Origin of the sequence: Idiomarina sp. MD25a, assembly GCF_001870515.1 — a bacterium.
Classification (GTDB): domain Bacteria; phylum Pseudomonadota; class Gammaproteobacteria; order Enterobacterales; family Alteromonadaceae; genus Idiomarina.
The window spans coordinates 1,094,965-1,152,352 of the sequence record NZ_MDGT01000003.1 but is presented as its reverse complement, the minus strand read 5'-3'; the positions used below and the strand labels follow the sequence as shown (position 1 = coordinate 1,152,352).

General features: G+C 47.7%; 61 protein-coding genes and 1 tRNA gene (2 of these 62 running past the window's edge). 11 read left to right on the top strand and 51 right to left on the bottom strand.

Annotated features, from left to right (window positions below):
- Positions 1 to 335 carry the 3' end of a DNA mismatch repair protein MutS gene (mutS, locus tag BFR57_RS09510; protein ID WP_071463716.1) on the top strand. The gene continues 2,227 nt to the left of window position 1, outside the view, so only the last 335 of its 2,562 coding nucleotides appear in the window; its start codon lies beyond the left edge, outside the window; it ends in the stop codon at positions 333 to 335.
- Here mutS and rpoS read toward each other — a convergent pair.
- The 9 genes from rpoS to ftsB form a co-directional block, all read right to left on the bottom strand.
- A complete protein-coding gene (rpoS, locus tag BFR57_RS09505; protein WP_071463715.1) occupies positions 332 to 1,333 on the bottom strand; it encodes an RNA polymerase sigma factor RpoS in 1,002 nt (333 codons plus the stop codon). The two genes, mutS and rpoS, sit on opposite strands and share 4 nt — an antisense overlap.
- A gap of 70 nt (positions 1,334 to 1,403) precedes the next feature.
- Positions 1,404 to 2,297 carry a peptidoglycan DD-metalloendopeptidase family protein gene (locus tag BFR57_RS09500; protein ID WP_071463714.1) on the bottom strand — a complete coding sequence of 298 codons (894 nt, stop codon included), beginning with the start codon at positions 2,295 to 2,297 and terminating at the stop codon, positions 1,404 to 1,406.
- 16 nt (positions 2,298 to 2,313) lie between these two features.
- Positions 2,314 to 2,898, bottom strand: a complete 585-nt coding sequence (locus BFR57_RS09495; protein ID WP_071463713.1) for a YqaA family protein — start codon at positions 2,896 to 2,898, stop codon at positions 2,314 to 2,316.
- Positions 2,895 to 3,533 (bottom strand): protein-L-isoaspartate(D-aspartate) O-methyltransferase, encoded by a 639-nt coding sequence (locus tag BFR57_RS09490; protein WP_071463712.1) that lies wholly within the window; start codon positions 3,531 to 3,533, stop codon positions 2,895 to 2,897. Before BFR57_RS09490 ends, BFR57_RS09495 begins: the two co-directional genes overlap by 4 nt.
- A complete protein-coding gene (surE, locus tag BFR57_RS09485) occupies positions 3,523 to 4,284 on the bottom strand; it encodes a 5'/3'-nucleotidase SurE (RefSeq protein ID WP_083405106.1) in 762 nt (253 codons plus the stop codon). The genes BFR57_RS09490 and surE overlap by 11 nt, the downstream gene beginning before the upstream one ends.
- Entirely contained in the window at positions 4,262 to 5,323 is a 1,062-nt protein-coding gene (truD, locus tag BFR57_RS09480; protein WP_071463711.1) for a tRNA pseudouridine(13) synthase TruD, read from the bottom strand. The genes surE and truD overlap by 23 nt, the downstream gene beginning before the upstream one ends.
- Entirely contained in the window at positions 5,320 to 5,805 is a 486-nt protein-coding gene (gene ispF / locus BFR57_RS09475) for a 2-C-methyl-D-erythritol 2,4-cyclodiphosphate synthase (protein WP_071463906.1), read from the bottom strand. Before ispF ends, truD begins: the two co-directional genes overlap by 4 nt.
- A complete protein-coding gene (gene ispD / locus BFR57_RS09470; protein WP_071463710.1) occupies positions 5,802 to 6,509 on the bottom strand; it encodes a 2-C-methyl-D-erythritol 4-phosphate cytidylyltransferase in 708 nt (235 codons plus the stop codon). The genes ispF and ispD overlap by 4 nt, the downstream gene beginning before the upstream one ends.
- A gap of 1 nt (position 6,510) precedes the next feature.
- Complete coding sequence (ftsB, locus tag BFR57_RS09465) at positions 6,511 to 6,798, bottom strand: cell division protein FtsB (protein WP_071463709.1); 288 nt, start codon at positions 6,796 to 6,798, stop codon at positions 6,511 to 6,513.
- A gap of 76 nt (positions 6,799 to 6,874) precedes the next feature.
- Between ftsB and BFR57_RS09460 the strand changes: the two genes are divergently transcribed.
- Together BFR57_RS09460 and BFR57_RS09450 are read left to right on the top strand one after the other, a co-directional pair.
- Complete coding sequence (locus BFR57_RS09460; protein ID WP_071463708.1) at positions 6,875 to 7,603, top strand: sulfite exporter TauE/SafE family protein; 729 nt, start codon at positions 6,875 to 6,877, stop codon at positions 7,601 to 7,603.
- Between the two features lie 352 nt (positions 7,604 to 7,955).
- On the top strand, positions 7,956 to 8,951 hold the full coding sequence (locus tag BFR57_RS09450) for a branched-chain amino acid aminotransferase (RefSeq protein ID WP_071463706.1): 996 nt from the start codon (positions 7,956 to 7,958) through the stop codon (positions 8,949 to 8,951).
- Here the strand turns inward: BFR57_RS09450 and BFR57_RS09445 are convergent.
- A complete protein-coding gene (locus BFR57_RS09445) occupies positions 8,925 to 9,482 on the bottom strand; it encodes a GNAT family N-acetyltransferase (protein WP_071463705.1) in 558 nt (185 codons plus the stop codon). The genes BFR57_RS09450 and BFR57_RS09445 overlap by 27 nt on opposite strands.
- Before the next feature lie 100 nt (positions 9,483 to 9,582).
- Here BFR57_RS09445 and BFR57_RS09440 point away from each other — a divergent pair, with 100 nt between their 5' ends.
- On the top strand, positions 9,583 to 9,858 hold the full coding sequence (locus BFR57_RS09440; protein WP_071463704.1) for an autorepressor SdpR family transcription factor: 276 nt from the start codon (positions 9,583 to 9,585) through the stop codon (positions 9,856 to 9,858).
- Positions 9,855 to 10,517, top strand: a complete 663-nt coding sequence (locus tag BFR57_RS09435) for an SdpI family protein (protein ID WP_071463703.1) — start codon at positions 9,855 to 9,857, stop codon at positions 10,515 to 10,517. Before BFR57_RS09440 ends, BFR57_RS09435 begins: the two co-directional genes overlap by 4 nt.
- Here the strand turns inward: BFR57_RS09435 and BFR57_RS09430 are convergent.
- A complete protein-coding gene (locus BFR57_RS09430) occupies positions 10,514 to 11,845 on the bottom strand; it encodes a GGDEF domain-containing protein (RefSeq protein WP_071463702.1) in 1,332 nt (443 codons plus the stop codon). The two genes, BFR57_RS09435 and BFR57_RS09430, sit on opposite strands and share 4 nt — an antisense overlap.
- Positions 11,846 to 11,912: 67 nt before the next feature.
- On the bottom strand, positions 11,913 to 12,569 hold the full coding sequence (locus tag BFR57_RS09425) for a Fe2+-dependent dioxygenase (protein WP_071463701.1): 657 nt from the start codon (positions 12,567 to 12,569) through the stop codon (positions 11,913 to 11,915).
- 83 nt (positions 12,570 to 12,652) lie between these two features.
- On the opposite strand from BFR57_RS09425, the gene BFR57_RS09420 reads away from it, so the two are divergent.
- The gene (locus BFR57_RS09420) at positions 12,653 to 13,462 is read left to right on the top strand and encodes a hypothetical protein (RefSeq protein WP_253183621.1); all 810 of its coding nucleotides are present in this window, start codon (positions 12,653 to 12,655) and stop codon (positions 13,460 to 13,462) included.
- Here the strand turns inward: BFR57_RS09420 and BFR57_RS09415 are convergent.
- The 17 genes from BFR57_RS09415 to rpoE form a co-directional block, all read right to left on the bottom strand.
- Entirely contained in the window at positions 13,459 to 14,133 is a 675-nt protein-coding gene (locus BFR57_RS09415) for a hypothetical protein (protein WP_071463699.1), read from the bottom strand. The genes BFR57_RS09420 and BFR57_RS09415 overlap by 4 nt on opposite strands.
- Entirely contained in the window at positions 14,087 to 15,379 is a 1,293-nt protein-coding gene (gene eno / locus BFR57_RS09410) for a phosphopyruvate hydratase (RefSeq protein ID WP_071463698.1), read from the bottom strand. The genes BFR57_RS09415 and eno overlap by 47 nt, the downstream gene beginning before the upstream one ends.
- Positions 15,380 to 15,396: 17 nt before the next feature.
- Positions 15,397 to 17,034, bottom strand: a complete 1,638-nt coding sequence (locus BFR57_RS09405; RefSeq protein ID WP_071463697.1) for a CTP synthase — start codon at positions 17,032 to 17,034, stop codon at positions 15,397 to 15,399.
- Between the two features lie 89 nt (positions 17,035 to 17,123).
- Complete coding sequence (gene mazG / locus BFR57_RS09400; RefSeq protein ID WP_071463696.1) at positions 17,124 to 17,903, bottom strand: nucleoside triphosphate pyrophosphohydrolase; 780 nt, start codon at positions 17,901 to 17,903, stop codon at positions 17,124 to 17,126.
- A gap of 5 nt (positions 17,904 to 17,908) precedes the next feature.
- Positions 17,909 to 20,080: a GTP diphosphokinase gene (relA, locus tag BFR57_RS09395; RefSeq protein ID WP_071463695.1), complete on the bottom strand. Its 2,172-nt coding sequence runs from the start codon at positions 20,078 to 20,080 to the stop codon at positions 17,909 to 17,911.
- A 4-nt stretch (positions 20,081 to 20,084) separates the two neighbouring features.
- Positions 20,085 to 21,425 (bottom strand): 23S rRNA (uracil(1939)-C(5))-methyltransferase RlmD, encoded by a 1,341-nt coding sequence (gene rlmD / locus BFR57_RS09390; protein WP_071463694.1) that lies wholly within the window; start codon positions 21,423 to 21,425, stop codon positions 20,085 to 20,087.
- Between the two features lie 3 nt (positions 21,426 to 21,428).
- Positions 21,429 to 21,812, bottom strand: a complete 384-nt coding sequence (gene acpS, locus BFR57_RS09385) for a holo-ACP synthase (RefSeq protein WP_071463693.1) — start codon at positions 21,810 to 21,812, stop codon at positions 21,429 to 21,431.
- Positions 21,812 to 22,540 carry a pyridoxine 5'-phosphate synthase gene (gene pdxJ, locus BFR57_RS09380; protein ID WP_071463692.1) on the bottom strand — a complete coding sequence of 243 codons (729 nt, stop codon included), beginning with the start codon at positions 22,538 to 22,540 and terminating at the stop codon, positions 21,812 to 21,814. The genes acpS and pdxJ overlap by 1 nt, the downstream gene beginning before the upstream one ends.
- A gap of 8 nt (positions 22,541 to 22,548) precedes the next feature.
- Positions 22,549 to 23,235, bottom strand: a complete 687-nt coding sequence (gene recO / locus BFR57_RS09375; protein ID WP_071463691.1) for a DNA repair protein RecO — start codon at positions 23,233 to 23,235, stop codon at positions 22,549 to 22,551.
- Positions 23,236 to 23,241: 6 nt separating this feature from the next.
- Positions 23,242 to 24,174, bottom strand: a complete 933-nt coding sequence (era, locus tag BFR57_RS09370; protein WP_071463904.1) for a GTPase Era — start codon at positions 24,172 to 24,174, stop codon at positions 23,242 to 23,244.
- A 14-nt stretch (positions 24,175 to 24,188) separates the two neighbouring features.
- A complete protein-coding gene (gene rnc / locus BFR57_RS09365) occupies positions 24,189 to 24,875 on the bottom strand; it encodes a ribonuclease III (RefSeq protein ID WP_071463690.1) in 687 nt (228 codons plus the stop codon).
- A complete protein-coding gene (gene lepB / locus BFR57_RS09360; RefSeq protein ID WP_071463689.1) occupies positions 24,872 to 25,729 on the bottom strand; it encodes a signal peptidase I in 858 nt (285 codons plus the stop codon). Before lepB ends, rnc begins: the two co-directional genes overlap by 4 nt.
- Before the next feature lie 33 nt (positions 25,730 to 25,762).
- Positions 25,763 to 27,574 carry a translation elongation factor 4 gene (lepA, locus tag BFR57_RS09355; protein WP_071463688.1) on the bottom strand — a complete coding sequence of 604 codons (1,812 nt, stop codon included), beginning with the start codon at positions 27,572 to 27,574 and terminating at the stop codon, positions 25,763 to 25,765.
- A 107-nt stretch (positions 27,575 to 27,681) separates the two neighbouring features.
- Entirely contained in the window at positions 27,682 to 28,122 is a 441-nt protein-coding gene (locus BFR57_RS09350) for a SoxR reducing system RseC family protein (protein WP_071463687.1), read from the bottom strand.
- A gap of 3 nt (positions 28,123 to 28,125) precedes the next feature.
- Positions 28,126 to 29,091 (bottom strand): MucB/RseB C-terminal domain-containing protein, encoded by a 966-nt coding sequence (locus tag BFR57_RS09345; protein ID WP_071463686.1) that lies wholly within the window; start codon positions 29,089 to 29,091, stop codon positions 28,126 to 28,128.
- A gap of 13 nt (positions 29,092 to 29,104) precedes the next feature.
- Positions 29,105 to 29,782 carry a sigma-E factor negative regulatory protein gene (locus BFR57_RS09340; RefSeq protein ID WP_071463685.1) on the bottom strand — a complete coding sequence of 226 codons (678 nt, stop codon included), beginning with the start codon at positions 29,780 to 29,782 and terminating at the stop codon, positions 29,105 to 29,107.
- A 17-nt stretch (positions 29,783 to 29,799) separates the two neighbouring features.
- Positions 29,800 to 30,378 (bottom strand): RNA polymerase sigma factor RpoE, encoded by a 579-nt coding sequence (gene rpoE, locus BFR57_RS09335; RefSeq protein ID WP_071463684.1) that lies wholly within the window; start codon positions 30,376 to 30,378, stop codon positions 29,800 to 29,802.
- Positions 30,379 to 30,517: 139 nt separating this feature from the next.
- Between rpoE and nadB the strand changes: the two genes are divergently transcribed.
- Complete coding sequence (gene nadB / locus BFR57_RS09330) at positions 30,518 to 32,122, top strand: L-aspartate oxidase (RefSeq protein ID WP_071463903.1); 1,605 nt, start codon at positions 30,518 to 30,520, stop codon at positions 32,120 to 32,122.
- 247 nt (positions 32,123 to 32,369) lie between these two features.
- Here nadB and BFR57_RS09325 read toward each other — a convergent pair whose 3' ends face one another.
- Positions 32,370 to 32,642: a succinate dehydrogenase assembly factor 2 gene (locus BFR57_RS09325; RefSeq protein WP_071463683.1), complete on the bottom strand. Its 273-nt coding sequence runs from the start codon at positions 32,640 to 32,642 to the stop codon at positions 32,370 to 32,372.
- Positions 32,643 to 32,716: 74 nt separating this feature from the next.
- Here BFR57_RS09325 and BFR57_RS09320 point away from each other — a divergent pair, with 74 nt between their 5' ends.
- Positions 32,717 to 33,616 (top strand): folate-binding protein YgfZ, encoded by a 900-nt coding sequence (locus tag BFR57_RS09320; protein ID WP_071463682.1) that lies wholly within the window; start codon positions 32,717 to 32,719, stop codon positions 33,614 to 33,616.
- Between the two features lie 5 nt (positions 33,617 to 33,621).
- Positions 33,622 to 34,104 carry a peptidylprolyl isomerase gene (locus BFR57_RS09315; protein ID WP_006956084.1) on the top strand — a complete coding sequence of 161 codons (483 nt, stop codon included), beginning with the start codon at positions 33,622 to 33,624 and terminating at the stop codon, positions 34,102 to 34,104.
- A 38-nt stretch (positions 34,105 to 34,142) separates the two neighbouring features.
- On the opposite strand, the gene BFR57_RS09310 is transcribed toward BFR57_RS09315, so the two are convergent.
- The 7 genes from BFR57_RS09310 to BFR57_RS09280 all read right to left on the bottom strand — a co-directional run bounded on the left by BFR57_RS09310 (position 34,143) and on the right by BFR57_RS09280 (position 41,316).
- On the bottom strand, positions 34,143 to 34,625 hold the full coding sequence (locus BFR57_RS09310; protein WP_071463681.1) for a methylated-DNA--[protein]-cysteine S-methyltransferase: 483 nt from the start codon (positions 34,623 to 34,625) through the stop codon (positions 34,143 to 34,145).
- A gap of 132 nt (positions 34,626 to 34,757) precedes the next feature.
- Positions 34,758 to 36,269 (bottom strand): lysine--tRNA ligase, encoded by a 1,512-nt coding sequence (gene lysS, locus BFR57_RS09305; RefSeq protein WP_071463680.1) that lies wholly within the window; start codon positions 36,267 to 36,269, stop codon positions 34,758 to 34,760.
- 46 nt (positions 36,270 to 36,315) lie between these two features.
- Positions 36,316 to 37,414 (bottom strand): peptide chain release factor 2 gene (gene prfB, locus BFR57_RS09300; RefSeq protein WP_143441069.1). Its coding sequence is split into 2 segments (ribosomal slippage): positions 36,316 to 37,338 and positions 37,340 to 37,414, totalling 1,098 coding nucleotides; the frame shifts between segments, so codons are not numbered across the junction.
- Positions 37,415 to 37,454: 40 nt separating this feature from the next.
- Positions 37,455 to 39,167, bottom strand: coding sequence for a single-stranded-DNA-specific exonuclease RecJ (gene recJ / locus BFR57_RS09295; RefSeq protein WP_071463679.1), 1,713 nt, complete (start codon positions 39,165 to 39,167; stop codon positions 37,455 to 37,457).
- Positions 39,168 to 39,169: 2 nt separating this feature from the next.
- The gene (gene dsbC / locus BFR57_RS09290) at positions 39,170 to 39,886 is read right to left on the bottom strand and encodes a bifunctional protein-disulfide isomerase/oxidoreductase DsbC (protein WP_071463678.1); all 717 of its coding nucleotides are present in this window, start codon (positions 39,884 to 39,886) and stop codon (positions 39,170 to 39,172) included.
- An 11-nt stretch (positions 39,887 to 39,897) separates the two neighbouring features.
- A complete protein-coding gene (xerD, locus tag BFR57_RS09285; protein WP_071463677.1) occupies positions 39,898 to 40,797 on the bottom strand; it encodes a site-specific tyrosine recombinase XerD in 900 nt (299 codons plus the stop codon).
- Between the two features lie 36 nt (positions 40,798 to 40,833).
- A complete protein-coding gene (locus BFR57_RS09280; RefSeq protein WP_171903957.1) occupies positions 40,834 to 41,316 on the bottom strand; it encodes a VC2046/SO_2500 family protein in 483 nt (160 codons plus the stop codon).
- Positions 41,317 to 41,432: 116 nt separating this feature from the next.
- On the opposite strand from BFR57_RS09280, the gene BFR57_RS09275 reads away from it, so the two are divergent.
- A tRNA-Tyr gene (locus BFR57_RS09275) sits at positions 41,433 to 41,517 on the top strand.
- A 7-nt stretch (positions 41,518 to 41,524) separates the two neighbouring features.
- On the opposite strand, the gene BFR57_RS09270 is transcribed toward BFR57_RS09275, so the two are convergent.
- Entirely contained in the window at positions 41,525 to 42,490 is a 966-nt protein-coding gene (locus BFR57_RS09270) for an NAD(P)H-quinone oxidoreductase (RefSeq protein WP_071463675.1), read from the bottom strand.
- A gap of 116 nt (positions 42,491 to 42,606) precedes the next feature.
- Here BFR57_RS09270 and BFR57_RS09265 point away from each other — a divergent pair, with 116 nt between their 5' ends.
- Positions 42,607 to 44,253, top strand: coding sequence for a response regulator (locus BFR57_RS09265; RefSeq protein ID WP_071463674.1), 1,647 nt, complete (start codon positions 42,607 to 42,609; stop codon positions 44,251 to 44,253).
- Here the strand turns inward: BFR57_RS09265 and BFR57_RS09260 are convergent.
- The 13 genes from BFR57_RS09260 to frr all read right to left on the bottom strand — a co-directional run.
- Complete coding sequence (locus BFR57_RS09260) at positions 44,250 to 45,077, bottom strand: pirin family protein (protein ID WP_071463673.1); 828 nt, start codon at positions 45,075 to 45,077, stop codon at positions 44,250 to 44,252. The two genes, BFR57_RS09265 and BFR57_RS09260, sit on opposite strands and share 4 nt — an antisense overlap.
- 10 nt (positions 45,078 to 45,087) lie before the next feature.
- Positions 45,088 to 46,008: a glutathione S-transferase family protein gene (locus BFR57_RS09255; RefSeq protein ID WP_071463672.1), complete on the bottom strand. Its 921-nt coding sequence runs from the start codon at positions 46,006 to 46,008 to the stop codon at positions 45,088 to 45,090.
- Between the two features lie 81 nt (positions 46,009 to 46,089).
- Positions 46,090 to 47,238 (bottom strand): lipid-A-disaccharide synthase, encoded by a 1,149-nt coding sequence (gene lpxB / locus BFR57_RS09250; RefSeq protein WP_071463671.1) that lies wholly within the window; start codon positions 47,236 to 47,238, stop codon positions 46,090 to 46,092.
- On the bottom strand, positions 47,238 to 48,005 hold the full coding sequence (gene lpxA, locus BFR57_RS09245; protein ID WP_071463670.1) for an acyl-ACP--UDP-N-acetylglucosamine O-acyltransferase: 768 nt from the start codon (positions 48,003 to 48,005) through the stop codon (positions 47,238 to 47,240). The genes lpxB and lpxA overlap by 1 nt, the downstream gene beginning before the upstream one ends.
- Positions 48,005 to 48,463 (bottom strand): 3-hydroxyacyl-ACP dehydratase FabZ, encoded by a 459-nt coding sequence (gene fabZ, locus BFR57_RS09240; RefSeq protein WP_071463669.1) that lies wholly within the window; start codon positions 48,461 to 48,463, stop codon positions 48,005 to 48,007. Before fabZ ends, lpxA begins: the two co-directional genes overlap by 1 nt.
- A 9-nt stretch (positions 48,464 to 48,472) precedes the next feature.
- A complete protein-coding gene (gene lpxD, locus BFR57_RS09235) occupies positions 48,473 to 49,501 on the bottom strand; it encodes a UDP-3-O-(3-hydroxymyristoyl)glucosamine N-acyltransferase (protein ID WP_071463668.1) in 1,029 nt (342 codons plus the stop codon).
- A 3-nt stretch (positions 49,502 to 49,504) separates the two neighbouring features.
- The gene (locus BFR57_RS09230; protein ID WP_083405102.1) at positions 49,505 to 50,026 is read right to left on the bottom strand and encodes an OmpH family outer membrane protein; all 522 of its coding nucleotides are present in this window, start codon (positions 50,024 to 50,026) and stop codon (positions 49,505 to 49,507) included.
- Positions 50,027 to 50,101: 75 nt separating this feature from the next.
- Positions 50,102 to 52,588 (bottom strand): outer membrane protein assembly factor BamA, encoded by a 2,487-nt coding sequence (gene bamA, locus BFR57_RS09225; protein ID WP_071463667.1) that lies wholly within the window; start codon positions 52,586 to 52,588, stop codon positions 50,102 to 50,104.
- A gap of 30 nt (positions 52,589 to 52,618) precedes the next feature.
- Entirely contained in the window at positions 52,619 to 53,974 is a 1,356-nt protein-coding gene (gene rseP, locus BFR57_RS09220) for a sigma E protease regulator RseP (protein ID WP_071463666.1), read from the bottom strand.
- Entirely contained in the window at positions 53,967 to 55,163 is a 1,197-nt protein-coding gene (gene ispC / locus BFR57_RS09215; RefSeq protein WP_071463900.1) for a 1-deoxy-D-xylulose-5-phosphate reductoisomerase, read from the bottom strand. The genes rseP and ispC overlap by 8 nt, the downstream gene beginning before the upstream one ends.
- A gap of 5 nt (positions 55,164 to 55,168) precedes the next feature.
- Positions 55,169 to 56,032, bottom strand: a complete 864-nt coding sequence (locus BFR57_RS09210; protein ID WP_071463665.1) for a phosphatidate cytidylyltransferase — start codon at positions 56,030 to 56,032, stop codon at positions 55,169 to 55,171.
- A gap of 4 nt (positions 56,033 to 56,036) precedes the next feature.
- Positions 56,037 to 56,810, bottom strand: coding sequence for a polyprenyl diphosphate synthase (gene uppS, locus BFR57_RS09205; RefSeq protein WP_071463664.1), 774 nt, complete (start codon positions 56,808 to 56,810; stop codon positions 56,037 to 56,039).
- A gap of 66 nt (positions 56,811 to 56,876) precedes the next feature.
- A protein-coding gene (gene frr / locus BFR57_RS09200; protein ID WP_006955309.1) for a ribosome recycling factor crosses the window boundary here: on the bottom strand, positions 56,877 to 57,388 show its 3' portion. Its footprint extends 46 nt past the window's final position; only the last 512 of its 558 coding nucleotides appear in the window; its start codon lies beyond the right edge, outside the window — the gene reads right to left on this strand; its stop codon occupies positions 56,877 to 56,879.

Below are 57,388 nucleotides of genomic sequence, written 5' to 3'. Positions count from 1 at the left end.
ATAACAGCTGTAATATTCACGTTGAAGCGCAAGAACACAACGATCATATTGTATTTCTGCATAGCGTGAGCGAGGGCGCAGCGAATCGCAGCTTTGGGTTGCAAGTAGCAAAATTAGCAGGCGTGCCTGACGTTGTGATTGAGCGGGCTAAACAAAAGTTAGCGCAGCTAGAAACCGAGCCCAAAAGTCAGCAAATGGAAATGCCTCTACCGGAGACAACACCCACTAAGCCAACTCAAGACCCATTAAGGGAGGAGCTTGAAGCGCTTAACTTGGACCAAATGACTCCAATGCAAGCGCTTATTTGGCTTAATGAAAAACGTAAAAAGATTTAACGCGCGGTAAATAAGGCTTCTAGCGTCAGTCCTTGCTGACGCAGGAAGTCGCGTAACTTCCGTAAAGCTTCCACCTGTATCTGCCGCACACGCTCGCGCGTTAAACCAATTTCATGACCGACGTCCTCAAGCGTTGATGGCTCATAACCAAGTAACCCAAACCGACGCGCCAACACTTCTTTTTGCTTTGGATTAAGCGCTTCAAGCCACTCGGTAATGCGTTCTTTTAAGTCACCGTCTTGCAACACGCCTTCGGGGCCGTCATCAGCCTCATCAGTCAGAATATCAAGCAGTGCCTTATCATTTTCACCCCCGATCGGGGTATCAACAGAAGTCACACGTTCATTAAGTCTCAACATTTTAGTGATGTCTTCGACCGGCTTATTTAAACTGGCTGCGATATCTTCAGCGGTCGGCTCATGATCGAGCTTATGAGCGAGCTCGCGCGCAGCACGTAAATACACATTGAGTTCTTTAACCACATGGATGGGCAACCGAATCGTTCGCGTCTGATTCATTATCGCCCGTTCAATGGTTTGTCGGATCCACCATGTGGCGTAGGTTGAAAAACGAAAACCGCGCTCGGGGTCAAATTTTTCAACGGCACGGATCAGCCCAAGGTTGCCCTCTTCAACCAAATCCAAAAGTGCTAAGCCTCGGTTGCAATAGCGCCGTGCTATTTTAACGACTAAGCGTAAATTACTTTCAATCATTCGCTTGCGAGCAGCCGCATCACCTTTAAGGGCGCGCCTTGAGTAAAATATTTCTTGCTCTGCCGTTAATAAGGGGGAGAAACCTATCTCACTGAGATAAATTTGTGTGGCATCCATTTTGCGTTGATATTGACCCGAATGAACTAATGCTTCTTCAAGCGCTTGTTCCTCTTCCGAGCTATCACGTACATCGTCAGATAATGCTTCGGACTCTATTTCCTCGTCCTCCAACACATCTGATTCTTTCATGTCATCTTCTACTTCGCTTTTAAGCTTACTACTCATGACGTTCCCCTTGCACTACTCTGCATACAGACCTCAACGTGTATCAGTCAAGGCCGAGCAGCTTACTTACCTATTTCGGTAGGTAGTGTCTCGGGTTGACTGACTTGCCGCGATAACGCACTTCAAAGTGCAACATAACGCGCGTGGTTCCTGAATCACCCATTTCTGCAATTGGCTGTCCGACATCGACCCACTGTTGCTCATTTACCAGAATTTTTTCATTGTGTGCGTAGGCAGTAATAAAATCATCGTTATGTTTCAAAATGATTAAGTTACCGTAACCACGAAGGCCGTTTCCTACATACACCACTTTTCCAGCAGCAGCGGCATTTACTACATCACCCTTTTGACCTGCAAAATCAAGTCCTTTATTACCTCGTTCAGCTAACGAAAAGTCACGAATCACATCGTTACTGACGGGCCAACGCCATTGGATGTCCTTGTTGCTTACGGACATCGAGCTTGGGCGTGTGGCGACCACTTGCGCTGTCTTTTTACTTGGCTTAGCCGTCACACGCTCTTTAACATTTGTTTTAGACTTTTGTTTTTCAATCGTTTTTTTGCTGTATGTATTTTGAACATACTCTTTCGTATTGGGCTTGGCAACGGTTTGACTTATATCTTTTTGCTTCTCTGAAGATGGTTTTTTAGAACTTGTAGTTTTTTGAGTCGCAGCTTTTAAGCGTAACGTTTGTCCTGGGAAGATAGTGTAGGGTTCGGCGAGCCCATTGATGCGTGCCAGTCTGTTCACATCCATACTGGCACGGAAAGCAATTGAATAGAGCGTCTCGCCGCTTTGGACTTGATATTGATGTGCCTGAGCAAGGCTATCGGCTTCGTAATCTTGATACGTTTTACCCGTATAGAGTGTCTCAACAGGGGCCGGTGTCGAACGTGACGAGCAGCCTGCAACAAGCAAAGTCGCGCCAACAATACTCAAAGCCAACACCCTACGCGGAGCCATCGATAACCTGTCCTTATTAAACGAATTTAATTACCAAGACTACAAGAACCGCGATAATAACGGTAGCCCAACCAATACGATCAACATAGGTGCGCAATTTAACCGCCATGACAGGGCCGCCCCAACGAAGTAACCAAGCCACTAAGTAGAACCGTAATCCCCGACTGACCGCTGAGGCGAGCAAAAAAGGCAAAAACGCCATACTCAACATTCCGGCACTCACCGTAAATAGTTTATAAGGAATAGGTGAAAAGCCAGCCAGGAAAACAACCCAGATACCATAATGCTCGAACCAACTCACAATGGTTGCTAATTTATCCTGATACCCCATCAATTCGACAAATGGCAGAACCGCTGCTTCATAGGCCCACATACCGAGCACAAATCCAACACAGCCACCCAATACCGAGGTTAGTGTTGTTATACCTGCAAATCTAAATGCCCGTTTAGGTTGTGTCATCGCCATGGGTGCCAACATGACATCCGGCGGGATAGGAAAGAAAATCGCTTCTGAGAAACTCAGCGCGGCCAAAATCCATTGCGCATGTGCGTGTTGCGACCAGCGTAACACGGCATCGTACATCCTTGAAAAAAGCTTCACTGAACTGCCCCTTTCACTAAAGGAACAAATCGCACATCACCAATGCGTTGCTGTTCATACTCATCACCAAAACGCCTGACTACAGTCAGGCTTTGCTTTGACTCACCGACCGGAATAATTAACACGCCGCCATCAGCAAGCTGCTCGAGTAATGCATGGGGTAACTCACTCGCGGCTGCGGTGACAATAATACCATCAAATGGCGCTTTACTTTTCCAACCTTCCCAACCGTCACCGTGGCGCATCGCAACATTATGAATATCGAGACTACGTAACCGACGCTTTGCTTGGTATTGCAATTGAGCGATGCGCTCGACACTGAATACTTGATCGACTAACTGTGCCAATATTGCGGTCTGATAACCCGACCCGGTACCAATTTCTAACACATGCTGACAATGATGCTGGATCAGCAACTGCGTCATCGTTGCTACCATCAATGGCTGCGATATCGTTTGTCCATTGCCGATGGGTAACGCTGTATTTTCATACGCTTTGTGCGCGAGCGATTCGGGCATAAACCGCTCTCGCGGCGTGGTTTGAATCACTTCGAGCACGCGTTGGTTAGTAATACCGGCTTGGGTCAAAGTTTGCACCAGCCGCTTAGCCATCCCTGAATGATTTTTATTGAGCATCGTCCCGTTCCGCTAACCATTGATCTAACGTGTCTTGATGACGCTTAGCTGTCATGTCCAGACTTAATGGTGTGATCGATACATAGCCCTCATGAATGGCGGCAAAGTCAGTGTCTGGCGCATCATCTAAATGATGACCGATAGGCCCATACCAAAAGATCTCACGACCAAAAGGATCGCGGTCACGCACCATGGTTTCTGCGCGGTGTCGGCGGCCTAACCGCGTTACTCGTGTACCCTTAATGTCATGATAAGGTCCGTAAGGAACATTAACATTGAGCACGGTATCCAGTTGCAGTGGCTTCGACTCCATACTTTCAACCAACTCGGCTACCACTTGCGCTGCTGTATCGTAGTAGTCATGTCCGCGTCCGCCCATCGATACGGCAATGGCAGGCAGACCTTTAAACCGCCCTTCCATTGCAGCAGCCACTGTACCTGAGTAAAACACATCGTCGCCCATATTAGGTCCGTCATTAATACCTGAAACCACTAAATCAACCTCTTCGGCAAACGGCGAGTTGGTGCCAATATGGACACAATCAGTCGGCGTGCCATTGAGCGAGTAAAAGCCATTATCGAGCTGTTGCAAACGCAGTGGATTATGCAGGGTCAGTGAATTACTCGCACCACTACAATTTCTATCCGGTGCTATCACGCGGACCTCAGCAATGGATTTTAAGGCTTGGTACAGCGCGTGAATACCGGGCGCATGAACGCCGTCATCATTACTCAACAGAATCTTCATCATTTTCAGTCACCGATAAATCAATAAGTTCACTAATACACGCAGTTGCAAAACTGCCTTTCGGTAGTTCAAAACAGATCATTGCATCACTCCCCTCCCAATTTAATTCTGGGTTAACGGGTTCTAGACGCATAGCACGGCGGCTTGCTTTAACCTTTTTTGACGCTAAACAGTCAATAATATCAGCCCACTGACGTACGCAATCGGCTTCAAATTGTTCCACTTTGCCGGAAGTGAGCGGTTTAGATACCCAGCCAGGTTGCCCCCCCGTTAACTGAATATCGCCACTCGCAAGACGCTGTTTTAGCTCATCATCCCACTGCTCAACATGAAAAACCGAATGTGAGCCGGATAACATAACGCAATCACCTTCGAGTGTCTCAAAACCATACTGCTGATACCGTAACGAAACAATTTGGTTGAAAAAGAATGATCGCACTGAAGACAGTAGCCGACTTTGCTCTGGCTTTTTCACACGTTTGTTACTGCCACCTGCTCGCAGCCATTCAAATCCGCGCGTTAAGTTATTCTGATCATGACCGAATCGTTGCGGGCCAAAATAATTCAAGGTCCCATCCCTGACGAGCGTGTTCCAGTTCTGTTCAAACAATCCCCTGTCTGCCACATCACGTAATCGGATCTTAAATTGATTCGCCTCATGCAAGCCGAGCTTGAGCTTCTTTTGTCGCCGAATCACCTTGAGGACTTGGAATTCTTCATTGTTGAGCTGTTGCCAATCCAACGTATCTTGCCCCGGCAACTGCACCGAAAACCATTGTTCAGTAACTGCGTTACGATCTTTTAAACCCGCATAACTCACATTTTTAGGTGACGTATCCGCAAAGCGAGCGAGTTGGCGTGCAACGAACTGTGTGTTGGCCCCCCGTTTACGAATCCACAACCACTGATGTTCACCTTCTCCATCGTCAGCGACATCAAGCCGTTCGGTCACGACGAAGTCTTCAGGGTAACGTTTGAACTGCGCGTGCGTGCGTTTTGAATTGAGCCTAACTGGGTTAATTGCCGCATCTAACTGACTCATGACTGACCCGCCATTAATACCACTGCATGGCACGCTATACCTTCATTCCGACCCACAAAACCTAGCTTTTCCGTTGTTGTCGCTTTCACATTCACCTCATCACTCGCCACATCCAGTAAATCCGCGACACGTTGTCTCATTGCGTCAATGTGGGGTGCCATTTTAGGCTGCTGAGCCACGATAGTAACGTCGATATTCCCGACAGCAAATTTGCGCGAGGCAGCCAATTGCATAATGTGAGTCAGTAGCTCACCGCTGTCTGCGCCCGCAAATTGGTCATCGGTGTCGGGAAAGTGACGACCAATATCACCTAGCCCCAATGCGCCTAGCACTGCATCACTAATAGCGTGTAGTACAACATCACCGTCTGAGTGTGCCAAAAGACCATCAGAGTGAGGCACTTCGACACCACCTAGCATTAAAGGCTTATTCTCTGCGCCCCAGCGGTGCACGTCGTAGCCATGACCAACACGAATATTCAGCATGAGTGATTAATCTCTTCGTTTAAATAGTAACTGACCAACTCGACATCCTCTGGGAAGGTCACTTTGATATTCTTATAGGATCCCATTACCAAGTGAGGGTGATAACCTGCAAACTCCATCGCTGAAGCCTCATCGGTAAGGTCTGGATGAGCGACGCCCATCTTCGTAATAGCCGCTATCAAAGGCTTAATCGCAAACACCTGAGGCGTTTGCGCTTGCCACAATAGCTCACGGGAAACTGTGCCGCTGATGGTCGAACGATTAGGTTGAGCACGCTTTAAAGTATCGCGTACTGGTAAAGCCACAATAGCGCCTTGATCCTGTGACGTGCCCTGCTCAATCACATCGTATAGGACGCTCAAAGGCAAGCATGGTCTTGCTGCATCGTGCACTAGCGCATGACTAAAACCCTGTTGCTCGGCCGCGATTAATCCAGCAAGAACGGATTCAGCACGGGTTTTGCCACCGCTTACGGTTTCCACTTGCCGCGGCCAATCAGGGTACAGTGCGATTGCAGCTGGATTAACGGCAACAAAAACACGTTGCACTTGGGGAGCGCGCTGAATCGCAGCGAGCGAGTGTGATAGTAACGGTTGTGAGTGGATCTGAATAAATTGCTTGGGTTGCTCGCTTTGCATCCGGCTCCCGGTACCCGCTGCAGGAACGATGGCCGCGAGCTTAATCCCCGACGAAGATGACATATTACTGCTCAAGCCTCCTCGGGTGGACAAGACGGAAAAATACTTCTTCTTTTTTTATCATACCGAGTTCGTTGCGCGCGCGCTCTTCTAGCGCGTCTTCACCCTCACGTAAGTCTTTAATATCCGCGTAAAGCACTTCGTTACGACGGGCTAGATTGTCGTTAGCTTTGCGTTGATGCTGCACTTCTTGTTGTAAACGCCAATAGTCTGGCAAGCTGTTCTTACCAAACCAAAGACGATATTGTAGCGCTGCTAATACGCTAACCAGCAAAATGATGACAATTCGCATAAAATGCTCTGGAAAACCTGTATTAGTGCCATTATGAAGTCTAAAACTGAGTATGCAAAGCCATTGAGGTGTTTTTTTGGAATATATCTATGCTGCAGTGATTGTTTTCTTTGCCACAACCTTACAAGGCATCAGTGGCTTTGGCTCAGGTCTCGTCAGTGTGCCTTTGCTAGCGCTATTTTTGCCTATGACGACCATCACACCGACACTATCTATCGTAAATGTGGTGTTAAGTTCAATTATCTATTACAAAAATCGACATGCGGCTCATCCCCGACAATGGCTTTGGTTACTCGGGGCTGGCTTTATTTTTTCCATTGTTGGTAGCTTACTATTGGTCGAGGTCAACGAACGTGCAATCCAATGGCTGCTAGGAATACTCATCTTAACGGTGGTCGCGGTGTTGGCCAGTGGTCGCAGTCTACCGACCTTTAATTACCGTTCTGGTCATGCCGGAGTCGGCGCTACATCAGGCATACTAAACGGACTCATGACGTTAGGTGGCCCGCCAGTCATCTTATTTCTTGCCAATGCAAAAGTTGATAAAACAACTTTTCGAGCCACTTTGGCGCTGTTCTTTTTAGTCATTGCCATTGCTAACGTACTGACCTTTAGCACACAAGGTGTCTACCAGCGCTCGCACCTCACACTCCTCCTGGCGATGGTACCTTGCGCGATGCTGGGCGCTCTGTTTGGACATTATCTTCAACAGTTTGTCGTTGAACAGCAGTTTAAACGACTGACATTGGGATTAATGTTACTATCAGGCTTATCCGTTTTATTTCAGGCAATATGGAGTAATTAAGTCGAGATGTTACCCGCTGAACTTTTAGTTGTTTTGCTGAATCTTTCGATTCTATTGGTGTGTTATCTGCACGTTTTTCCGCGAGTTGCGGGTAAATCTTTGGGTAAACTAGCCATCGCGAGCGGTAGCGCTATCATCCTTTCACTTATCATCGTAGGGTCAAAATACATGGGACTTGGGTATCCTTTTTTGTTACTGGGTGGTTCGCTTAACTGGTTCTGGTACACCCTCATTACTTACGCGTTGATGGAAATCCCAATCGCCATTTGGTATCTGAAACGAAACCCTTCTTAGCTAAATTACGTAGATTTCGTGATAAACTAGCGTCGATTTTAACGTAAAGGAGTTTGATATGGCCGCTTTTGGCACCGTTTTCATGCCTGAAATGAGTATTACAGAATACTGTGATGGGCAGTGGCATCCCCCTAAAATAAGTGCAGCCGATAGTTTGTCATTGCACCCCGGAGCACACGCTTTACACTATGCCAGTACCTGTTTTGAAGGGTTGAAAGCGTTTAAACATGCCGATGGCTCAGTTCATATTTTTAGACTCGATCAAAATATAAAACGCATGCGTCAGAGCAGTAAATTGCTGGCTTTACCCGAGGTCGATGCTGAATTACTCGAGCAAATGATCGTCGACATCGTCAAACACTTTAAAAATGAAGTCCCCACCCCGCCTGGTTCCATGTATATACGCCCAACGCATATCGGCACCGAGCCAGCGATTGGTAAAGCGGCCAGCCCAGCAACCCAGTCGCTGCTGTATGTGTTGTTGTCACCTGTGGGTGACTATTTTGCGGGTGGCACGCGTCCATTAAAACTACTTATCGAAACGGATGGCATGCGCTGTGCTCCGCACATGGGCATGATCAAAAGTGGTGGCAACTATGCCAGTGCATTAAATCCGATCATGCAAGCACGCGCCCAATACGATGCTGACCAAGTACTGTTTTGCCCAAACGGGGATGTGCAAGAAACAGGCGCTGCCAACTTCATACTCATCGACGGTGATGAGGTTATTACCAAAGATTTGGATAGCAGCTTTTTACATGGTATTACCCGCGACTCCATTCTGACACTTGCCAAAGACATGGGTATGACGGTCACTGAGCGTACTTTATCGGTTGATGAGCTCCTCGAGCGCGCTCAAAAGCCAACTACCGAAGCGGCGCTATCGGGTACAGCAGCAGTACTGACCCCGGTTGGATCGCTGATTCACAACGAGCAAACTATCACCATCGGCAACGGCGAAGAAGGTCCTAAAACGCAATTATTGCGCCGTGCGCTAAATGAGATTCAATGGGGTGAACGGGCCGACTCATTTGGCTGGTTGACCACCATCTAAGCCACCACCACGCTCAACAAAAGTTTCTAATAGCACTACGGGTTGCCCATCATCGGGCAACTCAATCATACCTTGTTTTACAAACCCCAGTTTATCTAATAAATTGAGAGAAGCCTGATTAGTTGGGTTACAAATAGCATTAATACGATTTAACGCAGTATGCGCTGCCACTCGATGCATTAACGATACAGCGGCTTCAATCGCATAGCCATGCCCTGTGAATGCTTGAGATAATGCATAACCGATATCAGGGTCATCGAGAAAATCGCGCTTTAACAACCCCATTAATCCTATCGGTTTATCATCCTGCTTACGCACCATCAACATCAAGCCCAAGTCATGCTGTCGATACTGCAATTGGGGGCCTGTTTCGATATAGTTGATAGCGTTATCAATGGTTCTGACCTGCTTATCAGCGATTTGTTTAATGAATTCAGGCTCATTGAGTAATGTTAATATAAACTCCGCATCAGTCTCTTTAAGCGGTCTAACCACAAGCCTTTCTGTTTGCCAAGTCGATATCAGTTTCATAGCGCGTCCTTAAAGATGGGATATAAGCATAATGCAATCTTGCAACTTTAGATATTTAGACTATTATCTAAATATCTAAAGAAATGGTAATGTCTTCATAATGAAACAACAACTGGTGTTCAAAGCGCTTGCCGACGGCACGCGCCGAGATATTCTCCGAGTATTGCGCTCTGGCTCAAAAAGTGCGGGTGAGCTGAGTGAGGAGTTTTCAATTACTAAGGCTTCGCTATCCCATCATTTAGCATTATTGCTGAATGCCGAGTTAGTGCGCCGCGAGCGCCGCGGACAACAGCTCATATACTCGCTTAATAGTTCGATCGCCGAAGAGGTCATGGCGATCTTGTTTGGTCTATTTTCTCACAAGGAGGACTCATGACCTTTACGCTCTCTTGGAAACATCGCTGGATAAGCTGGTTATTCATCGTACTCAGTGCCGTTTTTGTGGGTGCGGTTTATAACCAGCTACCACAAGAAATACCCAGTCATTGGAACTTCGCCGGGGAAATTGATGATTATCAGTCCAAACCTCTTGGCGCTTGGCTGATGACACTGCTCATGGTCGGGCTATGGGCACTCATGGAATGCCTTCACGTGCTATCCCCAAAAGGCTACAAAATAGATAGTTTCCGCACGACTGTCGGCTTAATTACCAACTTGATGCTAGGTTTTCTTCTACTTACTCAGGTTGTCCAATTGAGTGTTGCCCTCGGTGCAGACCTCGAGTTACCAACAATCATTGTTGTCGGTGTGGGCGTCTTATTTATCTGTTTGGGTAATTACTTAGGTAAGCTGCGGAAGAACTTCTTTATTGGTATTCGTACGCCTTGGACCTTGGCCAGTGATGAAGTCTGGTACAAAACCCACCGCTTGGGAAGTTACTGTTTTATCATTATTGGCGCGGTATTAGTATCGAGGGCTTGGTGGACTATCCCACAAGGTCTATTTATCGCACTTATTATAGCGCTTGCACTTGTACCCACAGTTTACTCGTTCGTTATATACCGACGCCTACATCGAAATGACAACGAAGACTAAACGTCTTTATTTTTGTCTTCGTACATACGTTCATCCGCTACGTGTAAGAGTTCTTCTAGCGAGCGCCCCTCGGTTGGGAACTCTGCACGACCAACACTGGCGTGAATGGTTAACTCGCCCCTCTCGAACACAAAAGGATGCTCGCGTAGGTGTTCAACGATGGCTCTTACACCATCTGTTTTGCCAACTTCACTCGACTTGAGAGGACGTAACACGACAAACTCATCACCACCGATGCGACCGGCTTCTTTGGCGTTCACGTAAGTATTCAATATAGACGCCACATGCATGAGAAAACGGTCGCCAACGGCATGTCCGTATTGGTCGTTGATCGGCTTAAATTTATTCAAGTCAATATAGATCACCTCTAAAGGTGTATCATTGCGCAGGGCTAACGCCTTAAAGCGTTGTGTTAAGGCTCGACGATTTAACAACCCTGTCAGCACATCCGTCCGCGCTTGCTGATGCAACGCACGATAACTGCGGCTCAGTAGCGCGATGACGGCGGCGAGTACAATGACCCCGGCATAACCGAAAAAGCGCAGCCAACCCATGCCACTGACTTCTGTATTCGTGCGTTTTGCACGCGCATGGACCTGCCAAGTTTCATTAAACACATCAAGTTCAGTCGTCGCATCCGCCGTGTTTAAAATATCAGGATTGCCGAGAAAAACCTCCTCACCCAGCTTTTCGACCGAAGCGCGACTTAGCGCAATCTCGTAGTCCGCAGCACTCCCTTCACGAACGCGTCGCATGATTTCTGATATATCAACCAATAGCCGTACCGAACCCCAGTAAAATCCTGAGAAAGTGAAGTGTCGGGTATAGATTGGTAATGTCACATCCAACGCCAGAGCACCATTCTCTAACAAACGTGGGGCGGAAACTTGATAGTTTTCAAATAACTGTGCAACGGGGGATGTGAGATCGTATTGCTTGGGTGCTTGGCTTGTCCATAACGTCATAGCCGGCGTTATTGGATAGGCAAACAATAAGTCTTGGTTACGCCAAACCGATACTCGTTTGACCACAGGACTCTCTTTAAGAATAGACACCGCGAGTAAGCGCGTGTTAACCGGTTCAGTGACAGGCTGCACAGAGAAATAGGAAGAAAATGCAAAGGCTGCACGAGACGCTTCACCAAACAATTGCTCCATTTGAGAGCGAATACCGACTAATTCAGTCGTTGCTCGGTTACTTTTAAGCTGCTGATACTGCGATGAGGTTAAATGAATAACCCACTCAACACAGGCGATGCCGACCAAAAATACAACGACTAACAAACCATGAAGAAAATTAAGTTGTAATCCTTTAAACCTATCTAGCAACAGCAAATATCCTTAATCACAATCAGTTAGGCTACCTAATATCGTTCATTGTATCGTGAATTCATAATTAATCCATCCACATTCGCAACAGGTTTTGATAGCTTTTAGAGAGCAGAAGGTATTGTTCACTGCGTCCCTCGGTCTCAAACTCGTGCATGACGGCTTGCTGCATATCAAACAGTAAGGCGCGTTGCTGAGCATCTCTCACCCAACTCTGACACCAACCAACTAACGCAGTGCGTTGACCTGCTGTCACAGGCTCTACCTGATGCAAAAAGTGACTTGGATAGATCAGCACATCGCCGGCATCTAAGCGCCAGCTTCGCTCACCACTATGTTCGTCTATCGTTAATGCACCACCTTGATACTCGTCAAGCGCAGATAACGAGAGTGTAAAAGAGATATCGGTGCGCGCTTGATTCATGAGTGCGTCATCCACATGAACACCGTAACTTTGCTCATTTTGATAGCGATTGATCATGCTTCGTGCAATTGTTTTCGGACGTAAAGCAGCCTCCACCCAGGGGTTTCTCAGCATGCGCTGAAGCGTAAAATCAACCAGTCCTTGCGCTTTTTGGTCAACACTCAATTGCTGATTGTTTTTAACAGATTTAGCCCCTGCCCCCGCGGATAATTTGCCATCAGTGAAGGTATGCTGAGCAAGTTTCTCATTAATCACATCGATGGTCGGTTTATCGATGACTTGCTGTAAGTGGATAATCATATCAAGAACACACCTTTTATTTGCGAATAGTTATCATTTTTGAGATTATAACTGAAATAACATTGAGCAAAAACAAGGATTCCATGATGAGAGAAAAACGCAAGAGTTGGATTGCGGTGAGTTCGGCGATTGGTGCCTCGATGGTCATCAGTCAAGGTGCCGTTGCGGCAACCAGCCCACATACCAGCCTAGCCCCCGCTACATTACTCACTGCGCCGGGCCCAATGATGGAAGGCGAAGGTGAAGGCGCTGTCAGCGTAGATTTAACCACCAATGATTCAGCGTTTTTAGCGCAACTCGGTTTAATACGTGGTCATCTGTGGGTCGGCATGAAGCTATATGAACAAGGTCATTTAGAGATGGCAAAGACCCATATGAAACACCCCGGTGATGAGCTCTACGCGGGCTTAGTAAGTGCATTCGAAGCACGCGACCTACCGGGCTTCGCAAAACCGTTAAGCGATTTAGCCGATAGCGTCAATAATGATGCCGATAAGGCTGTCGTCATGGAAAACTATGCCGCATTGAAAGACGCTATTGCGGCTAACGAACCTTTGGCATCAATGACCGCAGCCGAAGTACTAAAAAGTATCGCCAGCATGTTACTCACCTCAGCCGATGAGTACGCCATTGGTATCAAACAAAACCAGGTGGTCAATGTGCATGAGTTTCAAGACGCATATGGATTTCAGCAAATCGCGTTGAGCCGTCTCGATGCGTTGTCTGAAGCACAACGAGCAGGTGCCGAAGAGGCTATCGCAGAAACGCGTAAGGTTATTCAGGGACTTGACGAGCTTTGGCCAACCACGACACCTGAGGGTGAGCTCGAAGGTGATGCAAGCCTGATTTACGGTGCGGCGTCACGCATCGAAATGGAAGCCAATGGCATTTAACGCGCGATTTTGAGTGCCACTTTAAATTGACGCCAGTCTAGAGTGGCTACCAGCAATAGTTCGCGTAAGGTGAGCGTTCGGGGGTTAATTCGCCCCCGATGATTCCATTGATGACCGCAACAGGCAGCTGTCATAATACGTTTTGTCGGCTTCAGCAACGTCAAATCAGATGAGTCACCCTCACCACTAAAGCTAAACCACCCCTGATAGTTTAAATGCACACGATGATGCTTACTATCGACGCGGTCAATACTATCAAGCACAATCGTCTTAAACTCACTCGTTTCGTAGCGCACGGGAACCACGAGCCCGAGTGCCGCATGCTGTTTAAACCACGCATGTTGCTTTTGCGCTGTGCCTGTCCCCGTTGGACATGTTGTTGCCTGAGGCGCTTGCCAACTGGCGTTCTGTGCATCGAGTTGTAACGGACTGTGCTGTGCCGCTTGCAATGAACCGTGTGCGGCATGGCGCACGTAAAATGGAAGGCTCGCTAGACGTCGGCGCAATAAGCCGGCATCTAACTCTTCTTGTGAGAGTTGTATTAATGTTCTTTCATACAAAGCTGAGCAGAGCTCAGCGATATCGCTGTGCTCTGCTATCGGCTGAAAAATGTCGGCTTGCGAATTATCCAGCTTTGACTTCTTGTCGACCGCGGTATGGCGCTTTGCCATCCAACTCACCTTCAATGCGTAGCAATTGATTGTATTTGGCTACACGATCCGAACGGCAAAGCGAGCCGGTTTTAATTTGACCGGCGGCTGTGCCAACTGCTAAATCTGCAATGGTTGCATCTTCAGTCTCACCCGAACGGTGACTGATAACCGCAGTGTAACCTGCTTTACGCGCCATCTCGATCGCTGCCAAGGTTTCTGTCAGACTACCAATCTGATTAAATTTAATCAAAATTGAATTTGCGATCCCCTTGTCGATACCTTCTTGCAAGATACGTGTGTTAGTCACAAACAGGTCATCACCTACCAACTGCACACGGTCACCTAGCTTTTCAGTCAACACTTTCCAACCATCCCAATCGGACTCATCTAAACCGTCTTCAATGGAAATAATCGGATAACGATCACATAACTCAGCAAGATAGCTGGCGAATCCTTCGGCATCAAAGGACTTGCCTTCTCCGCTCAGATTGTACTGACCCTCTTTGTAGAACTCAGATGCAGCACAGTCCAATGCAAGCGTTACGTCATCACCCATGCGGTAGCCTGCTTTTTCAACTGCTTCGACGATCACTTGTAGAGCTTCTTCGTTAGAGCCTAAGTTCGGCGCGAAACCACCTTCATCGCCCACTGCAGTGCTCAAACCACGCTGCTGAAGCACTTTTTTCAGCGCATGGAAAATTTCAGCCCCCATACGCAAGCCTTCTTTAAAGCTTGATGCGCCAACCGGCTGAATCATGAACTCTTGAATATCGACATTATTGTCCGCGTGTTCACCACCGTTAAGGATGTTCATCATCGGTAGTGGCATGCTGTATGTCTCAGGCGTATTGTTGAGTTCAGCAATGTGCTGGTACAACGGCATATTTTTATAGGCTGCAGCTGCTTTAGCGACGGCCAAAGAAACGGCCAAAATAGCGTTAGCGCCGAGTTTTTCTTTATTGTCGGTACCATCTAAGCGCAACATGATTTCGTCAATCGCGTTTTGGTTAACCGCTTCGGCTCCGTTTAATGCCTCTGCAATGGCGCCATTAATATTCGCAACCGCTTGCTCAACACCCTTACCTAAGTAACGGTTTTTATCGCCGTCGCGTAACTCAAGTGCCTCACGCGAACCTGTTGAAGCACCGCTGGGTGCGGCAGCACGACCCATGTGGCCTGACTCTAAATAAACGTCCGCTTCTACCGTTGGGTTACCACGCGAATCCATAATTTCACGCGCAACAATACGGGTAATTGTGCTCATTATAAAATCCTTATTAATTAACCTAAACGCTCTTTATTAAACTGACCGGCGGCCTCGATAAAGCCTTTAAATAAGCCATGACCGTCGCGCGGTGTCGAAGTAAATTCCGGGTGGAACTGAACCGCGATAAACCAGCGGTGTTCAGGAATCTCAACCACTTCAACAAGACGCTTATCATGCGAGAAGCCCGAAAACTTTAAGCCAGCTTTTTCTAACGCTTCGATGTAGTTATTGTTGACTTCGTAGCGATGGCGGTGACGCTCTTCGATCACTTCAGCGCCATACATTTTGCTTGCTTTAGAACCTTTCTCTAAATGACACTGCTGAGCGCCTAAACGCATCGTGCCACCTAAGTCAGAACTCTCATCGCGTAGCTCTTTTTGACCGTTGGCGTCCATCCATTCAGTAATCAAACCCACCACCGGTTGTTTACAATCCGGTTCAAACTCAGTGCTATTTGCGTCTTTCAGGCCAGCCACATTACGTGCGTATTCGATAAGCGCGACTTGCATACCTAAGCAAATACCTAAATACGGAATATTATTTTCACGCGCATACTGCGCGGCTTTTAACTTGCCATCGATACCCCGATCACCAAAACCACCCGGCACTAAAATAGCGTCGACATCTGCTAATTTACTGGTGCCTTTGGTTTCGATGTCTTGTGCATCAATATAGCGAATATTAACCGTAAGCCGGTTTTTTAAACCTGCGTGTGCGAGGGCTTCATTAACCGATTTATACGCATCCGGTAACTCAACATACTTACCGACAAAACCGACGGTCACTTCGCCGTTAGGATTCGATTCTTGATACAGTACTTGCTCCCATTCGCTTAAGTCAGCCTCTGGGCAATCAAGACGGAAGCGATGCGTCACGATCTCATCGAGTCCTTGCGACTTCAGCATCGACGGGATCTTATAGATACTATCGACATCACGCAGACCAATGACGGCTTTTTCCTCGACATTAGTGAAAAGCGCGATTTTTGAACGCTCTGAAGGTGGCAGCGAACGGTCCGAACGACAAACTAAAACATCCGGCTGAATACCAATCGAGCGCAGCTCTTTCACAGAGTGTTGCGTAGGCTTGGTTTTTACCTCGCCCGCAGCGCCTAAGAAAGGCACTAACGTCAAATGCATAAACAAGGTGTGATCACGGCCGACTTCGGTGCCAAGTTGGCGAATCGCTTCTAAGAAAGGTTGTGATTCGATATCACCCACGGTACCACCGATTTCGATAATCGCGATATCCGAGCCTTTACCGCCCTCAATAATGCGACGCTTAATTTCATTGGTGATATGTGGGATGACCTGAATGGTCGCGCCGAGAAATTCACCTTTACGCTCACGACGGATAATATCCTCGTATACGCGCCCCGCGGTAAAGTTATTATGACTGGTCATGCGGGTACGGATGAAACGCTCATAATGACCCAAGTCGAGGTCTGTTTCTGCGCCATCGACGGTGACGAAAACTTCACCGTGTTGGATCGGGCTCATCGTGCCTGGATCGACGTTAATGTAAGGGTCGAGCTTTAGAATGGTGACATTCAGGCCCCGTGCTTCAAGAATCGCAGCCAGTGAAGCTGCAGCAATACCTTTCCCCAGCGAGGATACAACGCCGCCGGTTACGAAAATATAATTTGTCGCCATGTGTTACCCAGTTGGTCAGGTCAATGTAGGGATTTCTTAAGACGGGAAAATAGTATACCTAAGCGCACCCATTTCTACAAATAAAAGCATCACTTTTGCGCCGATTTTACCTCTTGCCAAAGTGCTTCAAGTTGTTCCAGACTCAGTTCATCCGCTGCTTGCTCACGTGCGCTTAGCATTGCTTCAATCGCTTGAAAGCGCTGCACAAATTTATTGTTGGCTCTCTGAAGCGCACGTTCTGGGTTCACCTGCTTATGGCGTGCAAGGTTAATCACCGCAAATAACAAATCACCGATTTCTTCTTCCAGGTGGTCATCGTTTTCGGCAGTGCGAACTTCATCGATCTCTTCGTAAACCTTTGCATAAATGGGTTCTTCTTCCGTCCAGTCGAAGCCGACAGAAGCCGCTCGCTTTTGAAGCTTAGCGGCTTTTAGCACACTCGGTAACTGACTCGGAATATCTTTAAAGACAGTTTCTGCTTGCTGGCTTTTACGCTCCTGCTGTTTAATCGCTTCCCACTGCTGCTTTATCTCGGCATCAGATAAAGCACCGTCGGTTTGCTCAAATACATGAGGATGGCGGCGTATCAGCTTATCAGCGGTATGCTGGGCAATAGCCTCAAAATCAAAGCTTCCCTCTTCCTCACCGAGTTGCGCATAAAACACGACTTGAAACAGTAAGTCACCGAGTTCATCTTTCATCGCTGCGCGATCGCCCCCATTGATCGCATCGACCACCTCATAGGTTTCTTCGATGGTATAGGGTAGCAACGACTCAAAGGTCTGTTTGAGATCCCACGGACAGCCGTGTTGCTTGTCGCGTAGCTGCTGCATAACCTGTTTGAGCGCCGCGATACCCACTGCTTGCATAGTTGTTAACTCCTTTGAACTTGTTCAATGCCGGGTAATTGGCGTAAATGCTGAATGATTTTTTGCAACGCCTGATTATTTTTAACCGCTAACTTCAGCCAAATGGTCGCCGACTGCGACTGCGCGTCTGACTCACTATCCATTTGCAGCACCGCTGCTTTTTCGTTGGCCAGAACACTGGTGATGTCGTGCAATAAGCCATTTCTGTCCAACGCTGAAATACGAACCGACGCGCGATACTCTTTCTGCGTGCGAGCAGACCAAGACACTTCAATGCCCCGTTCAGGGTGCTGTGAAAGCAGGTGCTGTAATTGATCGCAGTCCTGCCGATGAACCGACACACCGCGCCCTTGGGTTATAAATCCGCGAATCGGTTCACCGGGGATCGGTTGGCAACAGCGTGCAAACTGCATCATTAGGTTACCAATTCCTTCGATGGTCACTTCGGAGGTGCCACCGACGGGCTTAGTCGACTGTGCGGTGCGCTTTTTAATCCGAGCGAGCTGCTGCTCTTCCGTCGGTGCCGGCTTAATAAAGTTGACCACTTGATGAAGTCTAATATCGCCTGCGCCAATAGCTGCTAGCAGGTCATCTAAATGGCTCACATTAAAGCGTTCAAGCGCCTTATTGGCAGCACTTAAACTCAAACCGTACTTGCTTAGCTCCTGCTCGAGCAGTTCTTTACCCGCTTGTAAATTCTTGTCGCGATCCTGCTTCTTAAAGTAAGTATGTACTTTGCTGCGCGCGCGTGAAGAATGCAGATAGCCCATCTGCGGATTTAACCAATCACGACGCGGTTGCGCGCTTTTCTGAGTCAGTATTTCGACTTTATCACCGTTTTGCAGTTGGTACGTGAAAGGTACGATGCGGCCATCAATTTTCGCACCGACACAGCGGTGACCGACCTGACTATGGATATAATAGGCAAAATCCAACGGTGTAGAGCCCGCAGGAAGGTCAATGACCTCACCTTTCGGCGTGAACACATAGACCCGATCTTCAAATACCTGAGAACGTATCTCTTCGACTAACGAGTCGCTCCCAGCCATATCTTCATGCCAAGCCAGTAGCTTACGCAGCCATGCGATCTTTTCTTCGAAGCCATGCCGTTTACCTGCTTGCGCGCCTTCCTTATACATCCAGTGCGCGGCAACCCCGAGTTCTGCATCATCGTGCATTTCATGACTACGAATTTGAATTTCGACATTTTTGTTGTCGGGGCCGATCACCACCGTATGGATCGATTGGTAGCCATTTGGCTTTGGCGTTGCCACATAATCATCAAACTCTGAGGATAGATGGCGCCAACGTGAGTGCACAACGCCTAAAGCGGCGTAACAGTCTTTCAACGAATGCGTCAAAATTCGTACAGCGCGAATATCAAATAACTGCTCGAAGCTGAGGTGCTTCTTCTGCATTTTGCGCCAAATCGAAAAGATGTGTTTAGGACGACCGTAAACATCTGCGGCTATCCCCTGCTCCTGCAACGAATGTTGCAAGTCCTCGACAAAGTCATGGATATAACTTTCTCGATCTAAACGCCGCTCATCTAACTGCTGTGCGATGCTTTTGTAAGTTTTGGGATGCAGATAACGAAAAGCGATATCTTCCAACTCCCATTTCAACTGACCGATACCCAAACGGTTGGCCAAGGGCGCGTATATTTCTGCGCATTCCTTGGCCGCTAATACACGCGTTTCCTCATCGGCATTTTTCACCTCGCGCAGAAAGCAGATACGCTCGGCGAGCTTAATAAGCACCGCGCGAACATCTTCAACCATAGACAACAGCATACGCCGCACGTTATCGATTTGCGCACCATCCGGTTGACCATGTTGAAAGGACTGTAGCTCAGAAATATTCTGCATTTGCTGGACGTTGCGCAGTAACACTTGCAATGAACGTTCGATCGGCAAGTCTTCAATATCAAGCATCACCTTATCGACCAGCGGAGCGTACAATGCTGCAAGCAACGACTCAGTATCAAGATTGAGTGGAGCCAAAATCTCCACCATCTCCTTGCCTTTGAGTAAGGCATCAGCGTGGTCCGAATAGCGCTTGGCGAGCATGTTCGCGGTTTCTTCCAGTGTGTTGACATCTTTGACACTGACTAACCAGTGTTGTGCCGCGTCCTGATACTGCGGATCATCAACATGTGTACTGCGAACATGGACCATGACTTTATACTACCTTTTTGAAGCTCACCATTGTTTCAATGTGATGCGTTTGAACAAACATGTCAACTAAACTGATATGCGTCATCTCATAGCCGTTATCCAATAGCCAACGACTGTCTCGAGCCAGTGTATTCGGCGAACAGGAAACGTACACAATTTGCTCAGGCTGTTTATCTGATTCGAGTTGTGCAATGCGCTGACAAACTGTTTCTGCGCCGGCCCGTGCGGGATCGAGAAGGATACGTTGGTAGCCCTTTTCTAATAAGCGGCTCACTTGTTCGGTACTGAGATCAAAAGTCTGTGCGTGAACATTACTGAGGTTTGCAGCCGCCGCGTTAGCAGCTAATTGCGTGGTCATTGCTGATACCCCTTCCACGGCGGTTACCGACTTTGCACGTCGCGCGAGCGGCAAAGTAAAATTGCCAATCCCCGCGAACAGATCAAGGATTTCATCCTCGGCCTGTGGCGCTAACCAGTTAACGGCCTGCCTAACCATTTGCTGATTAACTCGGGCGTTTACCTGAATGAAATCCCCAGGCATGAATACCAGTCGATCGCCATCAATGGTCTCATCGAAACAGACCGCATTTTTGCTCAAGGCTTTCAGCTGTTGGCCATCATCCAACCAAACGGCACATTCATTTGTTGTAGAGAACTCTTCAAGCTGTTGAGTCTGAACCGAACTTAAAGGTTGAGTAATGCGCAAACATAGTTGTGTAGAGGGTGCTTTAATTAGCTCTACATGGCCGATCTTAGGACCCAGTTGCACATTATCTAGCATTTTGCGAAAGTCGCTTATTAGACCATTAAGTTCACTGTCTAAAACTGCGCATTGAGGAATATCAACAACCTGTTTACTCGCGCGTGCCCGAAAGCCCAACCGCCACGGTTGTTTGGTAGCACGTTGGTAAATCGCCAGGCGTGCCTTTCGACGATATTGCCAATCATCGGCGATTAACGTGTCATGCCAAGGTAATTCGTCTCGCACCCCTGCCATTTTTGCGAACAATTCGGTGACCACTTGCTGTTTATGACGCCGCTGGTGTGTTTCATTAATATGCTGTAAATCACATCCACCACAGTCTTCATAGTAGGGACATGGCGCCTGACGCCTTTCCTCGGAAGCGTTTTGGCGTGCAAGCAATTCGGTATTTTGTTGTCCGGTCACCTTAAATTGAGCGGTCTCGCCCGGTAGCACTTGTGGAACAAAATAAACCCGATTTTTGCCCTGCTTTGATATCCTGACCACACCGCGTCCCTGATGGTCGAGCGCATCTGCAGTACCCGTTAATACATAATTCGATGAGGATTTTTTGCGGCCTTTGGGCTTAAAAAACTGCGCCATTGTTTAACTACTCGTTTCTAAAATCACTGTTGCGATAGCGAACCCACTATCATCACTAATGCTCAAGTGTGCATGGGCGATGCCGTATTGCTCACACCACTGCAGAGCTTGCTGATAAAATACCCACTCGGGTCGCCCCAGCGCATTATTGCGTACTTCCATATGTTGAAACGAAAGCCCTTGCGCAATGCCTGTACCGAATGCTTTGGCGCACGCTTCTTTTGCTGCGAATCGTTTAGCTAAGTAATCCGCTGGAGCACGGTGCTGCGCCCAAATGTCTTGTTCATATTCGGTTAATACGCGTTTTACCAGGCCATTGCCGCGCGCCAGCGATGTCTCCACACGCGCAACAGCAATCATATCAGTGCCCATGCCAAATATAGCCATTAGCGAGCCCGCTCAAGAATTGCTTTCATGTCGCGTACAGCGCGGTCTAATCCCACCAGTACGGCACGTGCAATAATAGAGTGCCCAATATTCAATTCAACCACTTGCGGAATTTGTGCAATTTCAAGCGTATTGTGATAATGCAGACCGTGACCCACATTCACCTGCAAGCCCTGTTTATCTGCGTAAGCTGCGGCCTCTGCTAATAACTGAAACTCGTGTTCACGTTGCGCATGCGTTTCCGCCTCCGCGTATGCGCCAGTATGTAGTTCGACAATAGGCGCACCACACGCTTTTGCCGCATCAATTTGCGCATGGTTAGGGTCGATAAATAACGAGACTAAAATGCCGGCATCGGCAAGCTGCTTAACAGCTGCGGTTATACGTTGTTGTTGGCCCACGACATCCAACCCGCCCTCGGTTGTGAGCTCTTCGCGTTTCTCAGGAACTAAACAACTATAAGTCGGCTGTGTATCAATCGCGATACCGATCATTTCGTCGGTGCACGCCATCTCTAAGTTCATAGGCACATTAAGCGTCTGGCGTAGCATAGCTACATCGCGATCGGTGATGTGACGACGATCTTCGCGCAGGTGTATGGTAATTCCATCAGCCCCCGCTTGCTCGGCAATGGCTGCGGCAGTCACCGGATCGGGGTAGCTGACACCACGCGCGTTACGTACGGTGGCGACGTGATCAATATTGACACCTAAACGGATATTTTTCATCGTTTCTCCTAACGTTTAAACAAGGCGCGCGCACGTAACGGTTTATCGCCGATAAATGGCGCTAACGCATGACGCATAATACGTTTTAAATTGTATCGTTGCGACTCAGTGAGTGGATCATTGAGCCAATCGCTTTGCCCCAATGCAATGGCTTCATCGCGGCTGACAGTGACACAGTCGCTATCGTGATAATCCACGCTAAATCCGCTGTAACTGCGAAAATAGAGTGTTTCGGGGAGTTCATTACGTTGCTCGAGTTGCGGCCACTCAAATACACTGCCAAGTTCATCCAGCAACTGCCACTCGAACCAACGTAATGTTGTTTCGATAGGTTGTTTATCAGCGAGACGCTGTAATAGCTGGGGATAGCATTCGAATAAACTCGGTACCGCAACGTGCTGCGGTAGCACGCGTTGTAATAGTTCGTTGATATAAAAACCACTATAGAGAAAGTCACTACGGAGTTCGTAGTTTTGGGACACCGCCTCAGCGTGAGTCAGCGTTTTTAACTCACCACGCCCGCCCCATTGCACATTAAGAGGAATAAAAGGTTGTAACACACCTTTCCAACTTGAGGTTTTACGCTTAGCGCCTTTGGCCAACAAGCGAACACGACCATCCTCCAGACTAAAACAGTCTACAAGGAGGCTGGTCTCTTGGTAATCCCAGCGATGTAACACAAACGCTGGTTGCATCGTTCGCTAGTCCTCTCGATAACCTAAACTCTTCAGCGCGCGCTCGTCATCTGACCAACCTGATTTCACTTTCACCCAGAGCTTCAATAACACTTTGTTGTTCAACAAACGTTCAAGATCTTTACGCGCTTCGGTACCGATCGTTTTTAACTTTTGGCCCTTCTCACCGATGACCATACGCTTTTGCGCATCACGCTCGACCAAGATTAGCGCATGAATATGATGAGTGCCGCGTTCGGATTGACCGAACTGTTCGATCTCAACCGTGGTTTCATAGGGCAACTCTTCACCGGTAAAACGCATCAATTTTTCGCGAATAATTTCAGCGGTCATGAAGCGTACCGAGCGGTCGGTTACATAATCGGCTGGGTAAAAGTGATAGCCGCTTTGCAAAAAGCCTTTAACAATATCGCGCAAGGGTTCTAGGTTATCGCCTGTTTTTGCCGAGACAGGAATAATTTCTTTTACGCTGAGTTGCTGACTTAACCATTGTAGGTGTGGCAACAACTTATTTTTGTCTTTTATTTGATCAACTTTATTCACCACGAGGACAATCGGCGTCTGAGTATTTTTTAGCTTTTCCAGCACCATGACATCATCGTCATTCCAGCGCGTGTTCTCGACCACAAACAAAATCAAGTCGACGTCTTTGAGCGCCGATGATGCGGTTTGATTCATTACACGGTTAATCGCCCGAGGTTCTTCGAGGTGCATCCCTGGCGTATCAACATAAACCGTTTGATAATCACCCTCGGTATCAACACCTAAAATACGGTGCCGCGTTGTCTGTGGTTTGTTCGACGTAATACTGACCTTTTGACCCAGGATACGGTTCAGCATGGTCGATTTACCGACATTGGGTCGACCAACAATAGCGACAAAGCCGCACTGCTTATTCTCATCAATTTGCCCAGCGCCACCTAAGGCGTTATTGAGCATGTCATCTAGATTCATCAAGATACCTGTAACTGTTCTAATGCGGACGTTGCCGCTGCTTGCTCAGCTTTTCTACGGCTAGTTCCCGTGCCTAACAGAGGTTCGGGAAGCCCTTCTATGGTGCAAGTCACGGTAAACTGTTGGTTATGCGCTTGACCCTGTGTAGCCACTACATCATATTCAGGTAAAGGACGTTGACGTGCCTGCAACCATTCCTGTAAGCGCGTTTTCGGATCTTTTTGGCTGGCGCCCGGTTTAATGGTTTCTAACTGTTCATCAAACCAGCCCAACACGACTTGTTTGACAGTATCCATATCACTATCAAGGAAAATCGCGCCGATGATGGCTTCCATCGCATCAGCTAAAATAGATTCACGACGATAACCGCCGCTCTTTAATTCACCTTGGCCCAGAGACAAGTAATCACCTAAACCTTTTTTCTTGCCCAGTCGTGCGAGCGAACGCCCACAAACAATGGCGGCACGCATACGGCTCAAATCACCTTCTGCGACTTTGGGAAACCGACTAAATAACGCCTCAGCGATAACCACGCCGAGAATAGAATCACCCAAAAACTCAAGGCGTTCGTTATGGTTGGCATGTGCACTGCGATGCGTTAATGCTTGCTTTAGTAAACTTTGACGTTCGAATCGATAGCCAATTATTTGTTCTAACTGAGTTAACGGTGGTTTTGGTAAACTCACTCAATACTCCCTAAACGCTCAAATCTTATTCCTGTAGGCACCCATTGCGGCAAAATACTCTCGCTACTGCGATCCATTTCAAAGCTCATCCACATAAATACCGCTTTACCAACGAGGTTTTCTTCCGGGACAAAGCCCCAGTAACGACTATCCTCAGAGTTGTCTCGGTTATCGCCCATGGCAAAATAATGGCCTTCTGGCACGACAAATTCTGTTGGCTGCGTACCTGCTTGTTTAAAGTAATAAGGCACCCGCGGACTCACGCGTGAATCCAATAAGATCTGGTGCTTCACCGATCCCATATGCGCCTCATAGGTTGTTAATGCGCTTCCTCCAGAATAGTACACGGGCGCGTTATCAACCATAACATTTTCGACACGAATGGCGTTGCAGTTTTCGTCTGCTTTGCACTTTGGTTCAATGTAGAGGCTCTTATCGCGGTAGATGATACGATCGCCGGGAAGACCAATAATGCGCTTGATATAATCAATACTCGGTTCAAGAGGATATTTGAACACCGCAATATCGCCCCGTTCGGGTTTACCCGTTTCGACGATTTCCTTTTGAAATACGGGGTCATGCAAGCCATAGGCGTATTTCTCTACCAAAATGAAGTCACCTTTCAACAAGGTGGGCATCATCGAGCCAGACGGTATTTGAAAAGGTTCATACAAGAACGTACGTACCACTAAAATAATTGCAAGAATAGGAAAGACCGATTGGCCAAACTCAGTTACCGAATTCTGCGGCTCCCCTGCCGCCCGCTTCTTCTTTAATACCAGTGCATCAAATAACCATAGAGCGCCGGCAATTAACGTCACCACGGTTAGGATAATCGAAAAATAGTTGGCCATCAGCCTGCTTCCCTTATTGTTTTCTCTTTAGCGCTACTTACCTACTTTTAACACAGCTAAAAACGCTTCCTGCGGCACTTCTACATTACCGAGGTTTTTCATGCGTTTTTTACCTTCTTTTTGCTTCTGTAGTAGTTTTTTCTTACGGCTAATGTCACCGCCATAACATTTTGCAGTTACATTTTTACGCAGCTGTTTAACGGTCGAACGCGCAATAACATGAGTCCCGATCGTGGCTTGGATGGCGATATCAAATTGCTGACGCGGAATCAGTTCGCGCATTTTATCCACTAGCATGCGACCACGTGATTCAGCATGATCACGATGTACGATCAACGCCAACGCATCGACACGGTCACCGTTTATCAAAATATCAACACGCACCATATCCGCTGCTTGGAATTTCTTAAAGTGATAATCCAATGATGCATAACCACGGCTGGTTGACTTAAGGCGATCAAAAAAGTCCATCACCACTTCTGCCATCGGCATTTCGTAGGTCACTGCAACTTGCTTGCCGTGATAATTCATCGCCGTTTGCATACCGCGTTTCTCAACACACAAGGTGATGACGTTTCCGACAAATTCCTGCGGCACTAAAATATTCGCTTCGACGATCGGTTCAAAAATCGTTTCAATATCGTTAACGGGCGGTAAATTAACCGGATTATCGACTTTCACAATATCGCCCGACTTGGTTTCTACTTCGTAGACGACAGTCGGTGCCGTGGTGATCAGGTCAATGTCATATTCGCGCTCAAGCCGCTCTTGGATAATTTCCATATGCAACATACCCAAGAAACCACAGCGAAAGCCAAATCCTAACGCGGCGGAGTTCTCCGGCTCGTAAAATAACGATGCGTCATTTAACGATAGCTTCCCTAGGGCATCGCGGAAGGCTTCATAGTCATCTGAACTAATTGGGAACATGCCGGCGTAAACCTGTGGCTTCACCTTTTTAAAGCCGGGAACCGGAGCTTTCGCCGGGTTGCGCGTAGTAGTCAAGGTATCACCGACAGGAGCGCCCAAGATATCTTTAATACCGGCAATTACGAACCCAACTTCACCCGTGTGAAGCACACCCGTTTCATGGGGTTTGGGATTGAAAAAGCCGACTTTATCAATTTGATGAGACTGCCCTGTCGACATCACGGTCATTTTATCGCCAGCACGTAATGTACCGTTTTTAACACGCACCAAAGACACCACGCCTTGATAGTTATCAAACCATGAATCGATAATCAGCGCTTGTAACGCGTCATCTTCATTGCCTTTGGGAGGAGGAATTTGTTTAACGATGCGTTCGAGCACTTCTTCGATTCCGATACCCGTTTTTGCTGAACATTGCACCGCATCGACCGCTTCGATACCTACGATATCTTCTATTTCTTGAGCCACGCCCATCGCATCGGCTTGCGGCAAATCAATTTTGTTGAGCACCGGAACCACTTCGAGATCCATATCGATGGCGGTGTAGCAATTCGCCAAGGTTTGTGCCTCCACACCTTGTGCGGCATCCACCACCAACAAGGCACCTTCACACCCCGCCAACGAACGCGAGACCTCATAGGAGAAGTCAACGTGTCCTGGTGTATCAATGAAGTTTAACTGATAGGTTTCACCATCTTTTGCTGTGTAATGCAAGGTAACACTTTGGGCTTTTATCGTAATACCACGCTCACGTTCCAAGTCCATCGAATCGAGTACTTGTTCCGCCATTTCACGATCAGTCAGACCGCCACAATGTTGGATGAGTCGATCTGATAAAGTCGACTTACCATGGTCAATATGCGCAATAATAGAAAAGTTTCTGATATTACTTTGCTTAAACGCCTTATCCGGCATTGATACACCTCTACAAAAAATCAGCGAGCAACTGTGGCTCGAAGCGAATTCAAAACTGGCCTGATCATACCGATGTTAGCGGCAAGACTAAAGATATTTATCGGTTTTCACAGGCTAGGTTGCGCGGGCGTGCTAACAACGAGCAACTGATTTACGCGCACATCACGAAGACGGAACCACAAACGCAAAGCGACAAAGCTTAGAGCAAAACCTGCAAATGAGAGCAGAATGGTATAGCCCTCGGTGATCGAGGTGAAGGACGTTAACACACTTGCAAGCAACAATAAGGTGAGGACCGGCAATCCATAAAGTAACAACGCGAAGCGTGTCACCTGTTGCTCAGGAATCGACAACTCAACATACTCCCCTACCGACACCGGTGATTCGGTCTTTACCACAAACGTGGAGTGTCTATCTGAAAATACCTTGCTCAAAATACCTGCACCGCAGGTTTTGTTCTGCTCACAACCAGAGCACGCACTCTTTAGTTGAGTCGAGACCGTCACTCGCCGACCATCAACTGCTACCACTTGCGCAAGCTCTTTCATCTCTTACTGCACCTCTGCCACAATCCGCTTTGCCGTTTGTATGGGTATTTGTCCAACCACCGTAATTATCACATCATTGCGAGGTTCAGTATACAAGTTTTGGCTACCGATCACGCTCATTGAGCCGGCTTGCTCCGTTGCTCGTGGCGCGATATACACTGAATATTCGGTCAGACCATCAGTAAATAGATAGTGATCAACCGGTGTCTCATCGACGGCCAACTGATGATGTTTTTGCTCGACTAGCTTAAACCCTTTAGGCTGCCAAGTTGGACGCACATTGCTTTGCATTTGCTGGTTTAGTGTAGACATTTGAATTAAAGGCGGCATCGACAAGCGCTTTAACTCTTCGAGAAGCGGGCTTGGATCTTGCCGTAGCGCTAAGCTGGTCATCTGAACCTGCTCAATAGGAATACCTTCTTCATTCATCATCATCACTTTAAGCGGCATGCCTGAGTCGCGATCCACCCACACCGAGAAGCCAAAGCGATTATCATGTTTGCTGATCAGTCGAATGTGTTGCGCTTTTCTGTCAAGCACCCTCGCACCACCTACCGCTACCACACGATAGTAGTCTTTAATGAGCTCAAACTTTTGACTGAATGCAGGTGGAATAAGATAGTTAATTGAACGCGCACGCAGCGAGTAATCCCGTGCTGCGGGATGAAAGTGTGAAACCTTATCGCCAATCCGAAGCACTCTGAATCCAGGTCCATTCATCTGAACGATGAGTTCAAGCTGTTCACCGCTCGCCTCAACAGCATGCAGCCAATGGTAAGGCTCAATACGATCACCTAATACATAAACGAGTGATGCTTCAAAGTTCTGCTCGTTCAGTGCATCTGACATGAAGTTATACCAACGCTCACCATCACTCTGCGCAACTTGTTCCGTCTCCTGTTGCGCAAACGCTGGCGAAGCAAAAAGCAACGCCAGCGCAAGTGATACAAGCCAAACACCCGGTTTCATAACCATTCCTTAATTACTGCGGAGATTGCGGGTCCTGTTGTTTACCTGCCTCAGCTTGGTCCTCATTATTTGCCGCCTCAGTACTCAACATCATTAACTGTTGCTGGTGATCGATCATATACGATTGCGCTTGGCGACGCATGGACTGCTCGAGCGCTTGCTGCGTCGTCGATGCAGACGGAGTCGAGTTCGGACTAAAGCTCACAGGTTGGCGCGCACCCATCGGATTGGTCAAAATGGATGGCTGTTCGACACCCGATGCATCCGTAGGTGTTTGATAAGTCTGCACCGTAACCAATGCCACCGCTGCAACACCCGCTGCCACAGCGACTTTTGCAATCGGATTAAACCAACGCATGGCCGCTTTGCGAGCGGCTGCAGAGCGCGAACTACCGTGTGCTTGCACTACATTGTCTGAATCTACCTCATTGCTTGTAGCAGGCATTGCATCGATTTCAGCAGCTACTGCAGCACTGATATCTAGCGGACCGTTGTGATTAAGTTCGCCTTTCATAGCGCTCTTAATGACACCGTACCGATACCATCTATCGCTTTGCTCTGCATCTTCCAACTGAGCATCAAAATCTGCCTGTTCGATAGCATCGAGTTCACTATCAAACAACGCCGACCAAGATTCTTGGCGATCGTTCGCTGACTCTGACTTGTCGTTGGACAAATGGGCTTTAGACATAAAGATTCCTCTATCAATTACCGTTCTAGCAACGGCTTTAATTGGCTATCGATGGCTTCTCGCGCCCGAAAGATACGCGATCGTACCGTACCAATTGGGCAGTCCATTTCGACAGCGATTTCCTCGTACCCTAAACCTTCTATTTCGCGCAACGTAATAGCACGTTTAAGGTCTTCTGGTAACTCATCAATAGCACGTAGCACAACGGTTTGAATTTCATCCGTTAACAACTGATGCTCGGGGCTTCCGGCATCTTTAAGTGCCCCGCTACCTTCATAATACTCTGCATCTTCTGCATCCACATCGGAGGCAGGCGGCTTGCGCCCTTGTGAAACCAAATGGTTTTTCGCCGAATTCACAGCGATTCGGTATAGCCAAGTATAGAAAGCGCTCTCGCCTCTAAAGTTGGGTAGCGCACGGTAGGCTTTAATAAATGCCTCTTGCGCCACGTCTGCTACGTCACCTTGTTGTTTCACATAACGGGAGATCAAGCTCATGACTTTGTGTTGGTATTTTTTTACCAACAAGTCGAATGCGCGGTTGTCACCTTTTTGTACACGTTCGACCAGCTGTTGGTCCGTCATTTTTTCGCTCATTCGAGCCTTTTCTCCCTTGCTAATCACTACATAGCACTGGCGGCTCATGTATTCGTTAGGTCTGACCGCCGTGCTCGTAAAAAGTTCGCAAAAATTTTCAGTTTGCGTAAAATCGAGCAAAATCCTTAATGAGTACTTTATGGAACCTGCAGCAAATTATCAATCAGATGTTCTTGTTATTGGTTCGGGTGCAGCGGGTCTTACGACCGCCCTGCAGCTAGCAGACCACCATTCAGTGATTATTGTTAGCAAAGGACCGCTGACCGAAGGCTCCACGTATTATGCCCAAGGCGGTATCGCTGCTGTTTTCGATGAGTCTGATAGTATCGAAAGCCACGTCGAAGATACCCTCATTGCCGGCGCAGGTTTGTGTGAGCGCGAGACCGTTGAGTTTACCACACGTCATGCCCGAGAAGCCTTACAATGGCTCATTGATGAGGGCGTAGGCTTTGACCAGGTCGAATCCAAAGCAGATTCTCCTACCTATCACCTGAACCAGGAAGGTGGACATAGCCATCGACGTATACTGCACGCCGCCGATGCGACCGGCAAAGCCGTTCAAACAACTTTGCAAGGCAAGGTATTGGCTCATCCCAATATCAGGGTATTAGAACGATTTAATGCTGTCGATCTTATAACGGGTCGACGCTTGCAACGTGAGTCGGGTTGCTATGGAGCCTATCTATGGAACCGCAAGCTTGAGCGGGTAGAAACTGCCGCAGCACGTTTTGTGGTGCTTGCCACGGGTGGTTCGAGTAAAGTGTATCAATACACTAGCAACCCTGATATTGCCAGTGGTGATGGCATCGCCATGGCATGGCGTGCGGGCTGTAGCGTGACTAACATGGAGTTCAATCAGTTCCATCCAACCTGTCTTTATCATCCGAACGCACAAAGCTTTCTATTAACCGAAGCGTTGCGCGGAGAAGGCGCCGTATTGCGGCGTCCGGACGGTAGCCGATTTATGGATAGTTTCCACGAAAGCGCTGAATTAGCCCCTCGTGATGTGGTCGCACGCGCGATTGACTACGAGATGAAGCGCTTAGGTGCCGACTGCATGTACCTAGATATCTCGCACAAAAGCGAAGCGTTTTTGCGTCAACATTTTCCAACGATCTTCGACAAGTGTCTCTCTCTTGGCATCGATATGAGTAAGCAGCCCATCCCGGTCGTGCCCGCAGCGCATTACACCTGTGGCGGTATTACCACCAACCTCAATGCGCAAACCGATTTAGCCAGACTTTATGCGGTAGGAGAAGTGGCATACACCGGCTTGCACGGTGCCAACCGAATGGCGAGTAACTCGCTACTCGAATGCTTAGTGTTTGCGCGCGCTGCCGCCCAGCATATTCTTCAACAAAGTCACGAGACGCCGATTGTTGATCGCCTCCCAGCTTGGGATGACAGTCAGGTCAGTGACTCCGATGAGGAGGTCGTTATCCAGCATAACTGGCACGAGCTACGGTTATTTATGTGGGACTATGTTGGGATTGTTAGAACCACCAAGCGACTAGAGCGAGCCTTGCACCGAATACAGTTACTGCAGCAGGAGATACACGACTACTACAGTAACTTTAAGGTCAGCAATAACTTGCTTGAATTACGCAATCTAGTGCAGGTTGCAGAGCTGATTGTCCACAGCGCGCTCGCTCGTAAAGAGAGCCGTGGTTTGCATTACACGCTGGATTACCCCGATCTGGATCCAAACGCAAAACCGACTCACCTAGTACCGCAGCATCTATAGTTGGCAGGTAAGGCAGCGCCGGAGCTTACACCAAAGCGCCGGCGTGAGCTGGTTGCGCTGAATGCAAAAATAAAGACTTTGACGCGGCTTCGATAAGTTTCCGTTACTCAGCCTAACGAGTAACCACGTATTCAACACGCATTGCCAAAAAAAACGACCATGCCACGGCTCACCATCAACCCACCACTGCAACCTGTCTTGACTCAGTGACAGCGCTCTGGTGCCAGACTGCAAGTGGATCATCGCGTTATACTTTAACCCGCGCCAGCATCAAATCAACCATGCGTTGCAATTCCGTGTCCGGACATTCTTTATGTCCCATGAACCAAGCAAACAAATCGGGATCGTCACAGGTCACTAGACGACGAAATACCGCTTTATCTTCCTCACTCAAGTGATCGTAAGCTTCATCCACAAAGGGTTCGAACAGCACATCAAGCTCGAGCATACCGCGACGACACGCCCACTTGAGGCGACGCTTATCTTTTAATGCTTCCTCGGATTGCTTTAACGTGAACATTTTTACTCCCAGCCTTGAATTCAATTTCAATAGCCTCATATTAGCATGACATGGCAATTAAAGGAGCCTTTTAAATGAGCAAAGTCATGTCAGAACACGCTTCCGCAAGCGAGACATTATTGTGCCCGTTGGACAGTTATGGCCTTCTCGCAGTGAGTGGCGATGACGCCCGTAGTTTTTTGCAAGGTCAGCTTACCGCTAACATCAACAGCTTGAAACCGGGAGCGCATTGCTATTCAGCGCATTGCGAACCAACCGGTAAGACCTTGAGTGTGTTTTGGCTATATTGCTACTCCGATAACGAATTTTGGCTTATTTTAAAGCACTCCGCGATCGCCGCCTCATTGGCTCAATTCGAAAAGTACGGCGTATTTAATAAGGTTTCATTTGAAGATAAAACCAAAGACATTCATTTAGTGGGTGCAATCAATCCGAATGATACGTTGGCTGTCCCGCAGAAGAATGAATTACTAGCGCAAGTCAAGGTGGGCAGCGATCCAAGCCAGTACGTGCTAATATATAAAGCAGAAATTGCCAGCGATTCTGACGAAAAGTTATGGGATGCCCTTGAAATTGAACGGGTGCGCCCTCAACTCATCAGTGAACTTGCAAAACAATTTGTGCCGCAAATGCTTAATGTACAAGTATGGGACGGCATTGATTTTAAGAAAGGTTGTTATATCGGCCAAGAGACTGTTGCCCGAATGCGTTACTTGGGTAAACAAAAGCGCGCACTCTTTCGTGTGAGTGGTTCTGCACACAGCCCAATTAAGGCGGGTGCGGAAGTTGAGCGAAAGGTGGGCGACAATTGGCGTCGAGGAGGTACGATAATTTTGGCAGTGAATCGTACCGACACCCAAGTAGATGGCTTAGCGGTGCTACCGATTGATATTGAGATGGGTACTCCGCTCCGTTTGCGAGGTGACGACGATAGTCTCTTGGAAATACACACACTGCCGTATCAATTAGGTTAACTATTATGAGCGAAGCAATTGCCCCGAATAAAGTGGTCGCCATCCATTACACTGTGAAAACAGCTGAAGGCCAAACATTGGATCAGTCTAAGGAAGGCAATCCACTAAGCTTTATCCATGGCCGAGGCATGCTGATCCCAGGTTTAGAAAATGCATTGGAAGGTAAAGAAGTCGGCGAAAAATTTACTGCCGAAATTGGTCCTGAAGAAGCATACGGCGAACGTCATGAAGGCTTGATTCAAACAGTTCCACGTAACTTGTTTGGTGAAAACGATGTTCAACCCGGTATGCAGTTCCGTGCTAGCACTGACCAAGGTGACCAATCAGTGATCATCGTTGAAGTTAACGATGACGAAGTGACTGTCGATGGTAACCACCCATTAGCAGGTGTAAACTTGAACTTTGACGTTGAAGTTGTTGAAGTACGTGACGCAACTGAGCAAGAGCTTGAGCACGGTCACGTTCACGCAGATGGTGAAGACCACTAATCACTCGATGATTAATGGTTTATTGAATTGAGGGGCGATTATTCGCCCCTTAATTTTTGCTCTCGATTAATGAGTGCTCGCTTTCGATGCACTCCCGCCGAAAAACCTCTTAGTTCACCTTTTATGCCTATCACACGGTGACACGGAATGACGATAATGAACGGATTTCGCGCGACCGCATTAGCAACTGCGCGTACGCTTTTAGGTCGTCCAATACGCTCAGCAATACATTTATATGACAGCGTTTCACCGGGCCGCACTTTGGTCAGTGTTGACAACACTTGCTGTTGAAACTCAGTTGTTTTCACACGCAGTGGTAAGCTGAATTTCTGACGCGAGCCTGCGAAATATTCTTCGAGTTGCGATTGCGTTTGCACCAATACAGGGTGCTTATGGTTGACGACCGACTGGCTTAAATCAGGCACATTCTTTTGGTCCTTATAATAAAGACCTGTCAAGTGCGCCTCATTTGCCATAGCCACCATGTGGCCAAGCGGTGTGTCAAACTCTAGATGGTACATTCACTCTCCAACAGATAATGTTTAATAAAATTGAATAGTAAAGAGCGTTTCCTTGTCTCTATTTTCTATTTTATTAAATGGTAGACCAAAAAAAAGCCACCCGGCAAGGGTGGCTGTTAGATTATTTTGGACTTAATCTGCTTTAGGACGCATATGCGGGAATAAGAGAACATCTCGAATGGTCGATGAATCGGTTAACAACATCACCAAACGATCGATACCAATGCCTTCACCCGCTGTTGGCGGCATGCCGTGTTCAAGCGCTGTGACATAGTCTTCGTCGTAGAACATTGCTTCATCATCACCCGCTTCTTTGGCTTCCACTTGATCGCGGAAACGTTGCGCCTGATCTTCCGCATCATTTAGCTCCGAGAAACCATTCGCTAGTTCACGTCCGCCTGCAAAGAACTCAAAGCGATCGGTCACAAATGGATTGTCGTCATTACGACGTGCCAAAGGTGACACCTCGGCTGGATACGCAGTGATGAACGTTGGTTGGATCAAGCGGTGTTCAGCAACGGTTTCGAAAATCTCGATCTGGATTTTTCCTAGACCCCAAGCCGAATTCACATCCACACCGACTTGCTCTGCAATAGCGGTTGCCTGTTCACGGTCGTTAAGCTGCTCCTCGGTAACTTCAGGCATATACTTGATAATCGCCTCTAACACCGTCATGCGCTCGAAGCGCTGGCCGAAGTCGTAGTTCACGCCACCGCTCTCAAATGTGGTTGAACCCAATACGTCTTGAGCAATACCACGTAGCATATCCTCCGTCATATCCATCAAGTCGAAATAATCTGCGTAGCCCCAGTAAAACTCCAACATGGTGAACTCGGGATTGTGACGCGTCGACAGCCCCTCATTACGGAAGTTACGGTTAATTTCAAACACTTTCTCGAATCCGCCGACAACGAGACGTTTGAGATAAAGTTCCGGAGCAATTCTAAGGAACAACTCCATATCTAACGCGTTATGATGAGTTGAAAATGGGCGTGCAGAAGCACCGCCTGGGATGGTTTGCATCATTGGCGTCTCAACTTCAAGGAACTGATGTTCGTTTAGGTAGCGACGAATATAATCAATGACACGAGAACGCACCAAGAACGTGTTACGTGATTCTTCATTAGTAATCAAATCAAGGTAACGTTGGCGATAGCGTGTCTCTTGATCCGCTAAACCATGAAACTTATCAGGTAAAGGACGTAACGCCTTAGTCAACAGACGTACGTCATCAACCAAAACACTCAGTTCGCCTGTCCCTGTTTTGAACAGCACGCCACTGGCGCCAACGATGTCGCCTAAGTCCCACTTTTTAAACTCACTGTTATAGAAGCCTTCTGGCAAGTTATCACGAGCTACGTAGAGCTGAATTTTACCCGACATATCTTGAATCGTTGCAAAACTCGCCTTACCCATAATACGGCGAGTCATCATACGACCCGCAACTTTAACGCGAACGCCCTGCTGCTCAAGCGACTCTTTGTCGGCTTCGTCATACTCAGCGTGAAGATCTTTTGCCAGTGAATCACGGCGAAAGTCATTTGGAAAGGCAACGCCCTTCTCGCGTAACGCCGCTAACTTCGCTTTTCGTTGCGCGATTTGTTCGTTTACATCAACTTCTGGCGTTTGCGACTTATCTGTCATAATCTTGCTTCCTCTTCGAATACGTTTCTATCGCGACTTAACTTGACTACAGACCGCTTTTTAAGCTGGCTTCGATAAATGGGTCGAGCGCACCATCTAACACCGCCTGTGTGTTTCTATTCTCGACGCCGGTGCGCAAATCTTTGATGCGCGCATCATCGAGCACATACGAACGAATTTGACTGCCCCAGCCGATATCCGCTTTTGAATCTTCCAGCGCTTGTTTATCTTCGTTCTGTTTTTGAATCTCTAACTCGTACAACTTCGCTTTCAATTGCTTCATCGCAGAGTCTTTATTTTTATGTTGCGAGCGATCACTTTGGCACTGCACCACAATACCGGTGGGTTCGTGCGTAATGCGCACCGCTGAATCCGTTCGGTTGACGTGCTGACCACCAGCGCCAGAGGCTCGATAGGTATCGATACGCAAGTCCGACGGATTGATTTCTATTTCAATATCATCATCGACTTCGGGATAGATAAACACTGAAGCGAAGGACGTATGACGGCGGTTACCGGAGTCAAAAGGCGACTTACGCACTAAACGATGGACACCGGTTTCGGTACGTAACCAACCATACGCATATTCACCGGCAATTCGCACCGTTGCCGATTTGATACCGGCGACCTCGCCTTCAGAAAGCTCAGTGATTTCCGTTTTAAATTCATGCGCTTCAGCCCAGCGCAAATACATACGCAGCAGCATGTTAGCCCAATCTTGTGCTTCCGTACCCCCCGAACCTGACTGAATATCCACGTAACAGTCGGCTGAATCGTTATCGCGAGAAAACATACGACGAAACTCAAGCGCTTCAAGCTGAGTCAATAGCTCCTGCAGCTCTTCTTCGGCTTCATTAAAGGTTGTTTCATCCTCGGCTTCCACAGCCAAGTCAACTAACCCTTCGATATCCTCTAAGCCTTGCTCTAAGTTATCGAGTGTTTCAATCACTTGTTCAAGTGCAGCACGCTCTTTCCCCAAACTTTGGGCTTTGGGCGGATCATCCCACACTTCGGGTTGTTCGAGCTCTCGGGTGACTTCTTCTAAACGCTCCTTTTTATGAGCGTAGTCAAAGATACCCCCTGAGCGCCTCACTGCGTGAGCGCATCTCTTTAATGGCGTTGTAAGTGGCGTTTGTCTCAAACATCACGTGACCCTTAGTTGTTTAATTGGCATAAACGGGTATTTTACCGCAAAGCGCGCAGTTGCTCCACCAACAACTGCACCGAAGTGCGTCCTCGAAAGTGATTCAGTTGTGGTTTATAGACAAGCTCGACCCACTGACACTGATGATTGGGCCACTGCTCAATATCACAATAAAACGATATGGCATCGAAAATACCGCCTTGGGGGCTTTGAACGACGAGCTTAAGATGCTTTTCACCCACAATACGCTGCTGCAGTATACGAAATTCGCCATCAAACATGGGTTCAGGAAACTTTTGTCCCCAAGGCCCTAAACGTTCGAGTTGCTGAATAAACTCAATGTTCAATTGCTCATCGGATAGTTCACCATCAGACCATATAATCGGTTGTACAACCTCATCCGTTAGCCAGTCGGCAGCCGCTTGTGACACCGCCGCCTGAAAGGTGTTCAGTTGTACCTCGGTTAAGGACAGTCCAGCAGCCATCGCATGACCACCAAAACGTTCAATCACTTCAGGGTATTGAGTGTCTACACGTTCAAGCAGGTCGCGAATATGTACTCCATCAATTGATCGCGCGGAGCCTTTTAAGTGAGTATCACTTTCTTTGGCAAACACGATCACCGGACGATGAGTTCGCTCTTTAACACGCCCTGCGACAATACCAATCACACCGCTATGCCACTGTTCATTGTACAGCACGATGACGTTGGGCAACTGACCTTGGTTATCGAGCTGGAGTTGGCTCACAATAGACTCAGCCTCAGCTTTCATATCTGCCTCGATTTCGCGTCGCTGCTTATTCAAATCACACAACGTTTGAGCAAGCTGTTGCGCGCGCTCTGACGAGGCTAACAAACATTCGATACCGAGGCTGATATCATCAAGTCGCCCCGCGGCATTAATACGAGGACCGATGGCAAATCCTAAGTCACTCGCTTGTAACTTTGCAATATCGCGCCCACTTTGCTCAATTAATGCACGAATACCCGCGCGACACTGTCCGGCTCTAATACGATTGAGGCCTTGTTGAACCAAAATACGGTTATTTTTATCGAGTGGCACCACGTCCGCGACCGTACCCAACGCGACCAAGTCAAGAAAATCGGCTAAGTTAGGTGTCGGTTGCCCCGCTTCACGCAGCCGCGCACGTAGCGCCGCCAATAGATAAAACGCGACGCCTACACCCGCTAACGCTTTACTCGGAAACTCGCAGCCTGGTTGATTAGGATTCACTATTGCAGCCGCTTGCGGTAATGTCGCAGGCGCTAAATGGTGGTCGGTAATCACCAACGTGATGCCTAATTCAGCGGCGCGTGTTGCCGCATCATGTGCGGCAATACCATTGTCGACCGTGAGTATCAGTCCCACCTGTTGCTCAGCTAGCTGCTCGACAATCGTCGCAGAGAGCCCATATCCCTCAGTCATCCGATTTGGCACGCGGTAGCTTACTCTATGAAATCCCATTTCAGGTAAGGCAGACATTAATAGTGCCGTACTGGTTGCACCATCGGCGTCGAAGTCACCGCAGATGACGATAGCTTGGTTCTGTTCTCGCGCTTGCAACAGAGCGTCACAGGCGGCATGAATATTCCGTAACTGCGAATAGTGGGCCATTCCGCGCAAATTGAGATCCAGTTGATTGGCTTCCGTTATTCCACGGTGCGCTAATATCTTCCGTATAACTTCTGGCCACTCACTTGGTAACTGTTCAACCGACGCGCTGGAATACCGTTTGACTGCTTTTAACGCCATAACTAACGGGTAGCTTGGATTTCATTAATAATCGCGTCTGGCGTTCTTAAGCCAGCCAGCATGCGTCCATCCGGCAGAATAAGTGCAGGCGTACCCGTCACTCCTAACATCTGTCCGAGGCGATAATGTTGAGCCACAGGGTTATCACATAACGTGGTTGCACTGATCGCTTGCTCGTTAAACAACGATGATAACGCTTCTGAGCCATCCTTTGCGCACCATGCTTGTTGCAATTCACGTCCACCTTTTGAGCCTAGACCACCGCGCGGAAATGCCAGGTATTGAACAGTGATACCTTTATCCAAGTAGCTTCCCAAATTATTGTGAAGTCTTTGACAATAGCCACAGGTCGTATCTGTGAAAATAGTCACCACATGTTGTTCCTTTGACGACTTGTAGGTAATCATTTCATCTTGATGCTCGGCGACTTTAGCCTTACGTAACGTTTGCAGCGCTTGCTCAGTTTTGTTTTCTGGAGCGCCTTTAGACAGTTTGTATAGGCTACCCGCCAATAAGTGCTCGCCATCTTCGGACAGATAAACAATACCTTGGTTAGTTGAAAGCTCAAAAACACCATCGATGCCTGACGGTTTAATGCTCATCACTTCAATGCCCAACTGTTCGAGCTTACTGGTATCCGGTTGTTGCTCGGCCCATGCACTAGCCGAAAAAAACAGCAGTGAAACTGCAACGGTTTTAACTCTAAGACCCAACTTCATACTGACCTCAATTAACCTCTTGGATGAAACGCCGCATGCATTTGTTGCAAGCGTTCTTTTGCTACTTGTGTATAAATTTGTGTTGTCGATAAATCACTATGCCCCAATAACATCTGCAGTACACGTAAATCAGCACCGTGATTGAGCAGGTGTGTTGCAAACGCATGGCGAAGCGTGTGGGGTGACAAATGAGCACTGATGTGAGCCTGCTCAGCGTAGGCTTTAATGCGATACCAGAACGCTTGTCGAGTTAATAATGTACCTCGCTGTGTAATAAACACCCACCCAGAACTACGTTCACTGAGCGCGGGGCGACCGTGTTTCAAATAGCGCGATAACCACTCAACTGACTCCTCCCCAAGAGGAACCAACCGTTCTTTATCACCTTTACCAATGACCCGAACCAAACCTTGCTGCAACGACACCTGCTCGTACTGTAGCCGCACTAACTCCGTAACCCTCAATCCAGTGGCGTATAATACCTCAAGCATCGCTCTATCACGCAACCCAATAGGCATCTCAACATTGGGGGCGTCTAACAATGCCAATACATCCGCTTCGGTTAAAGAGTGCGGGACCGGTGGACTCATCTTGGGACGTTTTAGCTTGGCTATGGGATCATTGCTGAACCAGCTCTGTTTAAGTGCGAAAGGTGTCAACTTTTTCATCGCACTTAAAAACCGAGATGTGCTTCGAGGCGACATACCCTGTGTACGCCGCCATAGCAAGTAATCCTGCACAGACGTTGTAGTAACCTGTGTTAACCCAAGCTTGTGTTCCGCTAAGAACTCACAGAACTTTTTCAAATCACTACGATAGGCCGCTTGCGTGTTTTCACTAACACCATGGGCAAGCCACAAATGTTCAACAAACTGCTCGATACGCTCTGCGTCTTGCGGGTGAATTTTCATGCCCATTCTTTCACTGACAACTTGATAGCTGTCAGCTTACATGAGCGACTGGTGATCTTCTATACCCATCGATTGCAAAACATCATATAAGCGCGATGGGTTGTTACGGCGAGGTGGGTTAGCTTTTGTGAGTTGAGCGCGTTGCCGGCGTTTACGCGTTTGCCAATCTAAATTAGCAATCAACTCAATAGGGAGTCGGTTACTCGACGCATCGATCACCAGCGGCTGCGGCTTTAATGCGTCATAAAGACGTTGTTGGGAAAGTTCGGCTGCGTGAGTATATACGCCCGTAGGGATTTTATAATCAGCATCAGCACCGAGTGGTCTAGGTTTAGCGGCACCAATCAGGCGCTGCCAATCAGGCTCTACCCGTTGTGCTCCATCAATAGACGGCTGTTCGTTAAGTGTCGAAACCCAGTAGGCAAAGGTCGCAGCGAAACCACCATTAAGTGCTTGGTTGGCAAACGACTCTACTTTTTCGACAAAAGGATCGAGCTGTAATTCTCGTACCGCCTGCATCAGATACTCCGCTGATTGACACATACGTGTTATCGGCGGAGTACGAGAAATAATGAGTTTTTTTAGTTAACCCTTTACAACCGAGTTCAGGTTGCTATCATACGCGCTCTTCTGATGGAGGGGTTCCCGAGCGGTCAAAGGGATCAGACTGTAAATCTGACGGCTCAGCCTTCGCAGGTTCGAATCCTGCCCCCTCCACCATTTTTTCTTAGTTGTCTTGCATAGCCAAAATCACTTTTCCAAACGTTCTATTCTCACGTACGTAGTCCATTGCTTCATTAACATCATTAGCCGCAACGACTCTGTCCAGTATGGGTGTGATGCGCTTCGCACTAAACGCTTCACCGAATTCATCCCACAGTTCTCGTAAGATACTTCCCTTACGTTCAGCTGACAGTGCTCTTAACGTTGAACCAATAATACGCTGGCGTTTTATCAGCATGCGTCCAAAATCAACCTGACCTTCGCGTCCGCCCATCAATCCGATGAGAATGATGCGACCTTCGGTATTTAAAAAGCCTTGGTCACGCGCAATCGAGTCACCCCCAATCGGATTTAAGATGACATCCACGCCCTCACTACTAAGTTGCTGCCAATCACGCTCATGATGCCGATTGACCGTCACTTGCGAACCCAGTTTGCGACAGAACTGCTGCTTCTCATCTGTGCCCACAACGGCCACAGACTCAATACCTTTTTCCTTACATAATTGAATCAACGACGTTCCTACGCCACCCGCTGCCGCATGAATCAATACACGCTCGTTTGATTTTACGCGGGCAAGTTGGAACACATTCAAAAATGCCGTTGCAAACGTCTCCAGCCAACCCGCTCCTTGCTCCTGTGACCAACCGTTCGGTAAGGGTAATACTTGCTGCTGGTCAACAACGACTTGTTCAGCGTAACCTCCGGCGGCTAGCAAGGCACATACCTTATCGCCCACACTGAAAGCGTCGACGTCGCTACCGACTTCAATGATCGTTCCACTGCATTCAAGACCAGGAATGTCAGATGCACCCGGCGGTGCAGGATAAGCGCCTGCAACTTGCATTAAATCGGCACGATTCATGCCTGCGTGACTAATCGCTATCCTTACTTGATGACTGTCTAACGCTTTTGATTGTTCAACTTCTGCCCATTCGATGCGTCCATCTTTAATCCTTGCTGCTTTCATAACGAATCCATTTTTAACTTTTATTCAAAATATTATCTACTTAGCGCTATTCCAAGCTTAACATAGCCCATATTTAACAGTATGCTGATATCAACTTATCCTAAGCAATGTACGGTATGAACGAAGCACTGGATTTATCAGACAAACGCGTCTTGATTATTGAAGATCAAAAGGCCTTTCAAGTCATGTTGAAAGGTTTGCTGATTAATTTAGGTGCCAAAGAAGTTGATGCTAAACGCACTGGCGAGGCGGGAATTGCAGCCTACGCGCGGCGCCCCTACGATATTTTATTGGTTGATTATAACTTAGGCCGCGGCAAAAACGGTCGCCAGGTGTTAGAAGAGCTCCGCCAACGCGGCATGCTTAAGCCTGAAACACTGTTTTTTATAATTACAGGTGATAACACTCGCCCGATGGTATTGAGCGCGCTCGAGCTGCAACCGGACGACTACCTCACAAAACCCTTTTCACATCGTGTTTTACGCGCTCGTTTGTTGCGTGCATACAAACGTAGAATGTGGCTAAGAGATGTCTTTAAATCACTCTACAGCAAAGACTATGAACAGTGTATCGAGGCCTGTCAGAAGCATATCAATGCGCAAAGCCGTTACGCCGCCTATTGTCAAAAGTTGCAGATTGAATTATTTAATAAAACCGGTCAGTTAGACGCCGCCGATAAAGCTATTGAGCAGTTGCTTGAAGAGGGTGGTCAAAGTTGGGCGCGCCTTAAACAAGCTGAGACACGATTGCTACAACAACGCCCCGACGACGCCCTTGAACTTGTCGCCGCGGTCGTAAAAAAAATGCCCAATGCCATTGAAGCACATGACCTGAAAACCCGCTGTTTTCTGAGTAAAGAAGCTATGGATGAGGCGTTAGATAGTGCCCGAATCGCGATTACCATGGCACCTTTTTCAATCGAAAGACAGACGTTACTCGCGCGTATCGCACGAGACTCTGAAAACTACGAAATAGCTAAACAAGCAATGAATAACGTGCTACAAATTGCACGTACCTCAGTTCATCGCAATGTGCAGCATCTATGCAATTACCTACGCGCCATTTTAGACGCTGCAGAGCATGCTGAAACTCGGCAACAGATTGCTAAATATCAAACCGAAGCGACAATGGAGCTACAGCGGGCTCGCTTTGATGAAAACCTCGTCTATTCGGATATTTCTTTTGAAACCATTGAATCCATTCTGTTGTCACGCATCGATGCATTTAACGGGCGCTTACGTGAAGCGCAAAGTCGATTAAATCAAATTTTTGGGGATGATTTAGCGGCCGGTAACAGCTTACCCGAGGAGGTAAGTTTTGATGTGATTGCTATTTTAATGGATTTAGGCGAGTTTGAAAAAGCCGATGATATCGTTCAACAATATCAACAACTCTTCACTATTGATGAGTACACCCAGCGCCTGATGCGTGACCGAGTATCGCGCTCAGAGCAACGCCGCACGCAATTTAGGCAAATGCATGAACGGGGCATTCAAGAGTATGAAGATCGCCGCTACAAAGAGGCGCTTAATAGCTTCAGAGAAGCTTTAAAGATGGCGCCTTTGAATAGTGGTGCGGCACTCAACTTTATTCAAGCAGCAGTCAGATACTGTGCAGAAGCCAACTCGGATAATGAAATTGGCTTTCTGAAAAAGGAATGTCTCTCCTGCTTGCGCACTCTGCAGGGGATGACACTTTCGACATCCCATGCAGCACGCTATGAACAATTAATTAAGCAAACAGCTCGTTTCAATCTTAGTTAACCTTGAGTCAGTTTACCTTGTTGATAGTCACGAATTGCTTGTTCAATTTCTTGCGGCGTATTCATTACGAACGGGCCGTATTGACTAATTGATTCGCCCAGCGCATCGCCCATTAAAATCATCGCGCCACTGTCTTGCTCAGCAGTTACATTTAAAGTGGCGGCTTGCCTATCCAGAACGGCTAACTCACCACGTTCGATGCGTTCGCCATCGATCAAAAGAGCGCCCTGATAAACATACATCAGTTGAGTTGTGTGCTGAGCCAGCGCTAATTGTTCACTGCCCTTTTCGTTTAAGCGCAGATCAGCGATGAAAAACCTCTGCTCCGGCAATGAAACGGGACCCTGTTTGTCACCGTAGTGTCCCGCAATTAGACGAAGAAGACCGCTTTGCAACTCAACCTCAGGAATAGTATTTGCTTTGTAATCAAACCATTCCGGCTCATCCATCTTATATTTCGCGGGCAGATTAATCCATAGTTGAAAGCCCCACATCAAACCGTCCGTTTGCTTGGGCATTTCCGCATGGATAATACCACGCGCTGCTTTCATCCATTGCACACCGCCGGCACCAACGAGACCTTGATTTCCCACCGAGTCTTCATGCGCCATTTGTCCGGCTAACATATAAGTCAGTGTACAGAAACCGCGGTGAGGATGAGGCGGAAAACCGGCAATATAATCATCGGGATCATCTGAACGAAATTCATCGAGCATCAAAAAGGGATCCTGATGTTTAAAAGCCGGTTGATTAATGATACGTGACAACTTTACGCCCGCACCATCTTGCGCGGCTACCCCTTTTACGCGTTTAACGATACCCATACGTAATTCCTTAAAATGATAACTCAGGACCCACTGGCACGATCTGAGTGGGGTTAATAGTTTTATGGCTGCCGTAGTAGTGGCGCTTAATATGATCCATCACTACTGTCTCTGCAACGCCTGGATAGTGGAATAAACGGCTTAAATAGTCACGCATGCGTGGATAGTCACTAATGCGGTATTTGTTAGCTTTGAAGTGGCCAAAATAGACGGCATCAAAACGCACTAGCGTGGTGAACAAACGCCAATCCGCTTCAGTGAGTTGGTCGCCCACTAAATAATCGCGTCCTTCTAACCGCTCCTCAACCCAATTTAAGGCGTCAAAAAGCGCTTCGAATGCCTCTTCATAGGCGCTCTGTTCAGTCGCAAAGCCACATTTATAAACACCGTTATTTATACCGTGATAAACCCGCTCGTTGACTTCATCAATTTCTTGTTGCAGCGCTTCGGGATAAAAATCCAGGTCATTGCCCGTTAAATCATTAAACGCGGAGTTAAAAATACGTATGATTTCGGCTGATTCATTATTGACGATGGTTTCTTGTTGCTTATCCCACAACACAGGCACCGTCACTCGACCAGAATAGTTAGGATCGGCTTTCAAGTATAGCTGGTAGAGAAAGTCAGACTGATAGAGCGGATCGTTAAGCGGAGCGGTTGAAAACTCCCAACCGTTTTCCAGCATTAAAGGATGAACCACAGACACGTCAATGTGAGACTCTAGCCCTTTAAGCTTTCTAAAAATCAGTGCACGATGTGCCCAAGGACACGCATAAGATACGAATAAATGGTAGCGACCCGACTCAGGCGAAAACTGACCACTAGGCTCGATGCTGTTACGAAACTGTGACTCACTTCTAACGAAGCGTCCACCATGTTTTTTGGTGTCATACCATTTGTCGTGCCACTTACCGTCGACTAATAAACCCATATCTAATCTCCAATCTATTGAATACACTCATACTAGATCAGATTTTTTAGGATTATTAGCGCATAATTTCCGTAATTACGTTCAATTTTTTAGAAGATTAGTCACCACATCTGCAGCAACCTGACTCGCAGATTGGTCAAGTTGTTGGTGAATGCTATCAAATTGTTCAAGAAGCGCTTGGTTATCCGACCGCAGCAATTGCTCCATGTTGGCAACTATCCGTTCGACACTGGCATCACTTTGAGCGAGTTCCGGTACAATAGCACGCCCCGCTAAGAGGTTCGGTAACGAGAAGAAAGGTGCATGAAAAAGCCGCTTAATAACTTGGTAAGACAGCCAAGCGAAGCGATAGGCAACCACCATCGGGCGCTTAATCAAAAGAGCCTCAAGCGCTACTGTACCTGATGTTAATAGCAGGTAGTCACAAGCGCTCATCACCTCACGGCTTCGCCCAAGAAGGATCTGCACATCCGCTTGCATACCACTTTCTGCTATTAGCGAACTCAATTCATCGGCGCGAGCTTGATTCACCATAGGCGCGACAAACTGCAACTCAGGATGATTGGCTTTAAGCGTTTTACAGACTTGCAAAAAAACCGGCGCCATGCGCGCTAATTCACCTTTGCGACTGCCGGGGAGTAAGCCAATATAGGTGCCCGATTCGGCTAGACCTAAATCATTCCTAGCCGCAACTTTATCGCTTTGACGAGGAATAGCGTCCGCTAGCGGATGACCCACGAAGGTCGCAGGTAAATCGTGTTGATCATAGAACTGCTTTTCGAAGGGCAATAAGCACAACACATGGTCAACGGCTTCTTTTATCCCCTTGATTCTTCCTTTGCGCCAGGCCCAGACCGATGGGCTAACGTAGTGAACGGTTTTAATACCCGTTGCTTTAAGTCGCTTTTCAACCGTGAGATTAAAATCAGGGGCGTCGATACCAATAAAGACGTCAGGTTGCTGTTGCTTAAGAAACTCGACTAACTGTCTGCGGTGTTTTAATAGCTTAGGTAAGTGGCGCACCACTTCGGCCAAACCCATAATCGACAAGTCTTCCATCGGGAAAAACGAGCTGAGCCCCTCACGTTCCATGAGAGGCCCTCCCACACCGATGAACTCAACATGTTGATAGCGCGACTTCAAGGCGGCCATCAGGCCTGATCCGAGTATATCGCCTGAGTGTTCACCTGCGACTAACGCAACTTTGACAGACGTTTGCGCGTTTTCCATTAGGGTCGAATAATGCCACGTTGCGAATGTTTAACGAACTTAACAAAGTCCACTAACTTGGGCTCTTCAAGCGCTTCTATCTGTTGTATCGCTTCTTCAACAGTTAGACTCGAACGATATAACAGCTTGTAAGCGCGACGAATGTTACGGATTTCTTGTTCACTGAACTGTCGACGCTTTAAACCTTCAGAGTTTATGGTGCGAGGACGCGCATTATGACCTTGCGCCATCACAAACGGTGGAATGTCCTGTACAACGATCGAGTTGACCGCCGCAAATGCGTGCGAGCCAATATGACAAAATTGGTGAACGCCGGTCAAACCGCCCAAAATGACTTGGTTGCCCACATGAACGTGACCTGCCAGGGTGACTAAGTTGGCGAAAATATTATCGTCTCCGATAATACAGTCGTGCGCGACATGCACGTATGCCATCAGCAAGTTACGATCGCCAATACGCGTAATACCCTCGTCTTGGATAGTGCCACGATGAATCGTCACCGACTCACGAATGACGTTATCGTCACCAATCTCTAAACGTGTGGGTTCACCCGCATATTTTTTATCTTGGCAATCTTCGCCCACGCTTGCGAACTGATAAATGGTATTACGGGCGCCGATTTTCGTCGGTCCTTTGATGACTACATGCGAGCGAATATCACAATCATCACCAATTTCTACGTTGGGTCCAATAATCGTCCAAGGTCCAACAGAAACGTTACTTCCCAGTTTAGCCGACGAATCGATAATAGCAGTTTCGTGGATCACTAGACTTCCCTTCTCGCGCAAATAATTTCGGCGCTTGCTGCTAATTCACCGTCAACTTCAGCGCGACCGGAAAACTTCCAAATCCCACGACGTTCTTTCTCGAAAGTGACATAAAAATGGATAGTATCGCCTGGCACAACTTGGCGTTTAAAACGCGCGTTATCGATACCTGCAAATAAATATAAATCATTTGCAGTAGATTTTTGCTCTGTAATTCGGAAGCCCAACAAACCAGCCGCTTGTGCTAGACCTTCGAGTAACAAAACACCTGGGAAAATAGGATTACCCGGAAAATGACCGTTAAACATGGGCTCGTTAAAGCTCACATTCTTAATCGCGTGAATGTCTTTCTTGCAGTCACAAGAAATGACCCGGTCAATCAATAAAAATGGATACCGGTGTGGTAGTAAGTCGAGTACACCTTGAATATCAAATCCAGAGTCAGTGGCTTTCAACATCCTCTCCCTTTACTTAATTTTTTGCAGTTCTTGCTCGATGCCTTTAACGCGCTTAAAAAGGTCATCCAGCTGACGATAACGCGCCCCATTTCTCCGCCATTCACGGTGATGAGTAGCAGGAATACCTGACGCATAAACGCCGGGCTCAGTAATTTCTTTTATCACCATTGCAAATCCCATGATTTGCACGTCATCGCAAATACTGATGTGTCCGTTAATCGCTGAAGCACCACCGATCATGCAGCGCTTACCAATCCGGCAACTTCCTGCCAAAACGGTACAGCCCGCAATGGCGGTATTTTCATCAATAAACACGTTATGAGCAATTTGACACTGGTTGTCAATAATACAGCCGTTGCTGATTATCGTATCGTCGAGCGCACCTCTATCAACCGTCGTGCTAGCACCAATTTCTACATCATCGCCGATAATAACTCGACCAATTTGAGGTATTTTCAGCCAGCGCCCATTTTCAGGAGCCCAACCGAATCCATCGGCACCAATCACCGCGCCCGAGTGAATATTGCACTGAGCTCCAATGACACAGCGATGATAGATATTAACGCCTGACCAAATTTTTGTATCTGCACCTACCGTTACTTCGGGGCCGATATGAGTGTGTGCACCAATCGCAACGTTATCGCCAATGACCGCACCCGCTTCGATCACAACGTACTCGCCTAAAGCCACGTTGTTACCTAATTTTGCAGAAGCGTGCACCTTAGCCGTTTCGGCAACGCCCTCAGCAGGCGCTGGCGTGGTATCTAAGCGCTGGGCTACTTTAGCAAATGCCGCGTAGGGGTTATTCACCACGATAGCATTAATCGCCGGCATGTCTTCGGCATCTTTAGGTGCGAGGATAACGGCACCGGCTCGGCTGGTTTCAAGCTGGCTTTTGTAACGGCTATTAGCTAAAAAAGCAATTTGCGCTGCTGATGCAGACTGTAAAGTCCCAACTCCAGTAACAACAAGGTTCGCGTCGCCGCGAACCTCACCATCAACATACTCTGCTAACTGCTTTAAAGAGTATTCTGTCATTGATTAGTTACCCGAGTTAGCACTCATACGCTCGACAACCTTAGCAGAAAGGTCATTATCAGACTTCATGAACGCGACTGCGTTGCTTTGTAAAACGAGGTCGTAATCACCTGATTCAGCTACAGCGTTGATTGCATTCTGCACTTTGCCTAATAGCTCATCGCGCTCTTCAGCTTGACGACGACGTGTGTCTTCTTGCAACGCTTTACTCTTCAATTGTGCTTCAGCGACTAACTGTTCAAGTTCGCGGTTCAATTGCGTTTTTTCATCAGCAGACATGACCGATGCATCACGTTCTTGCTTTTGACGCAGTTCCTGAATCTTTTGCTCTAATTGACGCATTTCCTCGAAACGATCTTGAAACTCGGTTTGCAACTGCTGTGAAATTTGCTCACGTTGTGGCAATTGTTGAAACACTTGCATCATATCGACAACGCCGATCTTCTGTTGAGCACTTGCTGCGCCAGCAAACATTGCACTTGATACAGCTAAAGCTGCAACGGTTGTTTTAAATAGCTTTTTCAAAATTAACTCCTCAAAAAAATTTGTTGTTCTTATAGTGCGATTGTCTCGCGTTGAACTGTCAACATCGCTACTCTATCAGAATGTCGTACCGATGTTGAACGAGAATATCTGGGTTTCATCGCCTTCCACTTCTTTAAGCGCTCGACCTAATGAGAAGGTCAACGGACCCATAGGCGATATCCACTGTACGGAAATACCTGCCGACACTCGGAAATCACCGGGATCACTGTAGTCACTCAGTGGCTGGCTCTGACCTATTAAATCTAAGCCCTTATACTTATCGTAGTCAAACTCAGTATCCCACACGGTGCCCACATCGACGAACACACTTGTACGGACACTGTTACGCATGCCCTCGTCAATAAACGGTGTTGGCACGATAAGTTCAACACCACCAACTACTTTCGCGTTACCACCTACCGCAAATCGACTAACAGTAATTGATTCAGCGTTAGAACCTGCTGGATAACCACCCGGTAGCCCGGTCCAATCTGGCGGCGTCGCGATCTGATCTGCATAGCTATATATCGCGCGCGGCCCCACTGTGTTCGGCTCAAAGCCACGCAAATCGCCTTGACCGCCAACACGGAATGACTCCCAGAAAGGCAACAAATAGTCATTGCCCGCATCGTCCTCGCCGTAACCATTACCATAGCCGACATTGAAACGGGTTAGTAGCGTCCACTGCTGATCGTCTGACAAAGGCCAGTAATATTTAAAGTCGTAACCGAGACGGAAATACTGAATATCACTGAACGGTGCCGAGATTTCAAACGACGCCCGCTGAGACGAACCTGAGCTCGGGAACGTACCGCGGTTTAACGTGACTCGTGACCACCCCGCGGTAAAGTCGTAAATATCGAAGCCAACGCCTGAATCTGGGCTTTGCGGATCCAAGAATGCTTGATAGAACTTACGAATCTGCTCGTAACCATCAACGTTAGTTACTTCTTGACGCTTATAACCTACACCAAAGCTAAAGCTATTGATTTCATCGACAGGGAAGCCAACATTGGTGCTTACGCCATACGTGCGTTGGTTGTAACGAATCAAGTTTTCAGCTCGTCCGGCATCGAACTCGCTGAGGAACAATTGACCCGATAAAGAAACACCATTGGTGGTAAAGTACGGGTCAGTATAGGAAACACTAAAGTTCTTCTGGAAACGGCTAGTCGAGACATTGATACCCGCACGGTTACCCGTACCTAAGAAGTTACTTTGCTGTATACCAGCATTCAGTTGTAGACCTGAGTAGTCGCCGTAGCCGATACCGGCATTAAACGAGCCCGATGGTTGCTCTTTAACTTTATAGGTAACATCAACTTGGTCAGGCTGGCCATCAACTTTCTCGGTTGAGGTCTCAACCGTTTCAAAGAAACCGAGGCGTTCTAGACGAACTTTACCTTGTTCAATCTTGTTATCCGACAACCAAGCCCCTTCAAGTTGACGCATTTCGCGACGTAACACTTGATCTTCAGTGGTCGAGTTGCCTTCAAAGCCAATACGACGAACATAAACACGGTTACCTGGGTTGACCGAGAAAGTCAGCTTAACCGTCTTGTCCTCATCGTTACGTTCAGGCAACGCTTTTACTTCAGGGTAAGCATATCCATACCCCCCGTAAAAGCGGCTGACCAGATCTTCGATGTAGGTTACTTGAGCGGCATTATAAAGCGCACCCTCTTTAATCGTAGTTAAGCGATTAACAATGTCTTCGTGCCCTTTCAGATCACCAATCACATCGGTTTCGCTAACGTAATACTTTTCGCCCTCGCTGACATTAATCGTAATGTAAACGCCGGCTTTATCGGGCGTAACGGAAACCTGAACAGATTCCACTTGGAACTGCAGATAACCGCGATCGCGGTAGTAGGACTCGAGCGTTTCTAAGTCACCACTCAACTGTTCTTTTTGGTAACGTTTCTCACCGATGATATTCCACCAAGGTAAGTCATCACGTAACTCAAATGTATCTAGCAGTAACTCGTCGGGAAACGCTTTGTTACCCACGATATTGATCTGAGCAATCTCTGCGGCATCACCCTCTTCGAAGTTCATGCGCAACTCAACGCGGTTACGTGGCAACTCAATGACTTCGAGATCAACTTGGGCGTTATATTTACCGACACTTTGATAGAAATCTTCAAGACCCTTTTCGATACCGGAGATGGTTGTGCGATCGAGTGGCTCACCTTCAACGATATTATTGTCTTGTAGACTCTGTTCTAACTGCTCGTCCTTAATATCGTTGTTACCCTCGAATGTAATTTGAGCAATCGTAGGACGCTCACTTACACGGAAAGTTAGCGTTCCGTTATCACGTACCGCTTCGATATAATCAAAGTGAGTAGAAGAATAAAGTGACTTGATCGCGCTGCGGATCTGCAGCTCAGACACTTCATCGCCAACTCGAACAGGAATGTAGGTCAATGCAGCACCCAGTGCCACACGTTGTAGACCTTTAACTTCGATATCTTGGACAACAAATTCATCTTGTGCTTGCGCTGCGGGCGAAACCGCCGCCGCAACCATGGCACTCACTAACAGCTTTTTAAACGTCATTATAACTAGCTACTTATTGTTGACTTTGAATTAGAATGCGAAGCGCATGATGTCATTACTTATGGCGATTATCATCAATGCAAAGACTAACGCACCACCAATCCGATAACAGATGTCTTGAACTTTGTCCGACACCGGCTTTCCTCTCACCCACTCAGCAATAAAGAACGCTAAGTGACCCCCATCTAACATGGGTAAAGGCACCAGATTGATTATCCCTAAATTTACACTTAATAGCGCAAGAAAGCTGAGAAAGTAAACGAACCCACTACTTGCGCTTACGCCAGCGCCTTCAGCAATGCTTAAAGGGCCAGCAAGGTTTTTTACGGACACATCGCCCGTGATTAATTTTCCAATCATTTTGACACTGACAACCATGAGCTCCCATGTCTGCTCAGCGCCTTTAACTAAACCACCGACAATACCATACTGATGGTTGAACACATAGCCCTCAGGCAACTCTCCTACCTCTGGGGCGATGCCTAGGTAACCTATGACATCAGAACCTCGTTCGCGTTCACCGGGAATAACAGTTATTTTCTGTTCTATACCTTGGCGTTCTATCGTCAAGGTTAAACTCACACCCGCCGATTCAGCGATCGTTCCAGTGAGCTGCTGCCAGCTTTGCAGCGGTTGACCATTGAGCTCGATCACTTTATCGCCCGCTTTCAAACCCGCCTGTTGCGCTGGTGAGTCATCAACAACCTGCGCCAACGTAGTCGATACGTTGGGCCGAAATACTTGAATTCCCAAACTGCCAAAGGTGGTTTCGGTTTCCGGATCAAACTGCCAATCTTTAATGTTTAAGGTTTTTTGCTGTAACTGACCATCAGGGCTACGCACCGTTATTGAAAGTTGGTCGTTACCGATCGCACTCATCAAACCGAGTTGCACTTGTTGCCAGTCATACGCCTCGACACTGTCAACTTTAACAATCTCGCTGCCTTCGACAAAATTCGCCTGTGCCGCAATGGAGCCTGGCTGAACCTCACCAATGATCGGCTTTACCGTGGGGACGCCAATGCCAAACATCAGCCATAATACGGCTATGGCGAGGATAAAATTCGAAATCGGTCCAGCGGCTACAATCGCAAAGCGCTTATAAACCGACTGTGCATTGAAGGATACATGTTTATCTTGCTCACTGACGTCATCAACGCGTTCATCAAGCATCCGGACATAACCACCTAAAGGGATGATACCCACTTGATAACGCGTACCATCACGCGCCACTCGAGACCAGATGGCTTTACCAAAACCCACCGAGTAGGTGAGCACTTTGACCCCGCAACGACGGGCGACCCAAAAATGTCCAAACTCGTGAAACGAAACCAAAATACCTAAGGTGACCACAAATGACGCGGCATACCATAACCAATCAAGCATAAACAACTTGCTCCACGCGTTGTGACGCAGCTCTACGAGCCTGCGAGTCAATAGCCATGAGTGCTTCTACGGAATCCACTTTAATACATTCTAAGCTCTGTAACGCTGAATCACATACCTCGGCAATATCTGTAAAGCGAATCTGGCCTTGCAAAAACGCAGCGACCGCTACTTCATTCGCTGCATTTAAAGTGGTCGTAGCAGACTGACCAGCCCAGCAGCTATCTATAGCCAATTTAAGACACGGATACCGATTGAAGTCGACGGGCATGAAACTCAGCTCGCCTAGCGCCATAAAATCGAGCCCTTTAACACCACTGCGAATACGCTCAGGGAAGCCCAATACATGAGCGATAGGCGTGCGCATGTCCGGCTCCCCCATTTGAGCGATCACCGAACCATCAATATATTGCACCATCGAGTGAATCACGCTCTGTGGGTGAATCACGATATCCAATTGCTCCCGTTGACAATTAAATAGCCAGCGCGCCTCAATATACTCAAGTCCTTTATTTAACATGGTTGCGGAATCAACAGATATCTTCTGCCCCATCGACCAGTTAGGGTGATTGCATGCTTGCTCGGGTGTTTGTTGTGACAACGTCTGAATCGGTGTGTGACGGAAAGGACCACCTGAACCAGTTAGCAATAGTTTATCAATACCATGATCCGTCAACTGCATATGCCCCACTTGCTGTTGAGCAAGATCGGGGAGGCATTGGAATATCGCATTATGCTCGGAATCAACAGGGAGAATTTGCGCCCCGCTGTTACGCGCAGCATTGATGAATAGCTCACCACTGACAACCAAGGCTTCCTTATTGGCAAGCAACACACGTTTACCTTGGTTTATTGCTGCAAGCGTAGGCGCTAGGCCTGCCGCTCCCACAATAGCAGCCATCACGACATCGACTTCGGCGCATCCACTCACTTCAGTTAATGCCTGTTCACCTGCAAGCACTTCTGTTTTGGCATCAACAGGCAATTGGCTGCGTAATCGTTCAGCGGCTCCTGAGTCAACCATAACTGCATATTGAGGCTTGTAACGGCACACAATCTCCAGCATCGCATTCACGTTGCCATTGGCCGTCACAGCGAACAATGAATAGCTGTCAGGATGTCGGGCGACAACATCCAAAGTATTCTGACCGATAGACCCTGTCGCGCCTAGAATTGTAATCGACTGAATCATACTTACCGTAAAAACTCCAAGTACGCGAGGGTAAATACGGGTACAGCCGCGGTTAGACTGTCGATGCGATCCAAAATACCGCCATGACCCGGAAGAATCGAGCCACTGTCTTTGACACCCGCACTGCGTTTAAACATGCTTTCGTTCAAGTCACCAAAAACCGACGCGACCACCGTAAATAGGCCTGTGAGGTAATAGCCTGTAAATTGGTCGGCTGGGATTTGTGTCCAATGTGAAACCACCATCATGACAATGAATGCCAGCGTTACACCACCGCACAACCCTTCCATCGTTTTACCTGGACTCACAGCCGGCATCATTTTATTGCGACCGTAACGAACCCCCGCGAAGTAGGCACCCACGTCAGCCGCCCAAACCAACAACAAAATGAATAGCACCACCCAACCGCCAAAGTACGGTTGCACATCAATGTTGATTGAGCGCACTGTAACCAACGCTGCCCAAGTCGGCACAAAAATCAGCATGCCAAAAATGCCGACGATTGATCGTGTGCGCGACCACATCCGACGACTCGATGGGTAGTTAACTACGAGTGCTAATGCACACACCCACCAAACACCACCTGCCGCGATGGTGGCATAAATGATGTTATTCAGCGTTCCTGCTTGCCAGAGATGTTCAAAAGGCACCGCTAGGCTTAGCGCACCAATGATAATGCCAATCCCCGCGGTGTAAGCGATGCGCGAGCGAGTTTTAGTCAGTCCCATCAGTGGCGCCCACTCCCAAGCACCCAGCATAAGCACGGCTTGGATGAATAAAGAGAAACCCCACAGCGGCAATAAGAACACTGCATAGAGTGCGACAGGTATTAAAATAACGGCTGTCAAAATTCGTTGTTTAAGCAAAAATTCAGTCCTCTACACGCGCATTCATTGTTTCGACGAGTTTATCGAGTTGTTCACTCGTGAGGCCATAACGGCGTTCACGGCGAGCAAACTCGGCAACCGCATTTGCAAATGCCTGATCGTCAAAGTCGGGCCATAATATCGGGGTAAAGTAAAATTCTGCATACGCTATTTGCCATAGCAAGAAATTACTGACCCTCTGCTCTCCGCCTGTACGAATGAGCAAATCAGGTTTTGCCTGGTCCGCTAAACATAAATAACGTTCGAATGTACGCTCATCAATATCCGATGGCGTCAGCTCATTTCGAGCAACCGCCTCTGCAAGTTGCCTTGATGCCTGAGCAATGTCCCACTGACCACCGTAGTTAGCTGCCACATTCAGGATCATACCTTGGCAGTCAGATGTCATCGCCTCAGCCTTATCAATGTGCTTGCGCAAGCGGCTGGAAAATTGTGACTTATCGCCAATAATCCGAAGCTTTATATCATTTTGTTTGAGTTTATCAGCTTCTTTCTTTAACACATTGACGAAAAGTTCCATTAACAATGAAACTTCTGTTGCTGGTCGATTCCAATTTTCACTGCTAAAAGCAAACAAGGTAAGTGACTCGATTCCGTTACGACGCGCAAAGCTCACGGTGTTCCTAACCGCTTCAGCGCCCTTCTTATGTCCGAAGGTTCGACGTTTACCCTGTTGTTTTGCCCAACGCCCGTTACCGTCCATGATGATGGCGACATGCTTGGGCATGACCTGTTGTATTGTTGGAGATTGCTTCATGCTGTCCGCCAATAATTAAAACGCCGCATAGTTACTACACGGCGTCATCTAGAGCACGAAATGGAATTAAACTTCCATCAAGTCCTGTTCTTTTGCTTTAAGCGACTCGTCGATCTTCTTTACATACGTGTCGGTAAGCTTTTGGACATCGTCCTCTGCCGAGTGTTCCTCGTCCTCGGTGATTTCTTTCTCTTTCAAAAGCTCTTTCAAGTCATTATTCGCATCACGACGGATATTACGGACCGCTACGCGCGCTTGTTCGGCCTCTGCTCGTACGATCTTGACCAAGTCACGGCGGCGCTCTTCGGTCAAAGGAGGTAGTGGGATACGAATAACAGCACCGGCCGACGCAGGGTTTAAACCCAAGTCAGAGGTTAAAATTGCTTTTTCGACAGCTTGAGCAGAAGACTTGTCAAACACCGTCAATGCCAGTGTCCGTGAATCTTCCGTGGTTATGTTAGCGAGCTGCTTAAGCGGTGTATCCACACCGTAATAGTTCACCATAACACTATCAAGGATGCTTGGATGAGCACGCCCTGTGCGTACTTTAGACATTTGACTGCGAAGCGATTCTACGC

Excerpts from the sequence above, each read along its gene's own strand:
- rpoS (WP_071463715.1), bottom strand. The coding sequence starts at position 1,333 with ATGAGTAGTAAGCTTAAAAGCGAAGTAGAAGATGACATGAAAGAATCA.
- BFR57_RS09500 (WP_071463714.1), bottom strand. The coding sequence starts at position 2,297 with ATGGCTCCGCGTAGGGTGTTGGCTTTGAGTATTGTTGGCGCGACTTTG.
- BFR57_RS09490 (WP_071463712.1), bottom strand. The coding sequence starts at position 3,533 with ATGCTCAATAAAAATCATTCAGGGATGGCTAAGCGGCTGGTGCAAACT.
- surE (WP_083405106.1), bottom strand. The coding sequence starts at position 4,284 with ATGATGAAGATTCTGTTGAGTAATGATGACGGCGTTCATGCGCCCGGT.
- truD (WP_071463711.1), bottom strand. The coding sequence starts at position 5,323 with ATGAGTCAGTTAGATGCGGCAATTAACCCAGTTAGGCTCAATTCAAAA.
- ispD (WP_071463710.1), bottom strand. The coding sequence starts at position 6,509 with ATGTCATCTTCGTCGGGGATTAAGCTCGCGGCCATCGTTCCTGCAGCG.
- ftsB (WP_071463709.1), bottom strand. The coding sequence starts at position 6,798 with ATGCGAATTGTCATCATTTTGCTGGTTAGCGTATTAGCAGCGCTACAA.
- BFR57_RS09450 (WP_071463706.1), top strand. The coding sequence starts at position 7,956 with ATGGCCGCTTTTGGCACCGTTTTCATGCCTGAAATGAGTATTACAGAA.
- BFR57_RS09445 (WP_071463705.1), bottom strand. The coding sequence starts at position 9,482 with ATGAAACTGATATCGACTTGGCAAACAGAAAGGCTTGTGGTTAGACCG.
- BFR57_RS09440 (WP_071463704.1), top strand. The coding sequence starts at position 9,583 with ATGAAACAACAACTGGTGTTCAAAGCGCTTGCCGACGGCACGCGCCGA.
- BFR57_RS09435 (WP_071463703.1), top strand. The coding sequence starts at position 9,855 with ATGACCTTTACGCTCTCTTGGAAACATCGCTGGATAAGCTGGTTATTC.
- BFR57_RS09425 (WP_071463701.1), bottom strand. The coding sequence starts at position 12,569 with ATGATTATCCACTTACAGCAAGTCATCGATAAACCGACCATCGATGTG.
- BFR57_RS09420 (WP_253183621.1), top strand. The coding sequence starts at position 12,653 with ATGATGAGAGAAAAACGCAAGAGTTGGATTGCGGTGAGTTCGGCGATT.
- BFR57_RS09415 (WP_071463699.1), bottom strand. The coding sequence starts at position 14,133 with ATGGCAAAGCGCCATACCGCGGTCGACAAGAAGTCAAAGCTGGATAAT.
- eno (WP_071463698.1), bottom strand. The coding sequence starts at position 15,379 with ATGAGCACAATTACCCGTATTGTTGCGCGTGAAATTATGGATTCGCGT.
- BFR57_RS09405 (WP_071463697.1), bottom strand. The coding sequence starts at position 17,034 with ATGGCGACAAATTATATTTTCGTAACCGGCGGCGTTGTATCCTCGCTG.
- mazG (WP_071463696.1), bottom strand. The coding sequence starts at position 17,903 with ATGCAAGCAGTGGGTATCGCGGCGCTCAAACAGGTTATGCAGCAGCTA.
- relA (WP_071463695.1), bottom strand. The coding sequence starts at position 20,080 with ATGGTCCATGTTCGCAGTACACATGTTGATGATCCGCAGTATCAGGAC.
- rlmD (WP_071463694.1), bottom strand. The coding sequence starts at position 21,425 with ATGGCGCAGTTTTTTAAGCCCAAAGGCCGCAAAAAATCCTCATCGAAT.
- acpS (WP_071463693.1), bottom strand. The coding sequence starts at position 21,812 with ATGGCTATATTTGGCATGGGCACTGATATGATTGCTGTTGCGCGTGTG.
- pdxJ (WP_071463692.1), bottom strand. The coding sequence starts at position 22,540 with ATGAAAAATATCCGTTTAGGTGTCAATATTGATCACGTCGCCACCGTA.
- recO (WP_071463691.1), bottom strand. The coding sequence starts at position 23,235 with ATGCAACCAGCGTTTGTGTTACATCGCTGGGATTACCAAGAGACCAGC.
- era (WP_071463904.1), bottom strand. The coding sequence starts at position 24,174 with ATGCTCAATAACGCCTTAGGTGGCGCTGGGCAAATTGATGAGAATAAG.
- lepB (WP_071463689.1), bottom strand. The coding sequence starts at position 25,729 with ATGGCCAACTATTTTTCGATTATCCTAACCGTGGTGACGTTAATTGCC.
- lepA (WP_071463688.1), bottom strand. The coding sequence starts at position 27,574 with ATGCCGGATAAGGCGTTTAAGCAAAGTAATATCAGAAACTTTTCTATT.
- BFR57_RS09350 (WP_071463687.1), bottom strand. The coding sequence starts at position 28,122 with ATGAAAGAGCTTGCGCAAGTGGTAGCAGTTGATGGTCGGCGAGTGACG.
- BFR57_RS09345 (WP_071463686.1), bottom strand. The coding sequence starts at position 29,091 with ATGAAACCGGGTGTTTGGCTTGTATCACTTGCGCTGGCGTTGCTTTTT.
- BFR57_RS09340 (WP_071463685.1), bottom strand. The coding sequence starts at position 29,782 with ATGTCTAAAGCCCATTTGTCCAACGACAAGTCAGAGTCAGCGAACGAT.
- rpoE (WP_071463684.1), bottom strand. The coding sequence starts at position 30,378 with ATGAGCGAAAAAATGACGGACCAACAGCTGGTCGAACGTGTACAAAAA.
- nadB (WP_071463903.1), top strand. The coding sequence starts at position 30,518 with ATGGAACCTGCAGCAAATTATCAATCAGATGTTCTTGTTATTGGTTCG.
- BFR57_RS09325 (WP_071463683.1), bottom strand. The coding sequence starts at position 32,642 with ATGTTCACGTTAAAGCAATCCGAGGAAGCATTAAAAGATAAGCGTCGC.
- BFR57_RS09320 (WP_071463682.1), top strand. The coding sequence starts at position 32,717 with ATGAGCAAAGTCATGTCAGAACACGCTTCCGCAAGCGAGACATTATTG.
- BFR57_RS09315 (WP_006956084.1), top strand. The coding sequence starts at position 33,622 with ATGAGCGAAGCAATTGCCCCGAATAAAGTGGTCGCCATCCATTACACT.
- BFR57_RS09310 (WP_071463681.1), bottom strand. The coding sequence starts at position 34,625 with ATGTACCATCTAGAGTTTGACACACCGCTTGGCCACATGGTGGCTATG.
- lysS (WP_071463680.1), bottom strand. The coding sequence starts at position 36,269 with ATGACAGATAAGTCGCAAACGCCAGAAGTTGATGTAAACGAACAAATC.
- recJ (WP_071463679.1), bottom strand. The coding sequence starts at position 39,167 with ATGGCGTTAAAAGCAGTCAAACGGTATTCCAGCGCGTCGGTTGAACAG.
- dsbC (WP_071463678.1), bottom strand. The coding sequence starts at position 39,886 with ATGAAGTTGGGTCTTAGAGTTAAAACCGTTGCAGTTTCACTGCTGTTT.
- xerD (WP_071463677.1), bottom strand. The coding sequence starts at position 40,797 with ATGAAAATTCACCCGCAAGACGCAGAGCGTATCGAGCAGTTTGTTGAA.
- BFR57_RS09280 (WP_171903957.1), bottom strand. The coding sequence starts at position 41,316 with ATGCAGGCGGTACGAGAATTACAGCTCGATCCTTTTGTCGAAAAAGTA.
- BFR57_RS09270 (WP_071463675.1), bottom strand. The coding sequence starts at position 42,490 with ATGAAAGCAGCAAGGATTAAAGATGGACGCATCGAATGGGCAGAAGTT.
- BFR57_RS09265 (WP_071463674.1), top strand. The coding sequence starts at position 42,607 with ATGAACGAAGCACTGGATTTATCAGACAAACGCGTCTTGATTATTGAA.
- BFR57_RS09260 (WP_071463673.1), bottom strand. The coding sequence starts at position 45,077 with ATGGGTATCGTTAAACGCGTAAAAGGGGTAGCCGCGCAAGATGGTGCG.
- BFR57_RS09255 (WP_071463672.1), bottom strand. The coding sequence starts at position 46,008 with ATGGGTTTATTAGTCGACGGTAAGTGGCACGACAAATGGTATGACACC.
- lpxB (WP_071463671.1), bottom strand. The coding sequence starts at position 47,238 with ATGGAAAACGCGCAAACGTCTGTCAAAGTTGCGTTAGTCGCAGGTGAA.
- fabZ (WP_071463669.1), bottom strand. The coding sequence starts at position 48,463 with ATGTTGAAAGCCACTGACTCTGGATTTGATATTCAAGGTGTACTCGAC.
- lpxD (WP_071463668.1), bottom strand. The coding sequence starts at position 49,501 with ATGACAGAATACTCTTTAAAGCAGTTAGCAGAGTATGTTGATGGTGAG.
- bamA (WP_071463667.1), bottom strand. The coding sequence starts at position 52,588 with ATGACGTTTAAAAAGCTGTTAGTGAGTGCCATGGTTGCGGCGGCGGTT.
- rseP (WP_071463666.1), bottom strand. The coding sequence starts at position 53,974 with ATGCTTGATTGGTTATGGTATGCCGCGTCATTTGTGGTCACCTTAGGT.
- uppS (WP_071463664.1), bottom strand. The coding sequence starts at position 56,810 with ATGAAGCAATCTCCAACAATACAACAGGTCATGCCCAAGCATGTCGCC.